This is a genomic window from Actinobacillus capsulatus DSM 19761, from assembly GCF_000374285.1.
Classification (GTDB): domain Bacteria; phylum Pseudomonadota; class Gammaproteobacteria; order Enterobacterales; family Pasteurellaceae; genus Actinobacillus; species Actinobacillus capsulatus.
Genome location: NZ_KB893940.1, coordinates 57,672 through 111,732, shown reverse-complemented (window position 1 = coordinate 111,732; position 54,061 = coordinate 57,672). Strand labels below are relative to the sequence as shown.

Below are 54,061 nucleotides of genomic sequence, written 5' to 3'. Positions count from 1 at the left end.
ACTCGTCAGCAAAAGTACAAGTACTTTCCTGCTACCGTTCGACTTGCATGTGTTAAGCCTGCCGCCAGCGTTCAATCTGAGCCATGATCAAACTCTTCAATTCAAAAAGTTTAATCGCTCAATAAACTGCTTAGCTAAGTTTACATTCTACTTCTAAAGTAAAAATGAATTTCTAGTTTAAGCACCTATTAAGACTTCAAAATCAAAAATATTTTTTAATTAAGTCAATCAACAAGTGCCCACACAGATTGTCTGATAAATTGTTAAAGAACAAAAAATAAAGTGGTCGGCGAGATAGGATTTGAACCTACGACCCACTGGTCCCAAACCAGTTGCGCTACCAAGCTGCGCTACTCGCCGTCAGTTACTCATAAGAGTATATTTTAAATGGGGTGGCTAATGAGACTCGAACTCACGACAACCGGAATCACAATCCGGGGCTCTACCAACTGAGCTATAGCCACCATTGCCGATTGAATATTGCTTTTGACCACTGGCGCGCTCGACAAGATTCGAACTTGCGACCTTTGGCTCCGGAGGCCAACGCTCTATCCAACTGAGCTACGAACGCTTACGATTTTCGTCGTTTTGTTTAGTGCGTCGCAACGAAGGCGTATATTATAGATTTCACCTTGCCTTGTCTAGCACTTTTTTAAAAAAAGTTACAAAAATACGTTCGCCTGCTTTTAATTTATTCAAAATGAATAATAATTGTCAATCTTGCTGTTTTTTATAGCTGTTTTGTGTAGTAGTAATACGCAAAGCAAATTAAATTTAATTGACGTCGCCAGCGTGTCGGTTGACTCAATAAACGATATAACCACTCTAACCCGAGATCTTGCCAAATTTTAGGCGCACGTTTAACTTTTCCGGTAAATACGTCATAAGTGCCACCTACGCCCATATATAAGCAATGCGGATAGGCTTGTTGGGCTTTTTGCATAAAAAGTTCTTGTTTCGGTGATCCCATTGCGGCACTCACAAACTTGGCACCGCTGCGGCGAATACATTCAATCAGCACATCTTCATCTTCCGCTTTAAAGTAACCGTCTTGCGTCCCGACAATATTGACATTCCAAGCGGTTAATTTTTGCTGTACTTTTGCCAATGTATCCGCTGTACTTCCCACCAAGAATACCGGAACCGCTAACTCGCCGGCTTTCTGCATCAGCGCTTCCCATAAATCGGCACCAGCAATGCGTTCTATTTCTTGTATATTCGGATATTTCTTTTTAATAGCGCGGACAATGCTAATGCCGTCCGCATATTTATATTCTGCATTCTCCAGTAATTTGTTAACTTCTGCTTGTTGCTCGCTGATAATGAGTTTTTCCGCATTAATTGCAATTAGTTTGCCGGTTTTGACCGCTTGTTGGTTCATTAAAAAATCCACGAAGGTCATTTTGTCTTTTGCGGCAAGTAATTCAATGCCTCTGATGGTGACGCTTTGTATCATATTAGCCTTCTTTTATTCGTGTAATGTTGTTAGCAAGTGTGCTAACCAGATAGGCGATTAGCCAACATAATGCAAAAATCACACTGAAAAAACTCAAGCGAGAAAAAAATGCATCGCTCCCTTCTCGCACCAAAACAATGATATTGAATAAATTCGCAAAGCAATAAGCCTGAATCAGTGCAGCACGACTGGCTTGAGAATGCGTTCTGCCGTAATCAAGCAATCTATCGAAAGCTTTAATAAGTAAGCCAATAAATGCCATACCTAAAGCGATCATCGGAAAGCCGCCCATAATATAGAAAGAACCTAAGAGAGTCGGCGAAATGGCTAATCCGGAAAAATTACCTAATATTTCCCACGTAAAATAATTTGCCGTATTTAAAACATAGTCCGGTCTGTCCAACCATAGCCATTTGGGAATATACACATAAAAATCACGCACTATCGGCATCAATCCTTGATGTTCCATCGCTTGATCTAAAATTAAAGCAACATTTTCCCACGGAGAGAAGGTATCACGGGTTAAATATAAGAAAGTAAATAATGCTTCTTTACCGCTTACATTCAGATCGTAACGTACCAGTGCTAAGATAAACATTGCACCTATCATCGCTACTCCCGCTATCACTAACCATTTAAAGCTAAGGTAGCGTTTATAAAGGCCAATAAAAAAGAACAACACAAATGCCAATACCATATTAGCTCTGGTTCCACCCACAGCTAAATAAGTGAGTAGCCCAAATACCACACCGCAGACCAGAAAAATACCCCACGCTTTTTTATTATTAGCTAAGAAAAACATAATCAGTAGCGCAGGAATAAAGAAATAGAAGAAACGTTTTAAAGCCACGCCGCTTACCGCTGCGGAAAAGATTTGGTTATATTGCGTAAGTTTAAATAGCAACAGCCCATTTATCGCAATAAACGCCACTAAACTCGCAATTGCCACTCCCGCTAACAGATAAGCGGTCACTTTTGCTTCAAATTTTGCAAATTTCTGTGGAAATTCGACCGCTTGTTGTCTTGTATCCACTCTTGATAATAATGAAGAGTGATAAATAGCGTAATAGATGAGGTAACCGGATAAAGCACTAAATAAAGTTAACAACAAGCTGTCCGCACTTTGTAGCTCAACATCAAAACCAAGAGATAATATCAGTGATAACGGGAAACCTAAATAAAAAGTCACAAAATAAATAATACTAAATAATAAGTGGAACGAAAAAGGTTTTCGCTGATAAGCCATATAGCAAAGCGCTAAGAGCAGCCATGCCGATAAGAGATAAAATCCACCGAGTAAAGCATATTCCATTATCATAATTATTTTTCACTTACCTGCGTTAAAAGCGCTAACCACTGCGTACGATAATTCGGTGCAAAAAAACCAATCTTACTTTTATCTAAATTTGCCAATTGTTGTTGAGTTTGTGCAATCTTGGCTGGCGTTACCTCCTCACTATAGAGAAAAGGGACATTCTCCGCCTGCATATCCAGTGTGAAAGGATTCTTACGGCATAAAATCGTCGGGATATTTAGCTGCGTCAGTAAACCGATGGTTCCGATGCCCTGTTGACGTTCAAAGTTAAAATAGCCCGTATCGCATTTTGCTAAGAGCGCCAGATAGTCTTCAAAATTCAATTGCTCCGTCAGAATTTCAATTGCACTTTCCTTAAATAATTTGACCGCTTGTTGCCTTACTTGCTCAATATAGTGTTGGTTATTCGCCGGATAACCCATTGGAATAATAATGCGAACCTGATCGCCCAAATGTTGCTTAATTTGTACTAGCGCATCTATATGACGATTCGACTGATCGCCCGAATTCCCTAATAAAATGGTTAATTGTGAATGATTCTGCACCATTTCTCGAGACTGAAAATTTGCCATCTTGGTCGGAAAATATAATACACAGTCTTGTGCTGAATCTCGTTGCAATTTTTGATGAGCAAAAGCCAGATCCCCTTTCGTTCCCCATAACACCGGCACTTTATTTTGTGCCATACGGCGAATGGGATACATCAGTTTAAATTTCCATGTTTTTGAATCTTCATATAAATCCGCCCCCCAAATATGCCAATAACAACGAGAAGCGGGTAAATTTCCAGATAAAATGGCAAACCAAAGCGGAAAATTATACTGACCATGTAAAATAAATTGTGCCTGCTTATCTAAGCGAGCTTTACGCACCACCGCCTGAGCAATACTTTTTTTCGTGTCGAAACAAGAAAGAGCAAGATCCGAGTAGGCTATCTGTAACGACTGATCCGCCACAACATAAAAGAAATGTTGCTGACCATTTAATCGAGGCAACAGTTCATTTTGGAAAAAGCCCAACACCGTATGATTATGGTGTGGAATATCTGAACCTAAAATGTGATAAATCGGTTTCATAAAATGCTTTCTAACAATATAGAAGATAAAAAGCGACCAATTCTGATCGCCACAATACGTTTAAATTACATGATCATTTCCGATGCAAAATACATCATCAATTAAAAGTTTATCATATGCCACTTAGAATCAAAACAAGCGGTCAAAAACCAGCAAAATCTTACCAATCATATTAGGAATAATTTGCAATAAAAATAACCTATACCCTATTTTAAGTAGAGAACTACGACTAGATCAAATTCCGTGCACTTTTCCAAATTTTCCTCTTTTTATCCGTTTTTGTTATCGCTATGATTTAGTCCATTAATTCCTACTATTTTAGTAGGTTATTCATTTTCTTAATTAGTTTGGAGTGATTTTATGTACTGCGTTCAATGTGAACAAACCATGGTAACACCAGTAGGAAACGGTTGTAGTTTCGGTCAAGGTATGTGTGGGAAAACAGCGGAAACCTCAGATTTACAAGACTTATTAATTGCTTGTTTACACAGCCTTTCTGCGTGGGCATTAAAAGCCCGTGAACACAGCATTATCCACCACGATGCGGATAACTTTGCCCCCCGTGCATTCTTTGCCACTTTAACCAATGTAAATTTCGATTCAAACCGTATCGTTGGCTATGCGCAACAAGCGATTATTTACCGCAACGAATTAATTAAAGCGGTTAGCGAAGCTGAGCCGAATCCAACACTTAACCACCCGTTAGCGCATATTGAGCTCAAAGGTATTTCGATTGATCAACTTGCCGAACAAGCAAAAGAATTTGCGTTAGATACCGACCGTGCGGAAATCGGTGAAGAAGTTCACGGCGTGCGTTTATTAGCGCTTTACGGCTTAAAAGGGGCGGCAGCGTATTTAGAACACGCTTATGTGTTAGGCAAATTCGATAACAATTTATATGTGGAATACCACGGCTTTATGGCTTGGTTAGGCACAAAACCAAGCGATTTAAACGAATTACTCGAAAAATCACTCGCTATCGGTTCGATGAACTTTAAAGTGATGGCGATGTTAGATGCTGGCGAAACTGAAACCTTCGGCAATCCGGTGCCGGCAACGGTTAATATCCGTCCGGTGAAAGGTAAATGTATCCTGATTTCAGGTCACGATTTAAAAGACTTAAAAGCGTTATTAGAACAAACCGAAGGCAAAGGTATTAATGTTTATACTCACGGTGAAATGCTACCGGCACACGGCTATCCGGAACTGAAAAAATACAAACATTTAGTCGGTAACTACGGTTCAGGCTGGCAAAATCAGCAAAAAGAATTTGCTCGCTTCCCGGGTGCGATCGTGATGACGTCAAACTGTTTAATCGATCCGAATGTGGGCGATTATGCGGATCGTATTTTCACTCGTAATATTGTGGGCTGGCCAGGTGTTACGCACTTAGATGATCACGACTTCACACCTGTCATCGACAAAGCGTTGGAATGTGGCGGCTTCCCATATACCGAATTAGAACACTACATCACAGTAGGCTTTGGTCGTAAAACCTTAATGGACGCTTCCGATGCAGTGATTGATTTAGTAAAAGCAGGCAAATTAAGCCACGTATTTGTTATCGGTGGTTGTGACGGTGATAAAGAAGAACGCCACTATTACACCGATTTAGCCTATACGTTACCGAAAGATACTGCAGTGCTTACACTCGGTTGCGGTAAATACCGTTTTAACAAACTAGACTTTGGCACGATTGACGGCGGCTTACCTCGCTTATTAGACGCTGGTCAATGTAACGACACCTATTCGGCGATTATGTTAGCGGTTACCCTTTCACAAAAATTAGGTATCGGTTTAAATGAATTGCCACTTTCGATTGTGCTTTCTTGGTTCGAACAGAAAGCGATTATCGTGTTACTAACGCTGTTAGCACTTGGCGTGAAAAATGTTTATTCAGGCCCAAGCAAACCGGCATTCTTAAATGACAATGTGATGAATTTATTACATGAAAAATTCGGTTTAAGCGGTTTAACTACCCCTGAACAAGATTTCGGTCATATCATCAATAAATAATCGGCTAACGAAAAAAGAGCGGTCAAATTTCGCAAAATTTTTGCAAATTTAAACCGCTTGTAGGGGCGGGTCCAGTGCCCGTCCGAAAAGAACAAGAAGGAATAATTAAAATGGCAAATACCAATAAAAACCCTTTATGTATTAATGAATTACAAGTTTATTCAATCGTACAAGAAGCCCCAAATGTAAAAACGATTAACTTTATCGCACAGGATTTCTACCCGTACCAAGCGGGGCAATATGCGTTAGTCAGCATTAAAAACACGCCACATATTACTCGTGCTTATTCACTTTCTTCTACCCCGGGCGAGAGCCGTTTCGTGTCGATTACCGTGCGTGAAATTGAAGGAGGTGTCGGTTCGACTTGGCTCAATAATGAGGTGAAAGTCGGTGACCAAGTGTGGTTCTCTAACCCAATGGGCGAGTTCTCTTGCCAACAGGTGTTAGCGAATAATTACTTATTAGTCGGTGCGGGCAGCGGCGTGACGCCAATTATGTCAATGGCTCGTTGGTTATTAGCAAACCGCCCAGAAGTAAACTTAACCGTTATCCATTCCGTACATTCGCCGGAAGATGTGATTTTCAAAGCAGAATGGGAAGAGTTAAAAGCTAAATATCCAAAATTCAACTTAGTGATTAACGCTTCAGTCAAAGCAACCGAAGGCTTTGCAAGCGGTCGAATTTCAGCAGAAATTATCAAGAACGCGGTGCCGAATGTGAGCGATTACACTGTGATGACATGCGGTCCTGAAGCCTATATGGCAGCGTTAAAAGACATCGTAACCGAATTAGGCGTAAGCGAAGACCGTTTCTTTACTGAAGCCTTCTTTAATACCGCCTTAGCCGGTGAAATCAGTTCGGATAAGAAAACCACCTTAACTATCAACGGTGCAAAACAGATCACAGCAGATGTGCCGGTCGGTATGACCCTATTAGCCGCATTAGAAGCACAAGAACAACCGGTGGTTTCCGGCTGTCGCACCGGTTTATGCGGTTTATGTAAAACCAAAGTGACTGGAGGGGAATATGAAGTGGTACACACCGGCGATTTAACCGAAGAAGAAATTGCACAAGGTTATGTGCTAGCGTGTAGCTGCCGAGTGAAAGAAAATGTGAGTGTCTCAGTCTAAATTCAACCCCAACAAATAATTAGCAAGTATTGTTAATAGCAAAGCCCTCAGACAGGATGTCCCGAGGGCTTTTTTAATGTTTCATATAATATTTGAATCCTGCCACGCACAGCAAGAAATAACAAAAGTAAGTGGCAAAATAGGCTTGCGTTGCACCTTCCGCACCATGTAATGGAATAAACAAATAGCCCATGCCGACCAATAACGCTAATTGTAAGAACTCGGCTGCCGCATATAGTTTTAACGATGCCTTAGCCACAACCAAATAGCCGAATACATAAGCCATTACTTTAAAAACATCACCAAGTAACTGCCAGATAAACAGTGGCTCCATCGCCAAGAAATCTTCGGTATAAAGCAGCAATATAATCCAATGCTTAAAGGTGAAAATGGTCATGCTCGTCCAAATAACAGAAATACCGACAAATTTAAGCGCTTTAATCAACTCTTCCTGCAGTGCAGATTTTTCATGTAATTTGGCAAAGGTCGGTAACAGGTAAACCGAAAATGCCGCAGTAATAAACTGCAAATAAGCGTCAGAAATCTTACTCACACCTTGCCATAAACCAAGTGCTTCTAACGAATAGTGCTCAACTAATAAATCTCGCATTAACACATAAGCAACCGGCAAAGTTACGGCTGTCAAAAAAACCATCACGCTAAATTTCAGCAACTTCTTCGCGTATTCAAGAGAAAATGCAAAATTTCCCCAAAATTTGACCGCTTGTAACTGCCTGTTTAAGAAATAACGAGCAGGCAAAAACACCAATGCTGGTAGCACAACAAAACCGACTAACGCCCCTTGATAGCCATAGCTATCTAAACCGATGAGAAAAAAGATTAAACCTAACAGACAACCGATAATGACACTAAGCGCATTTGCTTTGGCGTAACGATAACCTTTTAAAATCGCCAAAAAGTAATTGCTATTGGCGATACCGAACTGCGCCAAACCGGTTGCCATAACCACGCTTTGATAATCTTTCGAATAAAAGATCCATTGGCTAATCTGCTCGGTAAATAAGAACAAAATCAACGCCAACACACCGGAAAACGACACAATAATGCAATTGGCGGTTGAGAGCAAAGCGGTTAGCTTCTCAGGCTGATGTTCAAATTCCGCCACATACTTGGTGACGCCGTTAAAAATGCCTGCCCCGGCAAAAACACCTAACACGGTAATTAGGGTCATAAAATTGGCAACTTGACCTAAGCCCGCCGTGCCGAATTGCAAGGCAAATAACTTGATCAGTAATAACCCGACGACAATTTTAAATGCGGTAGAAAATGCAGTCCAAAAGGTTGTGCTACTTAACGATTTCATGGATGAAGAAATTCCAATACCGCCTCAATCACAAGGCGTAATTCTGCTTCCGACATATTATAAAATAAAGGTAAACGTACTAAACGATCGCTTTCCGCACTGGTGTATTGATCTTCACCATAAAAAGTGCCGAATTGTTGCCCCGCGGGGCTTGAATGCAACGGAATATAGTGGAATACCGCTAAAATATCCTTTTGCTTCATCCATTCAATGAAGGCGCTACGTTCAGTTAAGTCTTTAAATTTTAGATAAAACATATGCGCATTATGCTGACATTCCGCCGGTACTTGCGGTAACTGAATGCGTTGCTCTGCCGCAAAAGGTGAAAAAGCTCCGAAATACTGTTGCCAAATATGCAAACGGCGCTGATTGATTTGTTCCGCCGCTTCAAGTTGCGCCGCTAAATAAGCCGCTTGTAAATCGGACATCAAAAAGCTCGATCCGATATCACGCCAAGTATATTTATCTACTTGTCCTCGGAAAAATTGGCTGCGATTAGTGCCTTTTTCTCGCACAATCTCAGCACGCTCTACCAATTGAGCGTCATTAATTAAAATCGCCCCGCCTTCACCGCCTGAGCTGTAATTTTTAGTTTCGTGAAAACTATAACAACCTAAGTGCCCGATTGTACCTAGCGGTTTACCTTTATAAAAAGCCATCACGGCTTGCGCTGCGTCTTCCACTACATATAAATTGTGTTTAGCTGCAATCGCCATAATGCTATCCATTTCACAAGCAACGCCAGCATAATGTACCGGCACGATGACTTTGGTACGAGAGGTAATTGCCGCCTCAATTTTCGTTTCGTCAATATTCATCGTATCCGGACGAACATCGACAAACACAATTTTAGCCCCTCGCAACGCAAACGCATTTGCCGTAGAAACAAAGGTGTAACTTGGCATAATCACTTCATCACCCGCTTGAATATTCAGCAAAATTGCCGCCATTTCAAGTGAGGCAGTACATGACGGCGTTAACAGCGCTTTAGGTGTGCCGAAGTGCTGTTCAAACCAGCGTTCGCATTGCTTGGTATAATAGCTATCACCGGATAATTTTCCGCTATTAATCGCATTTTGTAGATAAGCCAATTCACTACCAATGACTAGTGGTTTATTAAATGGAATCATATTTCATCACGTTATTTAAAGATAAAACCAATAGCTTGCCTGCCGAAGCGAAGCGCCTAATTTCTGATACAAACGAATAGCGTTTAAGTTGCTCGTTTGAGTGGCAACCGCTAATGTTTCCGCACCTTGCTGTTGCGCCCAGCTGATTGCCGCCTGTAACAATTGACTGGCGATGCCTTGTCGGCGAAATGATGGCGCAACCGCCAGTAAACCAACCTGAGCCTGCTTATCTTGTACACGAACGCTAATTCCGCCCTGAATTTGACCGCTTGCCGTTTTTAATACTAAGCAAACGTCATCAAATTCCGCTCGTACTGCGTTGCTAATCCACGTTTGGTAAAAACGTTGATTTTCTTCTGCGGAAAACCACGGTGCTCGAAAACGACTCATGGGAAATGCTGTACCAAATAGTGCTTGTAGCGAGACAATATCCGCTTCGGTTGCCAGCTGATAAGCGGTCGTTTTTGGCAAAAAATTTACCAATGACAAACAGAAGTCCAGTTCACCTTCAACAAACTGAAACCCTTGTTGCTGCACTAAACAAATCTGTTCTATATCTTCTGCCACTACTTTGATTTCGTAAATGTCCCGCCCGAAAAACTCGGATAGCCACGGGTTCGGAGCAATGTCACGCTGCATTATTTTATCCATACGCCTCTTGTATCGACTAACCAGCGTTGCGGAATTGCCTCGGCCGACACCACTTTAAACGGTTGATGATCCACCAACAAGACTAAAATATCCACCTGCTGTAACGCTTGTTCAAAGCTTAGCAGCTCGACTTTACCTTGCAATTTTGCCGGTAAACGAGTGACATTCGGTTCCACCGCAAACACTTTACCGCTGTGCCAATTTGCAAGATTTTCGGTAATTTCAACCGCTGGGCTTTCACGTAAATCATCAATATCCGGTTTAAATGCCAAGCCTAAACACGCGATTTTTACCTCACTCGGTTTAACATTTTTCTCCGTCACACAATCCGCTAATGCCGCTTTCACCTTATCAATTACCCAATGCGGTTTGCTGTCATTCACCTCTCGTGCCGTGCGAATTAAACGCGCCTGTTCCGGCGCTTGCGAAACAATAAACCAAGGATCAACCGCAATACAATGCCCGCCAACCCCTGCGCCCGGCTGCAAGATATTCACTCGTGGGTGACGATTTGCCAGCTCAATCAATTCCCAAACACTGATTTGCAACTTATCGCAAATCATCGACAACTCATTGGCAAAAGCGATATTGACATCACGGAAACTATTCTCGGTTAATTTACACATTTCCGCTGTGCGGGCATTAGTCTGAATACATTCGCCTTTTACAAAAAGTTTGTATAAATCGACCGCTTGTTGTGCGCATTTAGCACTTAGTCCGCCAATCACTCGGTCATTTTGGAACAGTTCCACCATCACTTTGCCTGGTAACACACGTTCCGGACAATATGCGATACGAATATCCGCAGCCTCCCCGGTTTCATTCGGGAAGCTCAAATCCGGGCGAATGTCTTTCAGCCACTGGGCTAATTGTTCCGTCGTGCCAACCGGTGAAGTCGATTCTAAAATAACTAAATTACCTGCGGTTAAATGCGGTGCGATCGCACGTGCGGCAGCTTCAATATAACTCAGATCCGGCTGGTAATGATTTTGGAAAGGGGTAGGAACGGCAATAAGGAAAGCATCGGCAGGTTGAACCGAAGCACTTGCAGAAAGTAGACCTTTTTTGACCGCTTGTCGTACCGCTTGGTCTAAATCCGGCTCGATAATATGAATCTTACCTTGGTTAATGGTATTGACCGTATCGGCATTAATATCGACCCCTAAAACTCGACAACCTGCTGTCGCAAACGCTGCCGCAGTGGGTAACCCGATGTAACCTAAGCCAATTACTGAAATGGTATTAAAAGTTGTCATTTGCTGATTTCCGAAAACCACCGTATAGCTTACAGGTGGTAAAAAAGCTTTATGACCGACACAAAGCTTATGAATAGAAAGTTTGTTTAATTGCAGTCACGATACGTTGGCAAGCCTGACCGTCACCATAAGGATTATGCGCTTGCGCCATCGCTTGGTAGGCGTTCTCGTCTTGTAACAAGCGCTCTACTTCCGCAATAATTTTTCGGGTATCCGTCCCCACCAAACATACCGTGCCAGCTTTAATCGCTTCTGGACGTTCGGTGGTTTCACGCATCACCAATACCGGTTTGCCTAACGCTGGCGCTTCCTCTTGAATACCGCCGGAATCGGTCAAAATCAAATAAGATCGATCCATTAAATAGACAAACGGCAAATAATCCTGAGGCTCAATTAAAAAGATATTCTGAATGCCGGTTAACAAACGGCTCACCGGCTCATGCACATTCGGATTTAAATGTACCGGATACACAATTTGTACTTCGGGATGCTGATGCGCAATCTCTACCAACGCTTGGCAAATACGTTCAAAACCTTGTCCGAAACTTTCTCGGCGATGCCCGGTCACTAAAATCATTTTTTTAGTATGATCCAAAAACGGGTAATATTCAGCTAATTGCGTTGCAAGCGGTTGATTATGCCCAATTTTTTGCAAAATACTTAATAGCGCATCAATCACCGTATTACCTGTGACCCAAATCGATTGCTCTGCCTTACGCTCTTGCAATAAATTGGCTTTCGCCTCTTGGGTCGGTGCAAAATGATAGTTAGCAATCACACTCGTTAATAAGCGATTACCCTCTTCCGGAAACGGCGAATATAAATTACCGGTTCTAAGCCCCGCTTCAACGTGTCCGACCGGAATTTGCTGATAATAACAAGCTAATGTTGTCGCGAATGTGGTGGTGGTATCACCATGTACCAACACAATATCCGGACGATACTCTACAAATACCGCTTGTAGCGCTTGCAAGATTCGCACGGTAATATCAGTGAGGTCTTGTCCGGACTTCATCACATTCAGATCAAAATCAGGTCGAATCTCAAACAGTTCCAATACCTGATCCAGCATTTCTCGATGTTGTCCAGTTACGCACACTTTGGCGTTAAATGCCGGATCATCCGCTAACATTTTTGCCAACGGTGCCATCTTGATCGCTTCAGGACGTGTACCAAAAACGGTTAACACATTAATTTGTTTCGCCATTACCTTGCTTTCTGCTCAATAAACCCGAAAAAGAAACCAGCACGATACCGAATAATAATCCGCTTAATCCGCCAATCATTAACCAAAGCGATTGATTAGGAGAATAAGGTGAAAGCGGAACATTCGGTGCTTTGACGAAACGAAATGCTACCAATTTATCATCCAGCGGTTGCACTGAACGCATTAAAGCTAATTTTCCATTCCAATCTTGTGCCGCAATTTGATTTCCTTGTTGCGTTGCACCTAATTTGATTTCCGCTGCCGTTTTCACTTGTTGAAATAAGATTTTCCATTTAGCAATCAGTTCCGCATTTAAGGTTTGTTTCGTCTGTTGATTAGCAAACGCAATAAATTGGCTCAGTAACTGTTGCGCTTCTTCCGGATTGACTGACGATACGCTTAAACGATCCGCCAGTTGACGTTTTGAAGCATTATCAAACACAAACTGAGTTGCCATTTGCTGTGCCATCACGGCAATCGGCTTATTTTCAAGCTGAGCCTTTAATTTCACCGTTTCCGTTTGCGCTAAAAAATTTACTAACACATCGACTGACGTAAGATTTCGTTTAAATTCCTCATACGCCTCCTGTGCCGCAAGTTCTTCCGCTTTTTGTGACACCGCCGGTGCTAAGGAAAGCGCACTTTTATCGTCTTTTAAGACATGGTAAGTAACATTATCACCACCGTTTAAAAAACTATAAGTCGAATACAGGGCATAGTAATTGCCAAGTTCTAATACTCTCGGCTGATCAAACTGTGCGACCGATTTCCATACTGGTGTTTGTAACTGCGCTAAGCCAAAAGCAGCGCCCGCACCGATGGCGGTAGTGAAAATAAGCGTTGTCGTACCTTTACATAATCTTTTGAAAAAGGCACTTAGGCTGATTGATTGCTGTTGTTGCATAACAAAACCTTATGATTATTGCTCAAGTTTCAGCTTTCTTTTTGCTCTACGTTTCATTCGGCGAATCAAACGAGTAACACGCCAAGCATGCGTAATTGAGTAAGCATAGATAAAGAACAGCGCAATAAACCCAATAGTCATCACCCACTGATTCCAATAGTAATATTCGCCTAACACGCCGATGGTGGAACAAATTGCCGCCCCGAAGGTAATCACCGCTAACGCTTGGCGCGAAGTTAATCCCGCACGCATCATTAAATGGTGTAAGTGTAAGCGGTCCGGCCGAAACGGGCTTTTGCCCTTTTTCAAGCGGCGAATAATTACCGCCACCATATCAATCAGCGGCACGGCAATCAGCCATAAACCGGTAATCGGGCTAATCGTATGCCCTTGACCTTGCGTGCTGAGTAACAGAATCCAAATAATAGTAAAGCCAATCAGGGTACTGCCCGAATCGCCCATAAACACTTTCCATTTTGCGCCGAAAACACTGAGGTTAAACAGCGCATACGGAATCAATACGACAATAATCGCAAAGCACCAATAAGCTAAAGTGTATTGTTCATCCAGCCACATCAACACACCGATACCGGCAAAACTGGCACTGGAAAGCCCCGCCAATAAGCCATCAATTCCATCAACCATGTTAAAGGCGTTAATCACCCCGATGGTCACTAACACAGTAAAAATAATACCCAACACACCGAGTTCAATACTAAACGGTGCAATTACCTGACCTAAGCTATCCAACGAAAGCCCGTTATAAATCATCAAACCGGCTAGCGTTGCTTGAATAATGGCACGAATAAACGGACTGACGTCAAAGCGGTCGTCTAACACACCGATAATCAGCAAAGACGTTACCGCCGTTAAATACAGCCGCGGTAAGCGCATATCTTGCCATTCCATAAAATAGAAGGTGAGATTGCCTAAAAATAAAGCAATACCGCCAATTAGTGGAATAAGCCCTTGGTGGCGCTTACGATAGTTAGGTTTATCCACCAAGCCGATTTTTTCCGCGACAGGGCGCATAAAAATGAGACTGGCGAACGAAACAATAAAAACAGCTATAAAAGTAAGCCACATAAAGGGTTTACTCCCTCAAAACGAATATACAAAAATGTGTGCAGAATATCATAAAGGGGCGGACTCTCAAATTTTTTTAGGTTATTTGGGCTTTTTTTTATAAAATGGATGAATATAAAGTTTGCTTTATTTGGTTTAATCACAACCTTAGAAAATCAGTTACATATTCTCTCCATTACTTTTCTTTGCTTCGCCAAAGAAAAGTAACCAAAAGAAAGGCGACCCTACTTCACTGCTTATCTTCACTTAGTTGTAATTTGTTTAACGGAACGTTTTAGATTCGCTTCGCTCAAGAAAAATGTTCCTACAAATTTCAACACGCTCAGGCAGTTCAGAAGGGAACTCATAGCGGTTATTTTTAAACTATTTTTTGTAAAGCAGAACCTTGTCGATCAACGCTATTCAGAATTTCAATTTAAGGAATCATTTATGTCTAAATCAGAACAACTGTTTGAAAAAGCTCAGAAAGTTATCCCCGGTGGTGTAAATTCACCGGTGCGCGCATTTAAAGGCGTAGGCGGAACACCGGTATTTATCCAAAAAGCGGAAGGTGCGTATATTACTGATTCGGACGGTAAGCAATATATTGATTATGTCGGTTCTTGGGGGCCAATGGTATTAGGTCATAATCACCCGGCAATTATTGATGCGGTATTGAAAGCGGTACCGAACGGTTTAAGTTTCGGTGCACCGACCGAAAGCGAAATTACTCTCGCTGAATTGGTCACCAAACTAGTCCCTTCTATCGAATTAGTCCGTATGGTCAGCTCAGGTACCGAAGCAACCATGTCGGCGATTCGTTTAGCACGCGGTTATACCGGTCGTGACAAAATTATCAAATTTGAAGGCTGTTACCACGGACATTCCGATTCGCTATTAGTAAAAGCCGGTTCCGGTGCGTTAACCCTCGGTCAACCAAGCGGCCCGGGTGTACCGGCTGATTTTGCGAAGCACACGCTCACTTGTACTTACAACGATTTAGATTCGGTAAAAACCGCTTTTGAACAATATCCAAATGAAATTGCGTGTTTAATCGTTGAGCCTGTTGCCGGCAATATGAACTGTATTCCGCCGAAAAATGATTTCTTAAAAGGTTTACGTGCTTTATGTGATCAATACGGTGCGGTGTTTATTATTGATGAAGTAATGACCGGTTTCCGTGTTGCATTAGGCGGTGCGCAAGCCTATTACGACGTTAAACCGGATTTAACTACACTCGGTAAAATTATCGGTGGCGGTATGCCGGTTGGTGCATTTGGCGGTAAAAAAGAGATTATGGAATACATTGCACCGACAGGGCCAGTATACCAAGCGGGCACGCTTTCAGGTAACCCGATTGCGATGGCAGCCGGTTTAGCTTGTTTAACCGAACTATCCAAAGCGGGCAACGAAGAGAAACTTGCCGCACAAACTAAAACATTGGCAGAAGGTTTTAAAGCATTAGCGGATAAACATAACGTACCGTTAACCGTACAATATGTCGGCGGTATGTTCGGTTTATTCTTTACCGAACAAGCGGAAATCAATAATTACCAAGATGTGATGAAATGCGATGCGGCGAAATTCAACCGTTTCTTCCATTTAATGTTAGAACAGGGCGTGTATCTTGCCCCAAGCGCATTTGAAGCAGGCTTTATGTCTCTTGCACATAGCGATGAAGATATTCAAGCGACATTAGCAGCGGCTGACAAAGCGTTTGCAGCACTCTAATCCATAAAACAAGCGGTTAAATTTCAATGTTTTTTGCAAAACTTTCTCGAAATTTAACCGCTTGTTCCATTCAATGCTTATTCAATTCTTAGCTAAAAGCGTTCCATTCACCGTTGACTGCACAACCAATCACTTCAAAACGGTTGGTAAAAACGGTCAGATTCGCAATTTTACCCACTTCAATCGAACCTAAACGATCATCAACACCAATCGCTTTCGCCGGATAGTAATTACACATTCTCAGCGTTTCGTCTAACGGAATCCCCACTTCTTGCACCGCATTTTTAACCGATTCGATCATCGTAATTGATGCACCGCCTAAAGTGCCGTTAGCGTCATAGCATTTACCGTCACGCACATACACCGTGGTACCGACAAAATCAAATTGTTCGATATCCGAACCTGCCGCTGCGGTGGCATCGGTGACGATACAAAGCTTGTCGCCTTTAGCTCGTTTGGCGATTTTAACATTACCAAATTCTACATGTAAGCCATCCACAATAATACCGGTATAAACCTCATCGCTGTCTAACACAGCGCCGACAACGCCCATTGCACGTCCGGAACTGATCGGCGACATCGCATTGTGTAAATGGGTAGCAAAGGTTGCACCGTTAGCAAACGCTTGTTTTGCCACTTCATAAGTAGCGTTCGAATGCCCAACCGACACAATAATGCCGCTTTTTACAAAATCGGGAATCACTTTTGCGGTCGGGTTTTCCGCTGCTAAGGTAAGTTTGGTGATTACATCAGCGTTATCACATAAAAACTGCTGCATTTCGGGGCTGATTTCACGCACATATTCAGCACGGTGTACACCTTTTTTCTCAAGGCTGAGATAAGGGCCTTCTAAATGTAAACCGAGCGCTTGATTTTGATATTTCTGCAAATAATCACGCATCGCCGCGACTACTTGTTTCATTCCCTCATCAGGCGCAGTAATAAAGGTCGGCAAATAACTCGTGGTACCGGAACGTAAATTAGTTTGTTGCATAATTTCAAAAGTGCGAACTGTTGGTTCACTATTTACCATCACACCGCCACAGCCATTTAGCTGTAAATCAATAAAACCGGCGGTAAGATTATGCCCTTGTAAATCAATACGTTGGATATCGTCCGCTAATTGTTCTTCACGTACAATCGCTTGAATTTTGTCATCTTCAATAACAACTGCGTGCCCATATAACACATCTTTAGCGGTATAAATTACACTGTTGGTGAAAGCATATTTCATTCTTGTTCTCCAAAGGAAAAGGTCTGTTAATAGTGTAACAGACCTTAAAACTTACAACACGCTTTGAATCGCATTTGCTTCTAGTTGGGTGAAATATTTCACGGTTTTGACTTTGAGTTCTTGGGTTGCCTGTTCGTCACACACCACAATCCCTCGTTCATGCAGTTGCAAGGCACTGACCGTCCACATATGATTTACCGCACCTTCCACACAAGCCTGTAATGCCAACGCTTTATTGTGGCCGGTAATCAGCAACATTACTTCTTCCGCATCTAACAAGGTTGCCACACCAATGGTTAACGCATATTTCGGCACTTTAGTAATATCATTATCAAAAAAGCGAGAATTCGCAATCAAAGTATCTTCAGTGAGTGTTTTAATCCGAGTACGTGAACGTAAAGAAGAAGCCGGTTCGTTAAAAGCGATATGACCATCCACACCGACACCGCCCATAAACAGGTGAATTTTGCCGTACGACTGGATTTTCTCTTCATAACGGCAACATTCCTCATCATGATCCTCGGTATTGCCGTTCAAAATATTGATATTTTGCGGCTGGATATCGATGTGATCAAAGAAGTTACGGTGCATAAAGGTATGGTAACTCTGCGGGTGTTCCTTAGGTAAGCCTACATATTCGTCCATATTAAACGTAACCACGTGCTGAAAGCTCACTTCGCCGGCTTGGTATAAACGAATCAATTCCTGATAGGTTTGTAGCGGCGTACCGCCGGTCGGTAAACCTAACACAAAAGGACGATCAGCAGTCGGCTGAAATTGATTGATTCGTTCAACAATATGGCTAGCAGCCCAACGGCTCACTTGCTCACTGGTTTGTAATGGGATAAGACGCATAATATTTCCTAATTATTGTTGTTATATATATGACAAGCGGTCAAATTTTATAAAAATTTTGCATAAAGCGCTTTTGCCACTTCAAGTTGTTTGTCCGTTGCTTTGGCGGTCATCGGCTCACGGCAATAACCGGCTTCTACACCTTGTAATTTAAGTAATTCTTTAATGGTGAGATATAAACCGTTCGCTAAAATGCCTTCAATCAAATCATTGGTAACGTGTTGTACTGCTAACGCTTCCGCCAATTTACCTTGTTTGGTTAATTCAAAAATTTGACGAGCGCGCGGTGCGTTCACGTTAAAGGTTGAACCTATTGCACCGTCCACACCTAATGCCACCGCCGGTAACATCATTTCATCAAAACCCGCCCAAATTAAATGGTTCGGATAGGCTTTTTTCAAACGTTCTAATAAATAGAAATCGCCTGCGGTAAATTTCACCCCTAAGATTTTCGGATTTTTATACAATTCGCCAAACTGCTCTACACCGATATTCACACCGGTTAAGAACGGAATCGAATAGACGATCATATTGTTGCCGGTTTCCGCAATAATGGTGTCGTAATAATGTTTAATTTCGGCAAAACTGAATTTGTAATAGAACGGCGTCACTGCTGATAAACAGTCATAGCCTAATTCGGTTGCATATTTACCTAATTCGACCGATTCTTGTAAATTCACACTACCCACTTGAGCAATCAACGCAATTTGATCTTTCGCTTCGTCTTTTGCGATACGGAAAATTTCTTTTTTCTCTGCGGTAGAAAGCATAAAGTTTTCGCCGGTTGAACCGCCAACATATAAACCGTCCACTTTCATTTTGTCGATATTATGACGAATAATTTGGCGTAGGCCTTGCTCATTAATTGAGCCGTCTTCATTGAATGCCACGAGTAACGCACTAAAAATACCGGTTAAATCTTTCATATTATGTTCCTTAAATTTAATTAAAAATATTGTTCCGCCCATGCTGCCGCACCGATTAAACCGGCATCGCCGCCATATTTCGCCGCTTCCAATTCACAATGATAGAAATGCGGCATTTCGGCTAAATATTGTCGTACGAGCGATAAATAACCTTCCGCCAAGCCGACACTGCCTCCAATCACCACTTTTTGCGTATCCAAACCAATGGTTAAATCCGCCACTAAATTGGCGATCGCTTTTGCAGATTTTTCGACTAATTCGACCGCTTGTACTTTGCCGACTTGGAATTGCTCAAACACTTGTTTCGGTGTACAAGGTTCCGTCCATCGGCTTGAAACCGCTTCAATCGCTCGCCCGGAAGCGATCGCTTCCACACAACCTCGGCGACCACAGCCGCAAACAGGTCCATTCGGATCGGCTAAAGTATGCCCGATATGCCCTGCTACGCCATTCGGTTGAATCAGCAATTTGCCGTTTTGGATAATGCCGCCACCAACCCCGGTTGAAACGGTAATAAAGACGAAATTTTCGACCGCTTGTTTATCTTGATGTTGATATTCGGCACAAGCCGCCGCTTGCACGTCATTGAGTAAGAAAATCGGTTTGTCAGTATGGCGTGCGATACTTTCCTGCAACGGAAAAAAAGCTAATCCGCCTAAATTTTTCGGATTTAATGCGGTTAAAACACCATTATTGATAATACCGGTCGAAGCCACCGAAACTGCATCAAACTGCCCTTGGTACTGTTGCAAAATGTCCGCTAAAGTGTAGTGCATCGCCTCTGCCTCATCTTGTTGTGGCGTGCTGATTTGTCGGCGTTGGGAAATGAGTCCATTTTCGACTAACGCCGAGGCAATCTTAGTGCCGCCAATATCTAATGCTAAACAACGCATAAACGCCTCCTAAGCTTTCACCGTTTTGATTGCATCGGCAAACCAACCGACAATATGTTCTAGGCGAGTTAATGCCGAACCGACCGTGACGCAATCCGCGCCGATTTCAATCGCGGTTTTTGCCAGTTGTGGTGAGTTATAACGCCCCTCCGCCATCACAAAACAACCTGCTGCTTTTAAGTCTTTAACTAACTGATAATCCGGTTCATTCGGTACTTCCCCGCCGGTATAACCCGACATTGTGCTACCGACAATATCAAAACCGAGTTGTTGGCAATATAGCCCTTCTGCCAAGGTCGAACAGTCCGCCATTGCCAAACAACCTAGCTCGTGAATCCGTTTCAACGCCGCTTCAATCGTGACCGGTCGCACCCGATCCGTACCGTCCACCGCAATAATATCTGCACCGGCTGCCGCTAAATCTTCAATATCTTGTAAAAACGGCGTAATGCGTATCGGGCTATCCAGTAAATCACGTTTTACAATCGCAATGATCGGCGCTTTTACAGTTGGACGTGTTGCCTTTAAATTATCTACCCCTTCAATACGTAACCCTGCCGCTCCCCCAATAATCGAAGCTTGTGCCATTGCTGCGACAATGTCCGGCCTATCCATCGGGCCGTCATCAACCGGCTGACACGAGGCGATTAAACCGTTTCGAATCGTATTTAATATTTCCGTACGAGATAACTTTGACATATAAACTCCTTGAGTCTGTTATGCTGTTCAATACACATTACACATAAGCTTCTAATAAGCGGCGTAAGATCGCATAACCCTGTAAATTGAAGTGCAAACCGTCCGTTGTGAATGCTGCATTGAGGTTTCCCTCTGAATCCGCAAATGCGTCAAAGGTTTTAATAAAAGTAAGATTTGCCGGACAATGTTCGCTGAGATAGGCATTAAGCTGCTGAATTTGGCTGTTTGTGACCGTATGAATATGACGAACAGGCGTGGCTTCCAGCAAGAAATAACGGGTATTTGGCATTGCAAGCGGTTGAATTTGCTGAATAATTTGCAATAACCAATACATGACTTGGGTAGGAGAATAGTCAGGATCTTTCACAATATCATTCACGCCTAAGAAGAGAAAAACCTTTTGCCCTAATGAAGTAATGCGTTGCGGTTTCGCAATCACATCTAAGTATTGGCGGGTACTCACACCGGAAATACCTAAATTTGCCACCGACAAACCATTAAGCGTCAGTTCATGTTGCCAATCACTCCACATATCAAATAAAGAATGACCAAGCAAACTGATGTCCGCAATACGTTTAAACTCCTTATTTTTTGCGAGATAACGCCGAACGATATCCTCATCTGATAACATTTCTCCAAACCTCATAAACCTTATGAATAAACACACCATTTATTATATCCATAATGGAGTAATTTTCATTTAGTAAAATAGAAATATGTGAACTACTTCTCATTAATTCTTGGAAAAACATCAAAAAACAATGAAATTAAAAGAACAAAAATGGAATAAAATGCATATATAAGCGGTAATTTTCCACCTATTTTTTACAGATTTTGTTACAATCTTGCTATTTAGTGAAAATTCAACCAGCTATTAAGAACAGAGAAGAGATATGACAGTCAGCACCTTTAACCGCTCTTGGGCAAAAGTAATTGTGAATGCCTTATTACGTTATGGCGTGAAACATTTCTGTATCGCACCGGGTTCACGTTCAACACCTTTAACACTCGAAGCGCTTCAGTTGCAACAAGACCAACAAGCGCAATGCCACAACCATTTTGATGAGCGTGGCTTAGGCTTTTTTGCCTTAGGTATTACTAAAGCGACCAATGATCCAGTAGCGATTATTGTGACCTCAGGCACAGCGGTGGCAAACCTTTACCCTGCCGTTATCGAAGCCAGTCTCACTCATCATAAATTGATCGTACTTTCTGCTGATCGCCCACCGGAATTAATCGGCTGTGGTGCAAATCAAGCTATTCCACAACAAGGTATTTTTGCTAATTATCCGGTTGCGAGCGTTAATTTACCCAAACCGGCAGAACACTATAACGCAAACTGGTTAGTCGCAACTATCGAGCAAGCTTGTGTCACGCAAAGCCAACAAGGCGGCGTAGTACATATCAATGCGCCGTTTGCCGAACCGCTTTATGAAGCGAATGAAAGTGCAATTAGCACGCTCCCATGGTTAAAACCGATTCAAAGCTGGTTAATCAATTCACAAACAAAATGGATTAACAGTCAAACGATTCAAAGCGAAGTGTCAATGCACGAAAATTGGGATTACTGGCGTACCAAACGCGGCGTAATCGTGGTCGGTAAATTACCGGTCGAACAAGGCATCGGCATCAAAGCATGGGCGGAAACGCTCGGTTGGTGCTTACTTACCGATGTACAATCTTGCGTAGATGCAAGCTTACCGTATGCTGATATTTGGTTGTCTAATAACACGGTTCATCAACGCTTGCTACAAGCGGATATCGTGATTCAATTCGGTAGCCAAATCGTGAGTAAAAGAGTGAATAAATTCCTTGAAAAATTTAAAGGCGAGTTTTGGCAAGTGGATGAATACAGCAATTACCTCAATCCATTTGCTCATCATCAAACCCGCTTTGTGGCAAAAGCGCACCATTTCCTACGTGTGCATCCGCCGCTTCGCCAAAAACCGTGGTTATTAGAGCCGCTGGCACTTTCACAATTCTGTGCCGGTTTTATTGAGCAACAAGTCGGCGGTAGCCTAAACGAAGCTTCATTAGCACACCATATTGAAGAAGTATTGGCAACTAACGGTAATTTATTTATCGGTAACAGCCTCTTCGTGCGCTTAGTCGATGCGCTATGCAAATTACCTGAAGGTTATCCAGTTTATACCAACCGTGGTGCAAGCGGCATTGACGGTTTAATCGCAACCATGGCAGGTGTAGCAAAAGGTAGCGGTCAACCGACTGTCGGTGTGCTTGGAGATATTTCTGCATTACACGATTTGAACTCTATCGCCTTACTCAACAAAATCAATCACCCTTGCATTTTGTTTGTGATTAATAATAGCGGCGGTGCGATTTTCGATATGTTACCGGTGGAGGCTAGAGCCAAAGAACAATTCTACCGCTTATCGCATAACTACGAATTTGCATCAATTGCAACCATGTTTGGCATTGAATATATCCGCCCGTTTACTTGGGCAGATCTTAAAGCCAAACTGAAACTCGCTTATGGACGTAAAGGCGTGACTATCGTTGAAATTAAAGTGAATGATCAAGACGGTAGCAACCTTTATAAATCGTTAATCAAACAAATCTCACAAGCGGAAATTGCCTAATGCTCCACGCAACATGGCACAGTGAAACGGGTACGCCGGTGGTGTTTCTGCACGGTTTACTCGGTTCACAACAAGATTGGCAAGCGGTGTTAGACCGCTTGCAAAATTTTCCACAAATTAGACCGCTTACCGTTGATCTCCCTCTACATGGCGCAAGCGAACATATTGTCTGCCACGGCTTTACTCACGCTAGAGAACTCATCCATCAAACCATCTTGCAATATATCGGCAATCAGCCTTTTTATTTGGTCGGCTATTCGTTAGGCGGGCGTTTAGCGTTGGACTATGCGCTCAATGCCAATAATCCTCATCTCAAACATACTATTCTTGAAGGGGCAAATATCGGATTAGCGACGGATGCGGAACGCCAAGCGCGTTGGCAAAATGAGCATCAATGGGCGGAACGTTTTCGCCACGAGCCGATAGTGAAAGTATTAAATGATTGGTACCAACAAGATGTTTTTGCCAATTTAGACCAAAATAAGCGGTTCAATTTAATCGAAAAACGACAAAACAATAACGGATTAGCCATTGCGGCTATGCTAGAAGTTACCAGTCTTGCTAAACAGCCCTATTTTTTACCATCACTTTCTAAATGCGATTTAAATATCACCTTTTTGGTTGGTGAGCATGATCCCAAATTTAGAAAAATCGCATCGGAAAATCGACTCAATTATAGAATTATTCCTTGTGCCGGACATAATACACACTTAGAGACCCCACAATTTTTTACCAATTATCTGATTGAGTTAATGAAAAAGTAAAAAAGCTATCCTAGAGGATAGCTTTTAAATTAATAAGAAAATATTTATTGAGCCAAGTTATTTACTGCTTTTTTTCTGTCGCCGTAGCACCGATTACACCGCGCCATTTTTCGCTAACAGCACTTCCTGCCAGCACCTCTCCATTTTTACCGAAAATACTGCCGGAAAAATTCGCATCTGGAGTTAATTTTGTCGAATCACTATCTATTTTAGTATATAAATTGGCATTTAAAATCGTTCCATCACTATCTACTGTCGCTCCTTGAACACGGTTTATCGGTAATTTGGTACGTCCCGTTTCTCCTAATTTCCAATAATGATCACTATTACCAAAAACTTCCATTGACAACATCTTAGTCGAATCATTATAAGCCGCTTGTACGTTTGCTACTAGTTTTTCATTCGAATCTTTATAGCCATAGAACATATTTCCCGTATATTCTATAGATTTAGCCGGACGAATTTTCTCAGCATCATTCATAGATAGCAGATAATGTTCATTCAGGTTAATTTCATTCTTACTAGTATTCGCATCTTCTCTAACTTGACTCAATTGCATATACCCATAGTAACCTAACAATTTACCGGAAGAGTCTTTTAAGGTCATAATATCCTGATTTGGAATTGAATTCGTTACTTTCAGATCTTTACGATTAATTTCATTATTCAAAATAACAATACTCACTTTCTCGTGATCATCCAACCGTATATCCAATAAAGTATCTGCAACACTAAGTTCTCCCTCCGAAATATCCTTAATACCTAATTCCTTAAGAATTTCCGCATTACTTTTATTCTTAGGTTCTTCTAACTTCTGAGCATCTTTTTGTGGAGAACCTAATTTTGGATCCATTACTTGCGGTTCGTCTACTTTTGGGCTTTTCTCTTGTAGGTTATTTTCTTTCTGTTTCTCTACTTTTGGGCTTCCCATCAGTGGAGCAATACTTTTTGGTTCTTCCACTTTCGGACTATCCGCTTGCGGAGCTTCCTCTTTTTTTGGTTGCTCCGCTTTTGGGGCTGGTATATTCGTTTTAGGCGTAGGCTCCGTATTTGGTTGAGCCGATGAACCTGAAGAGCCGCCGCTACACGCGGTAATCACTAAACTCGCCACTAACGTGGTCATTAATTTTGTTGCAATATTCATTAAAAAAATTCCTTATACTTAAAACACAACAATAAACACTATAATTTACAATAAACAACTAAGAATCATAAATATAAGTAAATATAATATCAATAAATAAAATTTAAATCTCGAAAGTTTACAATTCAATCATGTTGCAATCGCTGTAAAAGCCTATCCATCGCCCGATAGCCTAGTGCTTCGGCAAGATGGATTTGTTGAATATGCGGTTCGTTAGCCAAATCGGCAATTGTGCGGGAAACTTTTAAGATCCGATGATAGGCACGCACCGAAAGTCCTAATTTTGTCAGCACATTTTCTAGAAATAGCGCATCTTTTTCAGCAAGGTGACAATCACGTTCGATTTCTTTGGTGGTTAACTTGGCATTAATTTTTCCAGCTCTCGCCATTTGTAATTCTCTTGCCAAAAATACCCGCTTGCGTACTTGCTCGGTGGTTTCGCCCCGGTTATCGCTACTTTGTAATGCGCCTTTTGGTAATAAAGGAACTTCAATCGAGAGATCGAAACGATCTAAAAACGGGCCAGATAAACGATTTAAATAACGCATCACTTGCTGCGGAGAAGTACGGTTGTGCGTGCCTTGATAATGTCCTGTCGGGCTAGGGTTCATTGCTGCAATTAATTGAAAACTGGCGGGGAATTGCACCTTAGCATTGGCTCTGGAAATAATAATCTCACCGGCTTCCAACGGCTGGCGTAATGCGTCCAATACTTTGCGTTCAAACTCCGGCAGTTCATCTAAAAAAAGCACGCCATTGTGCGCCAAACTGATTTCACCCGGTTTAGGAATAGAACCACTGTTAAATCTATAAATAAGTGGCATAATAGGCAAAAATTAGAACGGTAGAATAAGGCTTTAGCCTATTTTTTTACTCTTTAAAGATACTATTTCAAGGCGAAAACTATGCGAATAGCTTTCAAATTATTCTAAAATATATTAATAGAAGTCAAATTATTTATGAAAACAGAAAAAACCTTTAAACAGGTTCGTAAGATCAAGCCAACACGCTTTAGTATATCAGGTTATCTCCCCTTTAAAGAGGGAGTCAGCATACCTTATGAATCCACCCTTGAGCGAGATTTCCTACTTTATTTCACTTACCTGCCAACGGTTGAGGAAATCATTGCTCAACCTGCACGCATACTGTTTGTAAAAAACGGTATAACTTATCCTTACACACCTGATTACTTGATTCGTTTTAATGACGGACGACGCTCACTTTTAGTCGAAGTTAAACCGAAATCAAAATGGCAGGCACATTGGAAAGAATGGAAAGAAAAATGGAAAGCGGCAATGGCGTTCTCCAAACAGAACGATTGCATCTTCCACATCTACGATGAGGATAAAATCTACCACACGGCTTTCCTCAATATTAACTCATTACAACACTACAAAAGATTGCAATGCGATCCCGAAGATATTCAAGCGGTGCTTTCTCAAGTGGAGTTAATGGGTATGACGAACATTGATTACCTGATGGCACGCTTCTTTGGCGGTTCACTTTATCGCGGACAAGGGCTACGCATCATCTATCATTTATTGGCAAGCAAACAATTAACCTGTAACTGGTTTGAGCCAATTACCGAATTTACCGAAGTATGGAGGGAATATGACTAATTCAGCTAATTTCATTCATCCACGCCATCACCCAAAATTAACGCGTGGACGCATAATCTTAAAGAAAGGCAATATCTATATAAATCGCGAGGACGGCGAACAATATGAGCTGGTGGAATATCTTGATGAAAATGCACAAGTCCTAATCAGAAACCTTCATACACGCCAATGCAAAATTACCAGCATTTATCAGCTTGAAAACGTGAAAATTAACGAGCGTGAAGATTTATCGGTAGATTTAAGCGAAATCAGTGATGAATACTGGGGAAAAGCATTAGAACGTTATGAAATGATTAAGCCGTTATTGGAAGCAGATCAACCTATCAAGGAACGTGCAGCGGAACTGGGCGTAAGTGTGCGTAGCTTATATCGCTGGCTAAACGCGTATAACTCACTCGGCTCTATTGCAGGATTAGTCGAACGTAAGCGCGGCTGGGCGAAAGGTAATTCACGTTTAACCAAAGAGCAAGATGATTTGGTAACAATGGTGATTAATGAGTTCTACTTGCACAAACAACGCCCAACAATGGAGCAGACCATTCGTGAAGTGCAACGTGTGGCAAGTCAAAAAGGTATTCCAAGTCCTTGTCGTCGTACAATTAGTTTGCGTATTTTGAGTATTTCAGAAGAAGAAAAATTGCGTAAACGTGGGCAAAAGGAAAAAGCGAAAAATAAATTTACACCGAAGCCAAACAGTTTTCCGAATGCTGTTCGTCCTTTAAGTGTTGTTCAAATCGACCATACACCTGTCGATCTAATTATTGTAGATAACCAATATCGCAAACCGATTGGCAGACCTTATTTAACATTAGCAATGGACGTGTATAGCCGAATGATTACAGGGTACTACCTGTCACTTGATGCACCATCAGTAACATCAGTTGCAATGTGTATCGCTCGTAGTATTTTGCCTAAAGAACGTTTACTACTCGACCATAATGTAAAAGGTGAATGGTCGGTATTTGGTTATCCCGATAAGATCCACGTTGATAATGGTGCGGATTTCCGTTCATTAGATTTATCGAAGTCTTGTGAAGCTCATAGTATTGCCCTTGAGTTCCGTCCTGTTGGACGACCTGAATTTGGTGGGCATATTGAACGAGTAATCGGCACATTTATGAAAGAAGTTCACGGTTTAAGTGGAACAACTTTCTCTAACATAAAAGAGAAAGATACTTATCAATCAGAAGCCGAAGCGGTGATGACCTTAGATGAATTTGAAACGTGGTTAATCAATTACATAGTAAATGTGTATCACAAGCGCACTCATTCCGCGTTAGGTATGTCGCCAGTTCACAAATGGCGATTAGGAATTTTTGGTGATAGCAACAATGCTGGTAGTGGTTATCATCAAATGCCAGCTGATGAACAAATGTTACTACTTGATTTCTTGCCAAGTGAAAAACGAACTATTCAGCATAATGGAGTAACGATTGATGGCTTACGTTACTATGATGCTGCGTTGAATATGTATATCAACGATTCAGATGAAAATGGTAAGAGTAAGGAATTTTTATTCCGTCGTGACCCTCGTAATATCGGGAAAATTTGGTTCTACGATCCGAAATTGAAGCGTTATTTCCCTATTCCGTTTGCAGACCAATCTTTACCTGATATGAGCATTTGGGAATACAAACAGGTTCGCCAGTTCTTAAAAGATAAAGATGAAAAGCTCATTCACTCACAGCAAATTTACGATGCTTTAACTGAAATGCGTGATTTGGTTGAACAATCGGCACAACGTACGAAAAAAGCACGCCGACAGGCTCAACGGCAGAAAGTCCATGCAAAAAGTAAGGTGGTTATTCCAACCGCATTACCTGAAAGTAAGCCAACAGAACAAGTTAAACAACCTGCTTCTAACTTGCTTTTAGATGATAATTTCATGTTTGAGGAGATTGAGTAATGGAAAAGCAATATGAGTATATTCACGAAAAATTCCGTCATCTAGTGACAGCAAGCAATCAAGAACGGATTGAGTTTTTAGATGAACCACGTTGGGTTGGTTATGCCGTTGCGAATAAGATTATTGATAATCTCGTTTCTTTGATGCATAAACCCAAACGCCCTCGTATGTTCAATTTGCTTGTCATCGGGGATTCAAATAATGGAAAAACCACGTTAATACGCCATTTTTATAATTTACATGGAACGCCTTTTGTTGATTCGAAAGCTGATGGTAATTGCCCTATTATTTTAGCGGAAGCACCGCCGAGCGCGAATGAAAAGGAGCTTTATATTTCATTATTGGAGCGTTTTTATATTCCCTATCGGACAACAGATAGTGTTGCTAAATTACGTTATCAAACGATTCACTTATTCCGCGAGTTCAAAGTAAAAATGTTGATTATTGACGAGTTCCATTCCTTATTGGTTGGCACTCCACGCCAGCAACGGCAGGTAATGAATGCAATTAAGATGTTGTGTAACGAGCTGCAAATCCCGATTGTGGGTGTTGGTACGCGTGATGCCATTCGAGTGCTACATACTGACCCTCAACACGCCAGTCGTTTTGATGTCGCTGAATTGCCAACATGGAAATTAGATAAGGACTTTCAAAAGTTACTTTTCCAGTTTCAAGGTATCTTACCTTTGAAGAAATGCTCTAATCTTCAATCACCTGAACTCGCAACTCGAATCCATACGATTTCAGGCGGTAACTTAGGGAATGTGCATCGCTTATTAATCGCTTGTGCCGTTGAAGCTATAAACACTGGTAGTGAGCAAATTACGTTAGACATTATCGAGAAAAACTCATGGGTACAACCAACACAGGGCTTCCGAAAAATTATCGGATAAAATCAGGTGTTATTAGAACATCAATACAGCTAAATGAAAGCATTAGTTCGTGGTTGATTCGTGCAGCATTAGATTGTGGCACTGAGCCATTAACGTTCACGGGATTTTATTGGGATAAATTACGGTTGTGGACGTATGATTTAGACAGAGGGTTTGAACCTATTCAGCAACAAATCTATTCTGATATTTGTGCCTTATCTCTAAATGGGATGGTAAACCTAGAAACTCACTCTCTTTATTCCATATTGAAACAGATTAATGGTGAACAAACCTTAAGGAAAGGTCAGGCTAAATGGGTAATTCCGAGAAGCTCACGTAATCGCTCATATCGTAGTGGTCAGCCTTATTGTTCATGCTGTTTAGATGAAACACCATACTTACGAAATGAATGGCGTTTAGCGTGGTATTTTGGTTGTCTGAAACATCAAACATTACTTGAGACAAAATGTTATTGTTGTGGGGAACTATATCAACCGCATTTACTGTCTGCGGATAAAAGGCAACTCAATTATTGTCATCATTGTGGTGAAAAGTTAAATCATCACTCTGATTTATCAAGTAAAACGGAAATTGAAACGCTAAAAATACTAGATTTTGTTTTTACAAAAGGTATTGGTAAATGTTTTCAGAAACAAGTTAATTCTCAAGAGTATTTTGCTATTTTACGTTATTTTATTAATCTCCTTCGTCGCGGAGCAATAGTAAAATCTTCTCATGCTATTGCAAGGTTTCTTGAACAGTTAAGTATATCACAAAGTAATCTATGCCAACCTAAAACAGCATTAGCATTTGAATTGTTACCGATAGATGAACGTAAAAATCTTTTGGTGAATGCTGTAAAAATTCTTCAGTTATCTTCTGAAGCAATTATTTATGCGATTCAGCGAAGTGAGATTACACAAAAAGCCTTTGCTTTTGAAAATTACCCTTCTGAGCTTGATTTACTATTCAAGCATGCAAGAGAAGGTAGAGAAGTTAATCGAAAAACAGTAGCAAATAAGCCTACAATTAATTCTAATTTAAGTCTTAACCGTCAATGGGAACGCTTAAAACGACAATTACAAATTGCAGTATGAAAATTACCAAAATTCGTTCTCAAAACAAGAATAGTTGCTCCATTTGTGACAAAGCTCAGGTAACGCGCAAGTTCCAAGAAGAATGTTATTGTGCGAATTGCTACGCTCAATGGTTTAAGAAAAAGACTTGTAAGCGATGCGGACAACTCAAACGTATTCACAAAGAAAGTGAACATTGTCTTGAATGCGAAAAACTCACAGATTGCGTGCGTTGTGGTAAAACGGCAGGAACATTTGAAATCGGAATGGTAAGTCGCTACGGTGCGGTGTGCAGTTCCTGCACTCGTTATTTCCGAGAGGAAATTGAATGCTCAGAATGTAGCAATATGACTCGTGATAGATATCGTTCACCAGTAACGAACAAATCTGTTTGTTTACAGTGCTATCGCAGATATACTTTTGTAACTTGTAAGAATTGTCGCCGTTACCGTAAAGTCCATAACCAAGAGAAGCAATTGTGCAAGAAATGTGACGAACAGCTACTTTCAACTTGCCCGAAATGCAAAGGTGAAATGCCGTCTGGTTACGGTAATGTATGCCCTAATTGTGCAAGACGAAGTTTATTGTTCAATATGATTCGCCTGAATGGACATATCCTGCGTAATAAAGCAGTTAAAACTGCCTACAAGAAATTTATTTTTTGGTATATGCGAAAATGTGGTATTAGTGTTGCACTGTATAAAGGTGCGGATTTTATGCGATTCTTCATTGATTGTGATGAAATTTGGCAACAAATTCCTGATTATGCAGAGTTAGTTACTCACTTTAAACCAAATGGATTGCGTGCCAATCTCACCGTATTACGTTGGTTACTTGATACTAATCAGGTCACGGTTGATGAATCATTAAAAGGCGAGTTGGCTGAGATAGAACGCATACAGGCTCTATTTAATAAGTTAAAAGAATCAGTACCTTGTATTGCAAGTTACTACAAAGATTTACAGCAACGTTATGATAGCGGTAAAACATCACTTAAATCGGTACGATTAGCTTTGCAACCAGCTATCGACTTAATGAGTTCTCAAAAAGTTACAGACTATCCTACACAGGAACAGTTAAATAACTACTTGAGTGAGAAAACAGGTCAAATTGCGGCAATTACAGGCTTTATTAATCACCTGAAATCGGCATATCGTAGTGAGTTAAAGATTGACCGTAAACTCATCCAACAGATGAAAGCGAAACAGCTTAAAAAGCATTATTCGAAACGTTTAGTAGAACTCTACAAGCAAGCGGAATTAACCGCAACCGAGCAAATGGAGCTGGTTTCTGCTGTGTTATACAGTTTGCACGGTATCGAAATCAAAAAGCCAAAACCTGATGCCATTTTACTGTTAGATGGTGTGGCTTATTACCGTGACAACACGAAGGATTATTTCCTTCCACAAGACATCTATCTGCGCATAAAACCGCAGTTTTGACGAGAAAAAATGTTATTTTTGCGATCTTGCTCGAAAAATTGAAACTCATTTCTCGACAGAAATCGCTTAATTGTTAAAGTGCTGTCCAGTTATTAACAATCAAACTAATTGGATCTTATATGAATAATACAAACAATGAATCAGCTTTATCACTCAAACAACAATTTAAGCTATGGCTTGAACAACAGCAAAAAGATGATGAAATGATTGTCTTTGCAACGATCCCTCATATTTTAAGACGGTTTGATCGCCGACTTGCAATCATCAAAGGTAATCAATTTGAGAAATGTTATCTGCGTGAGTGGCGAAAACTATTTCGTCAAGATAGACTAACATAACATTAAATTTGCTCTAATATAACTTGATATTTATCTATTAACCCCAATATATGCGTCAGTTAGCTTTAATGAAACTAAAACATTTTTTTAGGTGCTAGTTTTGATGGGATAACATAATTATGAGTAAGCCAATAGGAAAATACATAAGCAAGTCTGAAGACTGGGAATTAAATCATTTTTTAAGTAAGCATGGGTATCGAGAAACAGAAGATAACCGAACACAATTGATATCAATCATTGATAAGGTTAAAGGTGAATTGGGTTTAAAAAGCTCAGAAAATCTTTCTCATGATCAAATTGATGAATATCATGAACAATCCCCAAATACCTTTTCTAAATTAGAAGAAAATAGCTCTAAGTAGGCGGACAACGTAGTTGTAATAGTCCGATACTTGGTTCAGCATCCAATTTAAGCAATGCCTTCTGAAAGCCTAAAATTTTTCAGACGGCATTTTTTTATTATGTAGCAATTGTATCAATATATTTCATTAAGCTAAGTATTTACTAAAAGCACTAAAAAATCTTCCGATAGATGATCTTTTATGCTTTTTAAATTTTTCATGCTCGTATTTTATCTGTTTATATAGTATTAGATGTTTTTTATTCAGTTTAGATAGATTTTTTATCAACTCATTGAGTTCAGCATGCTTTTCATTAAGAGCATGGAAGGATGTTTCATGATTTGAAAGCAACGTATTCCATTCAGTAATTCTATCTTGATATATTGCAAGTAAATCTCCCTCTTTTTTGTTGTTATATTCCTTTATAACCTTATATTTCAATTGCATATATTTAGTATCTATTTGACAAAGATAACTAATAAAACTAATTAACCTAATAAAGTGATTCTTGGTTTCTAAAGGTTTGTCTAAGCGGAGTAATGCATCCCATTCACTTAACATTTTATGTAATTTATCTAGCTTTTCTTTATTTGGTAAAAGCTTCCCCTTATAAATAAGGAGACCTGATGTTTCTCTATAAGTTTTCTTACTTTTGTAGAATCTTAATTTATCTTCATTGATAGAATAACCATGTTTATTAATTACACCAATAATGTCGTATTTAACTTTAGATGTAATGACTCTTCCTGAAAATGCTATATCATCCACATAGACAGTCATTGATAGATTATTTTTAACAGCAATTTCATTTAAGCAATAGAACATTGGCTCATTAATAAAATAAGCTAGATTCATACTCATTGGACTACCTAGAGGTAATTGGTCTTTATAGGTACAAAAATAAGCTAGATAATTAGCAATTTTATGAGAGCAACCTAAATTATTTCTAAAAAATTTAAAGACATCAAGCCTATTAATATTTGAATAATATGAACGTATATCTAGTGAGAAATATTGATTTTTATTAATGTGAGATGACACATGGGTTAAATAGCTTTCACCTTTTTTACCAGATTTAATAAATTCAGGCTTTTCTATTTTAGATAAAAATTTGTTCAGTTCAGAATGAAAATTATATAGTGTATCATCTGGATAGAACACCTCTCTGTGAGCTGTTTCACTTAATTTATATTGCTTATCCAGATCGATATTGGTATTCCGAAAATATCTTGAATGATATAAAAGGTGTTGAAGTTGATGAAGGTGTTTTAAACCATATAGAGGACTAGTCTGTAGAGTATGTCGTTTATGAATTGCCATAATAATCTATATTTGTTTTTATTCAGAGGGGATTTACCATATAAGTATATTGTGAATTACTGTTACTATGTTCAGCTTAAAGCCCTATCGCAAATAATAACATTGCTTACTTATGCCCCTCTGCATAAAAATGTGTGTAACTAAACCACACAAATGGGAGAGAAAATAAATCTTCATTTTACTCTCGAATATTCAGATATTTACAGGCATTTCTTTACTAAGCTCTAGTCAATAAATTAACATATCACACTGTAAACAATGCAATCACTGATACTCCGTACGCTAGTTCAGTTTTGCTGATAAACGAATATTCCTAATAATAGCGAAAATCTATTTCACAACATGTATATCATATACAAAACTAGTATGTTTTACAATACAATATAGAAGAAGGTTGTTTAAGCTCCCTTCTTTTCATGCTATTTTACATAAAATATTTTCGGGTGTTTGAACATGGATCATCTTTAATGCCATATCCAGAACAACCCCAGAATTTACCAAATTTACCCTCTCTTAATCGCATAGGGCGACCACATTTATCGCAAATCGGGAACGAGTTTTGACAATTTGGATTTTGGCAAATGCTCATGTTTGCCGTATCAACTGAAGGTGAACCACATTTTTCACAAATTCTAGGTGATGAACGGCAAACAGATCCTGATGTACAAGAATAAAAGTTACCGAATTTTCCTACTTTTAACACAAAGTACCCTGTGCTACATATAGGACACTTAAAGATTTTTCTATATTTACTTTTGAAACCATCAGAAACTATATCAAGTTTATATTGTGGTGATAATAATTCGTTAATAAATTCCGATGGGGCATTCACATCTGCAATTAAGTAACTTTCTTTTTTAGCTCGTGTTAAAGCTACATAAAAGAGACGGCGCTCTTCTGAATGGGGGTAATCATCAAGCGTTGGTAATAACGCTTCGATAACAGCTTCTTCTTTATTTTCATTCGGAAAACCTGTTTTACCTTGAAAGAATCCTAGTAAGATACAATAATCAGCTTCCAACCCTTTAGAACCATGAAAAGTCCAAAACTTCACACTTTGATCTTTAATGACATCTTTAGCTTCTTTGATTAGGTATCTGTATCTTGCAAGGACTGCAATCGATGCCTCTGGATGCTGCTCACGGATTTTTTTGTAAATCTCGAATGCTTTTAAACTGATATTGCTTTGTTTCTCCCCATTTTTCACAATGTAAGAGTCATGTAAATGAACACAGGATTCACTTACTTGAGTATGAGTTACAACATTCTTTTTGTATTGTTCAGGATTTTGCATAATAAAATGCCCTGCGGTATCAGCAATACTATTATTGTAACGATAAGTTTTCTCTAATTTACTCAGTGTATGAGAGCCAATTATCTTATTGAATTGAGTAGTTACTTCTAATTTACCACCAGAAAAACGATAAATAGACTGCCAGTCATCGCCAACAACAGTCCAGATTGGTCTAGGCCCTTTTTGGTAAATTTCTTTTAATAACTCTAAACGAGCCATTGAAATATCTTGAAATTCATCTACTAAAATATGTTTCCATTTAGGTTTAAAACTACCGTCTTTAATTAGGGATGTTGCCTGTAAAATCATATCGTCAAAATCAATTTCTTGAGCATCACTTAATTGTTTTACATAAGCATCGTGAATACGCATCAAAAATGTAGCGTATTCTTTAGCATACACAATCTTGGCGTCCGTCAGACGTTTTAAAACTTGTGCATAATTTAATCTTTCTGTACGAATAGCCTGCAAGCATTTTAAATATCTATTTTTTCCTTCTTGAAAGATACCTGATTCTTCTAACGCATCTCTTAATTCTTTATCTGTTCTAGGACGGATAGCGATGAATTGTTGTTGCATTAACTGTTCTAAACGTTTGTAGAGATTATTCTCAGTCCAATTGTAATGGTATGTTTCAAGTAAAATTGTATTATGCTCTTCATGTAGTAAACGTTTTTTCTCAATATCAGCATTGTATTTTACAGAATCAATATCAGGGCGAGTTCTACCTTCTCGATCAATACCAAAATGCTCCAAGTAAACACCATCCCCTAACCCAAAATCAGGTTTATAATCGAATCCAACCTCAATACGTCTTTTTGATACATATCTAGGTTCGTATTCATACTTAATACCATTCATAAATAGCCAGTTCGCAATAAGTAATTCTTGATAACCCCTCACGCGTTCACCTTGCAAAGTTCTATATTCATTATCTCGAATGTATCTATCGTATTCCCCTTTAGTTTTAAATTGGAATGGATCGACTGGCTGATAAGATAGTAATAGGAATAATGGCAAATTATCAGGATCTTCCTTAATGTAATTTTCTAGCCATTTAGTAAACCACAAATCTAATTTGGCTGTATCTTCTACAAATTTAGATAGGCGAACTGATTTTCCGCAACTTTTTATAATATTACGCCCTAGAGCATGAAAAGTTGATATACTTGGAGGTACAGCTAACTCTAAGTTAGCTTGTTTTGCTCGTTCTTCTAATCGTTCTGTTAATTCTGTCGCAGCATCTTTATTGTAAGCAAGGATAAGTATTTCATCACTTGTAGCTTTTCCTGAATCAATTAAATCAAGTGCTTTAGCAACCATCACTGATGTTTTTCCCGTTCCTGCGGCAGCTAAAACCATATTAATATCATTATTTCGAATAACAGAAAGTCTTTGCTGTTGTGTTAATGGGTTTGATTCAACTACATCAAAAAAATTCTTTCGAGATTTTAAAGTATTGTCTTCATAATCTCTTCTGATTTGCTCTTTATTTAGTTCATTAGATTCAAAAATAGAACAAATATAATCTAATTTCTTAAGCAAATTACTACTGAAGTGTTTATTAAAAATCTCTTTATCCTTGGAGTATCTTGCAATAATAGGTTTTAACTTATCATTTAATTGCGGTATATCAGAGTCTCTAAGAAACTGTTTTTGAGTAAGATCATCGAAATTATCAGTAATAAGCTTGAATTTATTTTCAAGATTATTGGCAATAAGACCTTCTAATTTTTCATGAAAAAGCTCAATGTTATTTTTTGACAAGAGATTAAATGAAATAGCTGTTTCATTTAATTTAAAGCTAATCACATTCCCTAGTAGGCTCTTACTAAGAGTAGGAAAATACTTTATATCTTTGATTGGATATTGATTTACATCTCCATTTTTAGATGTATATAAAATCCCATCACGCTTTAGCTCTACTTGTTTTAATTTTCCAAAAAGTTTCCCTATAAAATTAGGGGATATAATTAAATTATTCTGTTTGTTATTCATAATAGTTGTATTATTTTATTGAGCTTCCATTTCATACTCATTGCCATATTCATCAATGACAATCATCACACCATAATCGATCCATTCAGCTTCAGCCTGAACCACGTCGCCATATTCATTCACAATAATGCAATAACCATATTTCCCAGTCATATCGCAATCACCATAAGCACCTGAACCGTCTATATCCTCTACATCGTAGTTATATGTATAATTGCCAGCTATACCAGTACGATAGTTATACATATAGTGCGGGTCGTAATGTTTTTCTATATTTCCATATTGATTATTAAAGTATGGATTATTGTTATATTGGTAGCTATTAGCATAGCTAAAGCCTGATATAGCCGATAGAAGCAGGGAAATTGTTTTATTCATTATGATTCCTTTAAAACGGGCATTTACATAGTTTCTATTTTAATAATACTCGTGTAGTCAATTTGTTTATTGCGTTATACACCCAGTTACTACTTTGGGCAGTAGGGTGTCTAAACGTTGATATTTTGGTTTGATATTGATTTTGTTCTAAAATGTATTCTGTTGGTAACTGTTCTTTAAGAATAACTTCACTTAGTATTTCCGCTAATTTACTGCTTTGAATATCATTAAGACTGATGAAATCTTCGTTACTGCTTTCTTTGTAGGCGATGCCACTCATTGAAATATCGTGTGATTTTTGAGAAAAATCTATGATAAAAAATGTTTCGTTACCAAGCACCATACGAATCACAAGTGCAATTTCAGGATAAGCAAAAGCAGTATCATTTTCTAACGATAAAAATACCAAATCATCATTGTCACAAAATCCTTTATTTGGTGTAAACCAATGTACTGTTCCACGATTTAACAAAGCGAAGTCTTTTGCCATATCCCAGAGGCGATATAATTTTATATCTTTACTTTCTGCCGAATCATCTAAATAGCAAGCCGCTAATCCAACATTCCCCTCTGCACCATATCGGTCACCAAAGCCTAATTCATTAGCTTCTTTAGGTTGTATTCCTTTCGTTTGATATGGATTGTTGTTTTGATGTTGAACATCAACAGTATTGATAATTCTTTTTCGTCCTAGTTCTTCAAATCTCTTTCTGATACTTTGTGATGTTCTGTTATCAGGTTCACCATCTGTAATCTTAGTGCCGAGATATTCGGTATTAACTTCTCGTTTATATATTTTGGTAATTGGTTTTTTATTTCCATTTGAGGAAATGTTCTTTTCATTCTCTTTTTTATTGCGATATAGCACAAGTGAAATATCATCACCTTCAGGCTGGTTTATACCAATAACTTCCGCACACAATACAGCGTCACCCAATTCAATCCCACGAATTTTAAGTTGTACGGGTTGAGTGTGCCAAAACGGAATGTTGATAGAACTATGAGTTTGATGTGAGAGAAGTATCTCCTGACTAAGTTTCTTTACTTTATATGATGTGGTTGGGTCATATTTTAAGTGGTATAGAAAGATAGAATCTTTTTTTACGAAATGTTTTGGTAAAAGAACGTGTTTTTGAGAATGTAAGGACGCTTCGTTTTCGTCTAAATAAAAACGCTCTCTAACTTTATCCCAGTTGTATGTGGCTAAGATTCTCTTTATATCTGCCGACATTCCATAATGACTACAAAAAAGCTGTAATGGATGAATAATAAAATTCGTGCCTTCTTGCTGAATTTTGATTAGCTGATTTTGGTCATGTCTGTAATTATTGCAATCTGAATCGATGGTGTATAAGTTGGGTTCAAATGGGGTGTTATATCTTTGATGTTTTGTGTCATTAAAAGAGCAATAGCTGACGTTATCTCTTTCTTCGCTAATTTCTTGATTCGCTGTAATGAGATATTCGTTTAATTGTACTTGTTCTATCGCTTTGCCATTTTTCCAAACACTACCGATAGAGAAATAATGAAGAATATTGATAGGAACGATAATGTATAGCACGCTAAGTTTAGGAACATCTCCATAAGTAGGGTGAGTTAAATTTACCAGCTTAACCTTAACGTTTGCTTGAGTGTGTTTTCGATGAAAAATCAGCTTGTCATCATACCAAACAACAATATATTTATAAGAAGGAGAATACCAACTGCTACCTTGAATTGGTGGTGTAGGTCTTGGATTTAATTCTTTGTAGTTATCAGGATATTTGAGTTTGTCAAAATATTCTGAAAAATCAGGACAGAAACCGTCATAAGGTTCATCGGTGACTTCATTTTTGATAAGTTTATTTACGAATGACATAATCTATATTCTTTTCATACACTTAAAACGGATTCTTAGATTATAAATGATCTTATATATCAAGTGCCAATTATTTATATTGTTTGACTGGATTTTATATATTTAACAACCACCACCCACCAACGCTACCATAGATGCACTGTGATGTGGTGCTCGAAACGGGCGCTCTTTCCAGTTATGAAAATTCAATTCGTTTTGTACCAAACTAGTGACCGAAGCAGTTTCAATCGCTTCGTCATCACTCATTGCCGGTAATAAATCCGCCAAACGGCTGGCGAGCATCGTTTTGCCGGTACCGGGAGGCCCAAGGAAAAGTAAATTATGTTGTCCAGCAGCCGCAATCATTAGTGCTCGTTTAGCGTGCTGTTGCCCGATAATGTCGGTTAAATCACGTTTTACAAGCGGTTGAATTTCTTGCGTTTTTTGCAGAATCTGCTGAGCAATAGGTAGGCTATCTCGCTTATTCATAAAATTGACCACCTGCAATAAGGAACTGGCAAAATAGGTTTCGGCATTCGAAACTAACGAGGCTTCATTCACATTCGGGCGGGCGATAATCATCTGTCGTTTGGCTTTTTCGGCGGAAATTACTGCCGGAATCACACCGTGAACTCCTCGTAACGCACCGGTTAAAGCCAGTTCCCCCAAAAACTCAAACTGTTTTAAACGATCCGAATCCATCTGCCCAGAAGCAGCTAAGATCCCGATAGCAATCGGCAGATCAAAACGCCCACCCTCTTTAGGTAGATCCGCCGGTGCGAGGTTAATTGTGATCCGTTGCGGAGGGTACATAAAATTAGCATTCATTAACGCACTACGCACCCGATCACCCGCTTCTTTTACTGTAGTTTCCGGCAAGCCGACAATCGTTAGCCCCGGTTTTCCGTTACTCAAATGTACTTCAATCGTTACCAACGGTGCTTCCACACCAATTGATGCACGACTATAAACAATGGCTAAAGACATCTTCCCTCCTAAAAATTGTTAGGAGGGTAAAAGATAAATGTTCTACGTCACAGCAACAAAATCGCTTTTCTCGATCAGGATCGCAAAAATAAGTTTCCTCTCTATTAAATCCAAGCTAAAAATCCTAAAAGCACTAAATATAGAGTTAGTTCCGGTGATTAAAACGTTATAATATGGCATCAATATTCAGCAAATGAGGGGCAAAATGAAAACACAGGATATTATCATTATCGGTGGCGGTATGGTCGGGGCAGCGGCGGCGCTCGGCTTGGCGAAGCAAGGGTTAAATATCGCGTTAATCGAAAAAAATCCGCTTCCCTCATTTGATGCGAATGCCGCTTATGATTTACGCATTTCCGCTATCAGTATTACCTCGGTCAAACTGCTTAAAGAACTGGGCGCTTGGCAGGCGATCAGCCAAATGCGAGTTTGCCCGTATGACGGTTTGGAAACTTGGGAAATCGAAGGGTTTAATACCGCTTTTCATGCAATGGAAATCGGCTTGGATAAGCTCGGCTTTATGGTGGAAAATAATGCGATTCAGCTCGGTTTATGGCAAGCCTTAAACCAGTATCCAAACTGCCAACAAGCGGTCGGATTTTCGCAAATTTCTGCAAATTATCACGAACAATTATGGACGGTAACCGTTGATGAGCAAACATTTACCGCCCCATTGCTGATTGCTGCGGACGGCGCAAACTCACAAGTGCGTAACTGGGCGGGTATTGGGCTAACCAGCTGGCAATATCGCCAACATTGTTTGCTTGCCACAGTGAAAACCGAATTACCACAACAATCGGTTACCTGGCAACAATTCTTCCCGAGCGGCCCTCGTGCATTTTTACCTCTATCAGATCACAACGGTTGTGTCGTATGGTATGACGCACCGCAACGCATTACTCAGCTAAAACAATTGTCTTCAGAAAAACTCACCGCTGAAATTCAGCAGCATTTCCCTGCCCGTTTAGGCAAAGTGGAAGTAGTAAATGCCGCTAGTTTTCCGCTCACTCGCCAACATGCCCAACATTACGTCAAGAACGGTGTGGTGCTAATTGGCGATGCGGCGCACACGATCAATCCGCTTGCTGGGCAAGGTGTCAATCTCGGTTTTAAAGATGTGCAAGTGTTATTGGAAGTGATTGAACAAGCGGTCAAAAAAGGCGAAAACTTTGCAAATGAAGCAGTGCTTAAACGTTATGAACATAAACGTAAACCCGACAATTTATTGATGCAAACCGGTATGGATGTTTTTTATAAGGCATTCAAAACCGAGTTATTACCGGTAAAAGTTGCCCGAAATTTAGGCTTGGTACTGGCGGAAAAAATCACACCTCTCAAGAAAAAAGCGTTGCGCTATGCAATAGGTTTATAGCTTTTCATTACAAGCGGTCAAATTTTGCAAATTTTTTGCGAAATTCGACCGCTTGCTTGTTTCGTAAACACTCCAATTTATGTCGATAAGGTCACATTTTCCAGAAAAACTCGTTCAATTGATTACAAATTGTAATCGGCCTAAGCTAAAATAGCTTGGAATCTATCTATCCCTACTTATCTCTCAAGGAGAGCATCATGAAAAAAGTACTCAGTACTTTATTTGTATTGTCTGCGGCGAGCGTTGCAGTCGCTAAAGAAGTGAATATTAAATTTTTAGGCACATCGGATGTTCACGGGCGTATCGTACCTTGGAACTATGGCGCGGATATTGAGGACAAATCCGGTTCTTACGCGCAAATTTCCACCTATGTAAAAGAGGTACGCCAAAATAATAAAAATGTAGTGTTAGTCGATATCGGTGATGCGATTCAAGACAACCAAGTAGAAGTTTTTGCTAAAACGAAAAAATACTACAAAGACAACCCGGTTCCTAAAGTATTAAACGAAATGAAATACGACTATTTTATTTTAGGTAACCACGAATTTAACTTCGGTATGACCGCTTTAAATGAAATCATTAAAGACATTAATGCCAAAATATTAACTGCCAACTTCTACTACAAAAAAGACGGTAAACGTTATGTAACCGCAACCGATATTATTGAAAAAGACGGTGTAAAACTCGGTTTAATCGGTTTAACCACACCAATGTCGGCAACCTTCGAAAAAGATACCCATCACCTTGATGAGATGAAATTCAGCTCGCCAAGCGAAGAAGCGAAGACACAAATTGCCGAGTTAAAAGCGAAAGGGGTTGATGCGATTATCGTGTTAGCGCATATGGGGATTGAAAACGAAAATAATATCCCTGATACAGGCGTAGCGGATTTAGTCAATAATGTGGAAGGCATTGATGTGATTATCGCCGGTCATATGCACAAAAACGTCTCGGCGGAAACCATCAAAAATACACTGATTACCGAACCGCACCGCTACGGTACCGTAGTTTCAGAAGTGGATTTAGCCTTTGATGTCGCAGATGACGGCAAAGTGAAATTACTTTCAAAAAATGCAAAAACCGTACCGGTTAAAGCATTGGCTTCAGATCCGGCAATCGAAAAAATTTACCAACCGTATCATGACGAATTACGCCGTTTGAACAATGTGAAAATTGGCGAAACAGCACAAACTATGATTCCGCAAGGTAAAAATCACGGCGTAGCGATTGCCTTCACGCAAGATACCGGTTTATCTTCATTGATTAATGACGTGCAACAACATTACAGTAAAGCGGACGTCGTGTCTTTTGCCTTCGACCACCAAACCGTACGTTTAGACAAAGGCGATATTAAGAAAAAAGATATTATCTATAACTATCGCTATGCGGGCGGTGATGTGAGCGTTTATGAAGTAACCGGCAAACAGCTCAAGGCATATATGAACTGGTCGGCAGATTACTTCGATACAATTCAGCCGCAAGATAAAGACTACCGTATCAATGAAAAACGTGGCAAATCGAAATACGTCACGTTTGATATTTTCGGCGGCGTAAAATTCAACATTGATTTACGCAAACCAAGCGGCGAGAAAATTGTTGATCTTAGCCTTGCCAACGGCACCGCAATCACTGATGACAGCAAAATCAAACTCGGTATGAACTCATATCGCTATGAACAGCTCATCAAAAAAGGCGGCGTATGGGAAGGACAACAAATCCCGGTATTATGGGAATCTAAAGTCGCAATGGGCAGCGAAGCCGGCACCATTCAAAATATGATGATCGATTACATCTCTAACGTGAAAAAAGGCAAAGTGGAAGGCGTGTCTCACAACCGCTGGAAAATTGTCGGTTTAGAGTAATCGATACAATACAAGCGGTTAAATTCCTCAAGATTTTTGCAAAAAGTCGGAGGGATTTGACCGCTTGTTTTTTTATGCTCTACCCTCTATTCGTTCGTTTCTGGCAACGGATGTTTTAAACATCATAACTTACTAATATTTAAAGAATGATATTCCCCTCTTTAGCAAAGAGGGGCTAGGGGAGATTTGTTCTTTCATTATGATTAAGACACAACCTCCCGCCAGAAGACTGGCGCTAGCGGATATCCTAGAATTTTTGCGATCCATATCGATAAAACAAAAATAATCTCTTGAATAATCCCTCAACCTGAATAATAAACAATCATTATTAAACTTGAGAGATGTAGTGCCTAACACTACAATAAGAGACGTATAATGATTCTATCATTTAAGCATAAAGGATTATAACTCTTCTATCTTACTGGAAATACCGCTGGGATTATCGTGGCACACTAAGCAAAATTAAAAAGAATTTTAGCAAGATTAGATAGTGCCAAAACCGTGCAGGATATGAATATCCTAGGTTGGAACTTACATCCGCTGTCAGGTTCATTGAAAAATCATTAGTCGGTAAAAGTAAATGCAAATTGGCGAATTACTTTTAAATTAGAAAATGGGCATGCGGAAATCGTTGACTATCAAGATTATCACTAGGAGAACTTATGCGAATGCACGCCCCACCACACCCAGCCGAAATTTTACGTGAAGATATTTTACCTTCACTTGGATTAAGCGTAACGGAAGCCGCTAAACAACTTGGTGTAAACCGAGTAACTCTCTCACGTTTACTTCATGAAAAGTCAGGAATCAGCGCAGAAATGGCAATCCGTCTGCACGCTTGGTTAGGTGAAAATAGCCCAAGCCCGGAAAGTTGGCTCCATCAACAAGCCAATTACGATTTATGGCAAGCCCAACAAAAACCCATGCCCTTTATTCAGCAAGTATCTGTAAGTTTATAAAACATAAGCGGTTAAATTTCCCGAATTTTTTGCAAAATTATAGGAGAATTTAACCGCTTGGTTTTTTCACTTAGATTAGAAATATTTGTTAGGATATAAAAAACGTCCCTTGAGAAACTGGCATTATCGAACGCAACAAAAGCTATACCCAATTAGCTAATCGTAATCCTTCCACACGTTCAAATTCACGCAAGTTATTGGTTACTAATACGAGTCCTTCACTTCTTGCATGTGCGGCAATATGAATATCGTTCTCGCCGATGATCTTACCTTGCTTAGATAAATGTGCTTTGATATTACCAAAGTGAGTAGCCGCCTTATGCGTATAATCAAGAATCGTTAAACGAGAAAGAAAATCCTCAATTGCTGCCATATTTCGTTCCGGAAACTGGCTTTTCTCTGCACCATAATATAACTCAGCCGCTGTAATACTACTCACGCAAAGACGAGTGGAATTTAAATTAAACTTATCCAGCACTTCAATAGGTCTGCGTTTAATCACATAAATCGCAATATTAGTATCAAGCATATAAGCCAGCATTACAGTTCCTCACGTTCTGCTTGAGTGCTGATTTCACGCTCTGTCATAAAATCATCGCTTACCATTGACGAACCCAGAAAGAAGCTATCCCAACTTTGGTTAATTGGAGCCAAAATACGTTCATTGCCTACCACTCTTACAGAAAGTTTTTTTACATCACTTGCAAAACGCACTTCTGCAGGCAATCGTACCGCCTGACTACGGTTTGTCATAAATACTGATGCTTCCATTTTGTTCTCCTTTAAAACTAATATTGGTATATACCAAAAGTATATACCATAAATAAAAGCAAAAGAAGTGTTGTTTACTTAATGAAAAGTCAGAAATCAGCACAGAAATGCCAATCAACTTGTACGCTTAGTTAGGCAAAAACAGCCGAAGTCCAGAAAGCTGGCTCCACCAACAAGCCAATTATGATTTATGGCAAGCCCAACAAAAACCCATGCCCTTTATTCAGCAAGTATCTGTAAATTTATAAAACATAAGCGGTTAAATTTCCCGAATTTTTTGCAAAATCATAGGGGAATTTAACCGCTTGGTTTTTATTTTCCGGTTACTCGACCTAAAAATGATAGCGCTAGTCTCTGACTAGTGCTTGTACAAACTTTCAGTAGGATTCAAACATGGCACCCGTCAGGGGATGGGTACTATCGGATAGTCTATTCGAGTTTAAATTGACAATAAATCAATGAATAATCATCCTTAGGATTTTTTTCAATTCTCTTCCGTAGTGCAGCTGCAAATCTAGACGTATTATTCATAGTGTTATCAGAAAACCTAGGTCTAATAGACCAATCATGATGCGAACCATCAGACATAATACAAATGAAAATTTCATTATTATGATCTTTTAGTTCATTTATTGGTATAAATATTTCATCATAATTCATATCTATCTGAGTTGATATTGCAGTCGTAATAACATTTTTACCATCCATACAAGCCAACTCTTTCTTAGTATAAATTTTCTCATCTAATAGTTTCTGATGAGATGTATGATCTTTAGTTTTCTGGCGTAATTTATTACCATCCTTGATATAAAGACGACAATCACCAATATGTCCTATTTGTAATCCCTTATCATCTAAATAGGCAAATGTTAATGTTGTCGAAGCCCTTTTATACTCCGAGTCTAACTTCGAAATTCTATTTAAACTTTCTTTAAACACATTAAAAAGAAATTTAGGATCCATTATTTCTCTTAAGTAAGATATAGCTATATTAGAAGCTAATTCACCACCTAAATATCCCCCTACGCCATCTGCAATAGCAAATAAATAACCATCTCCTACTTTTACAGGAGACAGAACAGCATCTTGATTTACTTTTTTAGAATTCCTTGGAAAAGAAAAAGTACTTGTAGATAACGGTATAATCATACTATTCGCTTTCTCCTATACTGTTCACATCATTAATAATTTCTTGAACTGATGCATATCGCTTGGTAGGTCTTCTATCAGTACATTTAGTTATTATATGTTCATATCTTTCACTTAGTGTTAATTCTTCAAGAATTACTCCTATAGCATAAATATCTGAAGAAATTGTATAATTGCCACCACTTTGTATCTCTGGTGCCATATATTTAGTTGTACCAATTTGTTGTCCAATTTGAGTAAGTGGTGTTGAATCGCTATTTAAATTTTTTACTAAACCAAAATCTGAAATTTTAAATATCCCATCAGCAAATTTTAGTATATTTAACGGTTTTAGATCTCTATGTAGTAATCCTTTATTGTGCATATAATTTACACCTGATAGTATCATTTTGAAAATATTAACTTTTTCTAACTCTGATAATTTCCTGCTACCTTCTACACAATCATCACTCTGAAGAACCTCTTCCAAACTAGATTCTGCTAACTCCATGATAAACCATGGTTTTTCTGCACTTAAATCATACATACATATATGAACTATATTCGGATGGAAACAACTTGCCTGAAACTTGACTTCTCTATTAAAACGCTCTCGTAACTCTAATAACTCTTCCTTCTCAGGATTATAGCTTGGAGAAAAACACTTTCTTGCAAAAGAAGTCATACAAGTTTTTGATTTATTATAAACTTTAACTTCATGTACAACTCCAAAGGTTCCTGAACCAATCATTTTACTAGATTCAATATTATAATTACCAAACTCTTCCATTATCTGCCTTAATTATAAAGTTATAAGTTAGATAATTATAATACTTTACTAAAACAACAAAAAGCCCCCAGGACTTTCGTTCTGGAGGCTTTACTTTTTTCTATCTATCGATACGAATTACTCTTCATCACCTGCGTTTAATAACGCTGCTAGGCTTTGAGTTGCATCGTCTGCAACGAATTCGAATTCGGCTTCGATATCAGTATCGGTTGCGAATACGTTAGCCGGTGCAACTGGTGCTTCGAAAGCGACCGCTTGTTCTTGTTGGCTACGTTTTTTCGCACGTGCTTGGTGGTATGCGAAACCTGTACCAGCTGGGATTAAACGACCTACGATTACGTTCTCTTTCAAGCCACGTAATTCGTCACGTTTACCTGCCACTGCTGCTTCAGTAAGAACACGTGTTGTTTCTTGGAACGACGCTGCTGAGATAAATGACTCAGTTGCAAGCGATGCTTTGGTAATACCAAGTAATTCACGTTCGAACTCAACAAGTGGTTTGCCTTCTTCTGCACGTTTACGGTTAGCAATTTTCACGCGAGCCACTTCAACTTGTTCCCCTTCGAGGAATTCGCTGTCGTATGCGTTGGTGATAACCGCTTTACGTAACATTTGGCGAACGATAACTTCGATGTGTTTATCGTTAATTTTTACCCCTTGTAAGCGGTAAACTTCTTGTACTTCGTTTACGATGTAATCTGTTACAGCGTGAACGCCACGTAAACGTAAGATGTCGTGCGGAGTTTCTGCACCATCAGAGATTACGTCACCACGTTGTACCATTTCGCCTTCGAATACGTTGAGCTGACGCCATTTTGGAATCATTTCTTCGAATGCTTCGCCTTCCGCCGGAGTGATCACTAAACGACGTTTACCTTTAGTTTCTTTACCGAATGACACGATACCTGAAATTTCAGCAAGGATTGCTGGCTCTTTCGGTTTACGTGCTTCGAATAAGTCTGCTACGCGTGGAAGACCACCGGTAATATCTTTCGTACCCACAGATTCTTGTGGAATACGTGCTAATGCTTCACCGACTTCGATTTCTGCACCGTCATCTAAGGTTACGATTGCTTTACCCGGTAAGAAGTATTGTGCTGCAACGTCTGTGCCTGGAATTAAGATATCGTTACCTTGTGCATCTACTAAACGTAATGCTGGACGTAAATCTTTACCTGCTGTTGCACGCTCACCCACATCTTGCACCACGATAGAGGATAAACCGGTTAATTCGTCGGTTTGACGAGTAACGGTTAAGCCATCTACGATGTCGCTGAATTGGATACGACCGCTTACCTCTGAGATTACCGGCATTGTATGCGGATCCCAGTTCGCAACTACTTCACCTACTGCAACTTCTGCACCGTCGTTTTTAGAAAGCACTGCACCGTAAGGTACTTTATAGTTTTCTTTGGTACGACCGAATGTGTCGATAACGGTTAATTCTGTGTTACGTGAAGTTAATACGATTTTGCCTTCTTTGTTAGTTACAAATTTAGCGTTAGTTAACTTAATCGTACCTGCGTTTTTCACTTGGATGCTAGATTCTTTTGCTGCCGCAGAAGCCGCACCACCGATGTGGAACGTACGCATGGTTAACTGTGTACCCGGTTCACCGATTGATTGCGCTGCGATAACACCCACTGCTTCACCTTGGTTGATAAGGTGACCACGAGCAAGGTCACGACCGTAACATTTCGCACACACACCGAAGTCTGTGTTACAAGTTACCACCGAACGTACTTTGATTACGTCTACAGATTCCGCATCAATCACATCACACCATTTCTCATCGATTAAGGTGTTACGTGGAATTAATACTTCTTCCGTACCCGGTTTTAATACGTCTTCTGCCACCACACGACCTAATACACGATCACGTAATGCTTCTTTAACGTCACCACCTTCGATTAACGGCGTCATCACGATACCTTCGTGTGTACCACAGTCATCTTCAGTGATTACTAAGTCTTGTGCTACGTCTACTAAACGACGTGTTAAGTAACCTGAGTTCGCTGTTTTTAATGCGGTATCCGCAAGACCTTTACGCGCACCGTGGGTTGAAATAAAGTACTGAAGAACGTTCAGACCTTCACGGAAGTTTGCGGTAATCGGTGTTTCGATAATCGAGCCGTCCGGACGAGCCATAAGACCACGCATACCCGCTAACTGACGAATCTGAGCTGCAGAACCACGTGCACCCGAGTCAGCCATCATAAAGATACTGTTGAATGACGCTTGTTTTTCCGGGTTACCTTCACGGTTGATGACTTCTTCCGTTGAAAGGTTTTCCATCATTGCTTTTGCAACACGTTCGTTTGCAGCCGCCCAAATATCGATTACTTTGTTATAACGTTCGCCTGCAGTTACAAGACCTGAGTTAAACTGTTCTTGAATCTCTGCAACTTCTGCTTCCGCCGCGCGGATAATTTCATTTTTCTGCGCTGGAATTACCATATCATCGATACCAACTGACGCACCTGAACGAGCAGCGTATGCGAAACCGGTATACATGATTTGGTCAGCAAGAATTACAGATTCTTTTAAACCTAAACGACGGTAGCTTTCATTGATTAATTTTGAAATCGCTTTTTTACCTAACGTTTGGTTGAATACTTTAAACGGCATACCTTTCGGTGCGATCATCCATAAGATTGCGCGACCGATAGTGGTATCCACTAAGTTAGTTTCCGCAACTAACTCACCCGCTTCGTTTTTCACGTGTTCGGTAATACGAACTTTTACACGAGCGTGTAATTCAGCTTGATCGGTACGGTATGCTTTTTCCGCTTCACGTGGGTCAAGGAAGTACATCCCTTCACCTTTCGCATTTACTTTCTCACGCGTCATGTAGTAAAGACCTAATACAACGTCCTGAGAAGGTACGATAATCGGGTCACCACTTGCTGGTGAAAGTACGTTGTTAGTTGACATCATTAACGCACGAGCTTCTAACTGAGCTTCAAGTGTTAATGGTACGTGTACCGCCATTTGGTCACCATCGAAGTCCGCGTTGAACGCCGCACAAACAAGTGGGTGTAACTGGATTGCTTTACCTTCAATTAATAACGGTTCAAACGCTTGGATACCCAAACGGTGAAGTGTTGGCGCACGGTTTAATAAAATTGGGTGTTCACGAATAACTTCCGCAAGGATATCCCATACGATCGGTTCTTCGCGCTCGACCATTTTCTTCGCAGCTTTGATTGTTGAAGCAATGCCACGAGATTCTAATTTAGAGTAAATAAACGGACGGAATAATTCCAATGCCATTTTTTTCGGTAAACCACATTGGTGTAGGTGTAAGTAAGGACCTACGGTGATTACCGAACGACCTGAATAATCTACACGTTTACCTAATAAGTTCTGACGGAAACGACCTTGTTTACCCTTGATCATATCTGCAAGAGATTTTAATGGACGTTTGTTAGAACCTGTAATCGCACGACCACGACGACCGTTATCTAATAACGCATCAACAGACTCTTGTAACATACGTTTTTCGTTACGTACGATAATGTCCGGCGCTACTAAGTCTAATAAGCGTTTTAAACGGTTGTTACGGTTGATCACACGACGATATAAATCGTTCAGATCTGAAGTCGCAAAACGACCACCATCAAGTGGTACTAATGGGCGAAGATCCGGTGGAAGCACTGGTAACACAGTCAGTACCATCCACTCCGGTTTGTTACCAGATTGTTGGAATGCTTCTAATAATTTTAAGCGTTTTGTGATTTTCTTACGTTTAGTTTCAGAGTTAGTTTCTTGTAACTCTTCACGCATCATTTCACATTGGTGCTCTAAGTCCATATCGCGTAAAAGTGCTTGAATACCTTCCGCACCCATTTTCGCTTCAAACTCGTCACCCCAACGCTCTTCCGCTTCCCAATATTGTTCTTCAGTTAATAACTGATTTTTTTCTAAATCAGTCATACCCGGTTCAGTAACCACATAAGATTCGAAATAAAGTACGCGTTCAATATCACGTAACGGCATATCTAAGATTAAACCGATACGGGACGGAAGTGATTTTAAGAACCAAATGTGCGCAACCGGACACGCAAGTTCGATATGCCCCATACGGTCACGACGTACTTTAGTTTGGGTTACTTCAACGCCACATTTTTCACAAATTACACCACGGTGTTTTAAGCGTTTGTATTTACCACAAAGACATTCGTAATCTTTTACCGGTCCGAAGATACGCGCACAGAAAAGACCATCACGCTCAGGTTTAAAGGTACGATAGTTAATTGTTTCCGGTTTTTTTACTTCACCAAAAGACCAAGAACGGATTTTATCCGGTGACGCTAAACCAATTTTAATTACATCAAAATCGTCATTCGATTTCGATTGTGCTTTTAAAAACTTTACTAAGTCTTTCACTTTTTGCCCCTAGTGAGGAATTAAAGTTTTGCTTAGAACGCAGGGCTCTAAACGAGGAAATCTGGTTTTACAAGCGGTCAAATTTTGCAAAATTTTTACCAAATTCGACCGCTTGACGGTTGACGACTAGTCTTCGTCTAACTCCATATCAATACCTAAGGCACGAATCTCTTTCAACAATACGTTGAATGATTCCGGCATCCCCGGTTCCATTTGGTGTGTGCCGTCTACGATGTTTTTATACATCTTCGTACGACCGTTCACGTCATCCGATTTAACCGTTAACATTTCTTGTAAGGTGTAAGCAGCACCGTATGCTTCTAATGCCCAAACCTCCATCTCACCGAAACGCTGACCACCGAACTGCGCTTTACCACCAAGTGGTTGCTGAGTAACAAGACTATAAGAACCTGTTGAACGAGCGTGCATTTTGTCGTCAACTAAGTGGTTCAATTTGAGCATATACATATAACCTACGGTTACAGGACGCTCGAATTTCTCACCGGTACGACCGTCAAATAATGTAATCTGACCTGAAGTCGGTAAGCCACCTAATTCTAATAAGCCTTTGATTTCAGCTTCGTGCGCACCATCAAATACTGGTGTTGCAAGCGGTAAACCTTTACGTAAGTTTTCTGCTAAACGCATTACTTCTTCATCAGTAAAGGTACTTAAATCAACAACTTGTGAACCGCGACCTAAATCGTACGCTTTTTGGATATATTCACGTAATTTAGCCACTTCTTGTTGCTGTTTGATCATCTTATTAATCTGATCACCGATACCTTTCGCCGCTAAACCTAAGTGTGTTTCTAAGATCTGACCGATGTTCATACGTGAAGGTACGCCCAGCGGGTTCAATACGATCTCAACCGGTTGGCCGTTTTCATCGTACGGCATATCTTCAACTGGGTTGATTTTCGAGATAACCCCTTTATTACCGTGACGACCCGCCATTTTATCACCTGGTTGGATTTGACGACGAACCGCTAAATAAACTTTAACGACTTTTAACACGCCCGGTGCTAAATCGTCACCCTGGATGATCTTGTTGCGTTTAATTTCAAGTTTACGTTCGAACTCTTTACGTAATTCTTCGTGTTGTTCCGCAAGCTGTTCTAATTGATTTTGTTTCGCTTCGTCATCTAAGGTTTGTTCTAACCATTTCTCACGAGAAACTTTATCTAATTCAGCTTCAGATACGCCACCTTCAACTAATAAATTGCGAACGCGTGTAAATAAGCCAGCTTCTAAAATTTCTAACTCTTCAGTTAAATCTTTCTTCGCTTCTTTAAGCTGCATTTCCTCGATTTCTAATGCACGTTTATCTTTTTCAACGCCATCACGAGTAAATACTTGAACATCAATAACTGTACCTGAAGTACCGTTTGGCACACGTAATGAAGAATCTTTAACGTCAGAAGCTTTCTCACCGAAGATTGCACGTAAAAGTTTTTCTTCCGGTGTTAATTGGGTTTCGCCTTTAGGCGTTACTTTACCTACTAAGATGTCGCCGCCTTTAACTTCCGCACCAACGTAAACGATACCTGATTCATCAAGTTTGCTTAATGCAGATTCACCTACGTTTGGAATATCCGCAGTGATTTCTTCCGCACCAAGTTTAGTATCACGCGCCACACAAGATAATTCTTGGATATGGATTGTTGTGAAACGGTCTTCTTGTACCACACGCTCAGAAACTAACATTGAGTCTTCGAAGTTATAACCATTCCATGGCATGAATGCCACACGGATATTTTGACCTAATGCTAATTCACCTAAGTCTGTTGAAGGACCATCTGCTAAGATCTCACCACGTGCTACTGGTTCGCCTAAATTCACACAAGGAATTTGGTTGATACAAGTATTTTGGTTTGAACGGGTGTATTTAATTAAGTTATAGATGTCGATACCTGCTTCGCCTGGAATCGTTTCATCTTCATTTACTTTAACTACGATACGAGATGCGTCCACATATTGAACTGTACCACCACGTTTCGCCACAA

42 protein-coding genes, 3 tRNA genes, 1 rRNA gene and 3 pseudogenes (1 of these 49 running past the window's edge) are annotated in these 54,061 nt (G+C 39.9%); 16 read left to right on the top strand and 33 right to left on the bottom strand.

From position 1 onward, the window contains the following. From C228_RS0108530 to C228_RS0108500, 7 genes are all read right to left on the bottom strand, one after another. Nucleotides 1–103 (bottom strand): 16S ribosomal RNA (locus C228_RS0108530); the annotation flags it as partial. A gap of 180 nt (nt 104–283) precedes the next feature. Next, nucleotides 284–360, bottom strand: a tRNA-Pro gene (locus C228_RS0108525). A gap of 28 nt (nt 361–388) precedes the next feature. Further along, nucleotides 389–464 (bottom strand) — tRNA-His (locus C228_RS0108520). A 30-nt stretch (nt 465–494) separates the two neighbouring features. Beyond that, nucleotides 495–571 (bottom strand) — tRNA-Arg (locus C228_RS0108515). A gap of 159 nt (nt 572–730) precedes the next feature. Further along, nucleotides 731–1,456, bottom strand: a complete 726-nt coding sequence (wecG, locus tag C228_RS0108510; protein WP_018652212.1) for a lipopolysaccharide N-acetylmannosaminouronosyltransferase — start codon at nt 1,454–1,456, stop codon at nt 731–733. A 1-nt stretch (nt 1,457) separates the two neighbouring features. Beyond that, nucleotides 1,458–2,774, bottom strand: a complete 1,317-nt coding sequence (wzyE, locus tag C228_RS0108505) for an ECA oligosaccharide polymerase (protein ID WP_026313250.1) — start codon at nt 2,772–2,774, stop codon at nt 1,458–1,460. 2 nt (nt 2,775–2,776) lie between these two features. Continuing rightward, the gene (locus tag C228_RS0108500; RefSeq protein ID WP_018652210.1) at nt 2,777–3,847 is read right to left on the bottom strand and encodes a TDP-N-acetylfucosamine:lipid II N-acetylfucosaminyltransferase; all 1,071 of its coding nucleotides are present in this window, start codon (nt 3,845–3,847) and stop codon (nt 2,777–2,779) included. Between the two features lie 360 nt (nt 3,848–4,207). Here C228_RS0108500 and hcp point away from each other — a divergent pair, with 360 nt between their 5' ends. Continuing rightward, on the top strand, nt 4,208–5,863 hold the full coding sequence (gene hcp, locus C228_RS0108495) for a hydroxylamine reductase (protein WP_018652209.1): 1,656 nt from the start codon (nt 4,208–4,210) through the stop codon (nt 5,861–5,863). A gap of 110 nt (nt 5,864–5,973) precedes the next feature. Continuing rightward, on the top strand, nt 5,974–6,993 hold the full coding sequence (gene hcr, locus C228_RS0108490; protein WP_018652208.1) for an NADH oxidoreductase: 1,020 nt from the start codon (nt 5,974–5,976) through the stop codon (nt 6,991–6,993). A 73-nt stretch (nt 6,994–7,066) separates the two neighbouring features. Here hcr and wzxE read toward each other — a convergent pair whose 3' ends face one another. The 7 genes from wzxE to wecA all read right to left on the bottom strand — a co-directional run bounded on the left by wzxE (nt 7,067) and on the right by wecA (nt 14,551). Then, entirely contained in the window at nt 7,067–8,317 is a 1,251-nt protein-coding gene (wzxE, locus tag C228_RS0108485) for a lipid III flippase WzxE (RefSeq protein ID WP_018652207.1), read from the bottom strand. Continuing rightward, a complete protein-coding gene (gene rffA / locus C228_RS0108480) occupies nt 8,314–9,447 on the bottom strand; it encodes a dTDP-4-amino-4,6-dideoxygalactose transaminase (protein WP_018652206.1) in 1,134 nt (377 codons plus the stop codon). Before rffA ends, wzxE begins: the two co-directional genes overlap by 4 nt. 15 nt (nt 9,448–9,462) lie before the next feature. Further along, nucleotides 9,463–10,086 carry a dTDP-4-amino-4,6-dideoxy-D-galactose acyltransferase gene (gene rffC / locus C228_RS0108475; protein WP_018652205.1) on the bottom strand — a complete coding sequence of 208 codons (624 nt, stop codon included), beginning with the start codon at nt 10,084–10,086 and terminating at the stop codon, nt 9,463–9,465. Further along, nucleotides 10,086–11,354 carry a UDP-N-acetyl-D-mannosamine dehydrogenase gene (wecC, locus tag C228_RS0108470; RefSeq protein ID WP_018652204.1) on the bottom strand — a complete coding sequence of 423 codons (1,269 nt, stop codon included), beginning with the start codon at nt 11,352–11,354 and terminating at the stop codon, nt 10,086–10,088. The genes rffC and wecC overlap by 1 nt, the downstream gene beginning before the upstream one ends. Nucleotides 11,355–11,421: 67 nt before the next feature. Beyond that, nucleotides 11,422–12,561 carry a non-hydrolyzing UDP-N-acetylglucosamine 2-epimerase gene (gene wecB / locus C228_RS0108465; RefSeq protein WP_018652203.1) on the bottom strand — a complete coding sequence of 380 codons (1,140 nt, stop codon included), beginning with the start codon at nt 12,559–12,561 and terminating at the stop codon, nt 11,422–11,424. Next, a complete protein-coding gene (locus tag C228_RS0108460) occupies nt 12,545–13,465 on the bottom strand; it encodes a Wzz/FepE/Etk N-terminal domain-containing protein (protein WP_018652202.1) in 921 nt (306 codons plus the stop codon). Before C228_RS0108460 ends, wecB begins: the two co-directional genes overlap by 17 nt. A gap of 15 nt (nt 13,466–13,480) precedes the next feature. Beyond that, on the bottom strand, nt 13,481–14,551 hold the full coding sequence (wecA, locus tag C228_RS0108455; protein WP_018652201.1) for a UDP-N-acetylglucosamine--undecaprenyl-phosphate N-acetylglucosaminephosphotransferase: 1,071 nt from the start codon (nt 14,549–14,551) through the stop codon (nt 13,481–13,483). A gap of 429 nt (nt 14,552–14,980) precedes the next feature. Between wecA and hemL the strand changes: the two genes are divergently transcribed. Further along, on the top strand, nt 14,981–16,261 hold the full coding sequence (hemL, locus tag C228_RS0108450; protein ID WP_018652200.1) for a glutamate-1-semialdehyde 2,1-aminomutase: 1,281 nt from the start codon (nt 14,981–14,983) through the stop codon (nt 16,259–16,261). An 88-nt stretch (nt 16,262–16,349) separates the two neighbouring features. On the opposite strand, the gene nagA is transcribed toward hemL, so the two are convergent. From nagA to C228_RS0108420, 6 genes are read right to left on the bottom strand one after another with little or no spacing between them, the layout of a single operon-like run. Further along, complete coding sequence (gene nagA, locus C228_RS0108445; protein WP_018652199.1) at nt 16,350–17,495, bottom strand: N-acetylglucosamine-6-phosphate deacetylase; 1,146 nt, start codon at nt 17,493–17,495, stop codon at nt 16,350–16,352. Nucleotides 17,496–17,546: 51 nt separating this feature from the next. After that, nucleotides 17,547–18,350, bottom strand: a complete 804-nt coding sequence (gene nagB / locus C228_RS0108440) for a glucosamine-6-phosphate deaminase (protein WP_018652198.1) — start codon at nt 18,348–18,350, stop codon at nt 17,547–17,549. 47 nt (nt 18,351–18,397) lie between these two features. Next, nucleotides 18,398–19,276 carry an N-acetylneuraminate lyase gene (gene nanA, locus C228_RS0108435; RefSeq protein ID WP_018652197.1) on the bottom strand — a complete coding sequence of 293 codons (879 nt, stop codon included), beginning with the start codon at nt 19,274–19,276 and terminating at the stop codon, nt 18,398–18,400. Between the two features lie 20 nt (nt 19,277–19,296). Continuing rightward, on the bottom strand, nt 19,297–20,169 hold the full coding sequence (locus tag C228_RS0108430; protein ID WP_018652196.1) for an N-acetylmannosamine kinase: 873 nt from the start codon (nt 20,167–20,169) through the stop codon (nt 19,297–19,299). A 9-nt stretch (nt 20,170–20,178) separates the two neighbouring features. Next, nucleotides 20,179–20,868, bottom strand: a complete 690-nt coding sequence (locus C228_RS0108425; RefSeq protein ID WP_018652195.1) for an N-acetylmannosamine-6-phosphate 2-epimerase — start codon at nt 20,866–20,868, stop codon at nt 20,179–20,181. A gap of 37 nt (nt 20,869–20,905) precedes the next feature. Further along, nucleotides 20,906–21,499, bottom strand: coding sequence for an SGNH/GDSL hydrolase family protein (locus C228_RS0108420; protein WP_018652194.1), 594 nt, complete (start codon nt 21,497–21,499; stop codon nt 20,906–20,908). A 262-nt stretch (nt 21,500–21,761) separates the two neighbouring features. Here C228_RS0108420 and menD point away from each other — a divergent pair, with 262 nt between their 5' ends. Next, entirely contained in the window at nt 21,762–23,468 is a 1,707-nt protein-coding gene (gene menD, locus C228_RS0108415) for a 2-succinyl-5-enolpyruvyl-6-hydroxy-3-cyclohexene-1-carboxylic-acid synthase (protein ID WP_018652193.1), read from the top strand. Further along, entirely contained in the window at nt 23,468–24,232 is a 765-nt protein-coding gene (gene menH / locus C228_RS0108410; RefSeq protein WP_018652192.1) for a 2-succinyl-6-hydroxy-2,4-cyclohexadiene-1-carboxylate synthase, read from the top strand. The genes menD and menH overlap by 1 nt, the downstream gene beginning before the upstream one ends. A gap of 61 nt (nt 24,233–24,293) precedes the next feature. On the opposite strand, the gene C228_RS0108405 is transcribed toward menH, so the two are convergent. Further along, the gene (locus tag C228_RS0108405; protein ID WP_018652191.1) at nt 24,294–25,376 is read right to left on the bottom strand and encodes a HupA family protein; all 1,083 of its coding nucleotides are present in this window, start codon (nt 25,374–25,376) and stop codon (nt 24,294–24,296) included. A gap of 125 nt (nt 25,377–25,501) precedes the next feature. Further along, a pseudogene (locus C228_RS13510) lies at nt 25,502–26,173 on the bottom strand (ATP-binding protein); the annotation flags it as partial. 162 nt (nt 26,174–26,335) lie between these two features. Here C228_RS13510 and C228_RS0108395 point away from each other — a divergent pair. From C228_RS0108395 to C228_RS13505, 7 genes are all read left to right on the top strand, one after another. Continuing rightward, nucleotides 26,336–26,995, top strand: a complete 660-nt coding sequence (locus C228_RS0108395; RefSeq protein ID WP_018652189.1) for a heteromeric transposase endonuclease subunit TnsA — start codon at nt 26,336–26,338, stop codon at nt 26,993–26,995. Beyond that, a complete protein-coding gene (locus C228_RS0108390; protein WP_018652188.1) occupies nt 26,988–28,901 on the top strand; it encodes a Mu transposase C-terminal domain-containing protein in 1,914 nt (637 codons plus the stop codon). Before C228_RS0108395 ends, C228_RS0108390 begins: the two co-directional genes overlap by 8 nt. Continuing rightward, on the top strand, nt 28,901–29,794 hold the full coding sequence (locus tag C228_RS0108385; protein WP_018652187.1) for a TniB family NTP-binding protein: 894 nt from the start codon (nt 28,901–28,903) through the stop codon (nt 29,792–29,794). The genes C228_RS0108390 and C228_RS0108385 overlap by 1 nt, the downstream gene beginning before the upstream one ends. Beyond that, entirely contained in the window at nt 29,752–30,870 is a 1,119-nt protein-coding gene (locus C228_RS0108380; protein WP_018652186.1) for a TniQ family protein, read from the top strand. Before C228_RS0108385 ends, C228_RS0108380 begins: the two co-directional genes overlap by 43 nt. Beyond that, the gene (locus tag C228_RS0108375; protein ID WP_081618476.1) at nt 30,831–32,291 is read left to right on the top strand and encodes a hypothetical protein; all 1,461 of its coding nucleotides are present in this window, start codon (nt 30,831–30,833) and stop codon (nt 32,289–32,291) included. Before C228_RS0108380 ends, C228_RS0108375 begins: the two co-directional genes overlap by 40 nt. Nucleotides 32,292–32,410: 119 nt before the next feature. Next, complete coding sequence (locus tag C228_RS0108370) at nt 32,411–32,629, top strand: hypothetical protein (RefSeq protein ID WP_018652184.1); 219 nt, start codon at nt 32,411–32,413, stop codon at nt 32,627–32,629. 119 nt (nt 32,630–32,748) lie between these two features. Next, nucleotides 32,749–32,991: a hypothetical protein gene (locus C228_RS13505; protein WP_018652183.1), complete on the top strand. Its 243-nt coding sequence runs from the start codon at nt 32,749–32,751 to the stop codon at nt 32,989–32,991. A 126-nt stretch (nt 32,992–33,117) separates the two neighbouring features. On the opposite strand, the gene C228_RS0108360 is transcribed toward C228_RS13505, so the two are convergent. The 5 genes and pseudogenes from C228_RS0108360 to C228_RS0108340 form a co-directional block, all read right to left on the bottom strand. After that, entirely contained in the window at nt 33,118–34,290 is a 1,173-nt protein-coding gene (locus tag C228_RS0108360) for a reverse transcriptase family protein (protein ID WP_018652182.1), read from the bottom strand. A 424-nt stretch (nt 34,291–34,714) separates the two neighbouring features. Next, nucleotides 34,715–37,582, bottom strand: a complete 2,868-nt coding sequence (locus C228_RS0108355) for a UvrD-helicase domain-containing protein (RefSeq protein WP_018652181.1) — start codon at nt 37,580–37,582, stop codon at nt 34,715–34,717. 15 nt (nt 37,583–37,597) lie between these two features. Continuing rightward, nucleotides 37,598–37,960, bottom strand: a complete 363-nt coding sequence (locus C228_RS0108350; protein WP_018652180.1) for a hypothetical protein — start codon at nt 37,958–37,960, stop codon at nt 37,598–37,600. Between the two features lie 34 nt (nt 37,961–37,994). After that, nucleotides 37,995–39,818 (bottom strand): hypothetical protein, encoded by a 1,824-nt coding sequence (locus tag C228_RS0108345; protein WP_018652179.1) that lies wholly within the window; start codon nt 39,816–39,818, stop codon nt 37,995–37,997. Between the two features lie 108 nt (nt 39,819–39,926). Beyond that, nucleotides 39,927–40,784 (bottom strand): annotated as a pseudogene (locus C228_RS0108340) (YifB family Mg chelatase-like AAA ATPase); the annotation flags it as partial. A 205-nt stretch (nt 40,785–40,989) separates the two neighbouring features. On the opposite strand from C228_RS0108340, the gene C228_RS0108335 reads away from it, so the two are divergent. The 4 genes and pseudogenes from C228_RS0108335 (at nt 40,990) to C228_RS0108325 (ending at nt 44,977) form a co-directional block, all read left to right on the top strand. Further along, complete coding sequence (locus C228_RS0108335) at nt 40,990–42,156, top strand: FAD-dependent oxidoreductase (RefSeq protein ID WP_018652177.1); 1,167 nt, start codon at nt 40,990–40,992, stop codon at nt 42,154–42,156. 197 nt (nt 42,157–42,353) lie between these two features. After that, nucleotides 42,354–44,018 carry a bifunctional metallophosphatase/5'-nucleotidase gene (locus C228_RS0108330; RefSeq protein WP_018652176.1) on the top strand — a complete coding sequence of 555 codons (1,665 nt, stop codon included), beginning with the start codon at nt 42,354–42,356 and terminating at the stop codon, nt 44,016–44,018. Nucleotides 44,019–44,393: 375 nt separating this feature from the next. Next, a pseudogene (locus C228_RS14155) lies at nt 44,394–44,672 on the top strand (type II toxin-antitoxin system RelE/ParE family toxin). Nucleotides 44,673–44,680: 8 nt separating this feature from the next. Then, nucleotides 44,681–44,977, top strand: a complete 297-nt coding sequence (locus tag C228_RS0108325) for a HigA family addiction module antitoxin (RefSeq protein WP_018652175.1) — start codon at nt 44,681–44,683, stop codon at nt 44,975–44,977. 142 nt (nt 44,978–45,119) lie between these two features. Here the strand turns inward: C228_RS0108325 and vapC are convergent, their stop codons facing one another. From vapC to rpoB, 6 genes are all read right to left on the bottom strand, one after another. Next, the gene (gene vapC / locus C228_RS0108320; RefSeq protein WP_018652174.1) at nt 45,120–45,518 is read right to left on the bottom strand and encodes a type II toxin-antitoxin system tRNA(fMet)-specific endonuclease VapC; all 399 of its coding nucleotides are present in this window, start codon (nt 45,516–45,518) and stop codon (nt 45,120–45,122) included. Next, a complete protein-coding gene (vapB, locus tag C228_RS0108315; RefSeq protein WP_018652173.1) occupies nt 45,518–45,748 on the bottom strand; it encodes a type II toxin-antitoxin system VapB family antitoxin in 231 nt (76 codons plus the stop codon). The genes vapC and vapB overlap by 1 nt, the downstream gene beginning before the upstream one ends. Before the next feature lie 429 nt (nt 45,749–46,177). Next, nucleotides 46,178–46,897 (bottom strand): PP2C family protein-serine/threonine phosphatase, encoded by a 720-nt coding sequence (locus tag C228_RS0108310; RefSeq protein WP_018652172.1) that lies wholly within the window; start codon nt 46,895–46,897, stop codon nt 46,178–46,180. Between the two features lies 1 nt (nt 46,898). After that, nucleotides 46,899–47,666 carry a protein kinase family protein gene (locus C228_RS0108305; RefSeq protein WP_018652171.1) on the bottom strand — a complete coding sequence of 256 codons (768 nt, stop codon included), beginning with the start codon at nt 47,664–47,666 and terminating at the stop codon, nt 46,899–46,901. A gap of 117 nt (nt 47,667–47,783) precedes the next feature. Beyond that, nucleotides 47,784–52,055 carry a DNA-directed RNA polymerase subunit beta' gene (gene rpoC / locus C228_RS0108300; protein ID WP_018652170.1) on the bottom strand — a complete coding sequence of 1,424 codons (4,272 nt, stop codon included), beginning with the start codon at nt 52,053–52,055 and terminating at the stop codon, nt 47,784–47,786. A gap of 126 nt (nt 52,056–52,181) precedes the next feature. Beyond that, nucleotides 52,182–54,061, bottom strand: partial view of a DNA-directed RNA polymerase subunit beta gene (gene rpoB / locus C228_RS0108295; protein WP_018652169.1) — the end only. Its footprint extends 2,149 nt past the window's final position; the window shows 1,880 of its 4,029 coding nt (coding positions 2,150–4,029); the start codon falls outside the window, past its right edge — the gene reads right to left on this strand; it ends in the stop codon at nt 52,182–52,184.

Excerpts from the sequence above, each read along its gene's own strand:
- wecG (WP_018652212.1), bottom strand. The coding sequence starts at position 1,456 with ATGATACAAAGCGTCACCATCAGAGGCATTGAATTACTTGCCGCAAAA.
- wzyE (WP_026313250.1), bottom strand. The coding sequence starts at position 2,774 with ATGATAATGGAATATGCTTTACTCGGTGGATTTTATCTCTTATCGGCA.
- C228_RS0108500 (WP_018652210.1), bottom strand. The coding sequence starts at position 3,847 with ATGAAACCGATTTATCACATTTTAGGTTCAGATATTCCACACCATAAT.
- hcp (WP_018652209.1), top strand. The coding sequence starts at position 4,208 with ATGTACTGCGTTCAATGTGAACAAACCATGGTAACACCAGTAGGAAAC.
- hcr (WP_018652208.1), top strand. The coding sequence starts at position 5,974 with ATGGCAAATACCAATAAAAACCCTTTATGTATTAATGAATTACAAGTT.
- wzxE (WP_018652207.1), bottom strand. The coding sequence starts at position 8,317 with ATGAAATCGTTAAGTAGCACAACCTTTTGGACTGCATTTTCTACCGCA.
- rffA (WP_018652206.1), bottom strand. The coding sequence starts at position 9,447 with ATGATTCCATTTAATAAACCACTAGTCATTGGTAGTGAATTGGCTTAT.
- rffC (WP_018652205.1), bottom strand. The coding sequence starts at position 10,086 with ATGCAGCGTGACATTGCTCCGAACCCGTGGCTATCCGAGTTTTTCGGG.
- wecC (WP_018652204.1), bottom strand. The coding sequence starts at position 11,354 with ATGACAACTTTTAATACCATTTCAGTAATTGGCTTAGGTTACATCGGG.
- wecB (WP_018652203.1), bottom strand. The coding sequence starts at position 12,561 with ATGGCGAAACAAATTAATGTGTTAACCGTTTTTGGTACACGTCCTGAA.
- C228_RS0108460 (WP_018652202.1), bottom strand. The coding sequence starts at position 13,465 with ATGCAACAACAGCAATCAATCAGCCTAAGTGCCTTTTTCAAAAGATTA.
- wecA (WP_018652201.1), bottom strand. The coding sequence starts at position 14,551 with ATGTGGCTTACTTTTATAGCTGTTTTTATTGTTTCGTTCGCCAGTCTC.
- hemL (WP_018652200.1), top strand. The coding sequence starts at position 14,981 with ATGTCTAAATCAGAACAACTGTTTGAAAAAGCTCAGAAAGTTATCCCC.
- nagA (WP_018652199.1), bottom strand. The coding sequence starts at position 17,495 with ATGAAATATGCTTTCACCAACAGTGTAATTTATACCGCTAAAGATGTG.
- nagB (WP_018652198.1), bottom strand. The coding sequence starts at position 18,350 with ATGCGTCTTATCCCATTACAAACCAGTGAGCAAGTGAGCCGTTGGGCT.
- nanA (WP_018652197.1), bottom strand. The coding sequence starts at position 19,276 with ATGAAAGATTTAACCGGTATTTTTAGTGCGTTACTCGTGGCATTCAAT.
- C228_RS0108430 (WP_018652196.1), bottom strand. The coding sequence starts at position 20,169 with ATGCGTTGTTTAGCATTAGATATTGGCGGCACTAAGATTGCCTCGGCG.
- C228_RS0108425 (WP_018652195.1), bottom strand. The coding sequence starts at position 20,868 with ATGTCAAAGTTATCTCGTACGGAAATATTAAATACGATTCGAAACGGT.
- C228_RS0108420 (WP_018652194.1), bottom strand. The coding sequence starts at position 21,499 with ATGTTATCAGATGAGGATATCGTTCGGCGTTATCTCGCAAAAAATAAG.
- menD (WP_018652193.1), top strand. The coding sequence starts at position 21,762 with ATGACAGTCAGCACCTTTAACCGCTCTTGGGCAAAAGTAATTGTGAAT.
- menH (WP_018652192.1), top strand. The coding sequence starts at position 23,468 with ATGCTCCACGCAACATGGCACAGTGAAACGGGTACGCCGGTGGTGTTT.
- C228_RS0108405 (WP_018652191.1), bottom strand. The coding sequence starts at position 25,376 with ATGAATATTGCAACAAAATTAATGACCACGTTAGTGGCGAGTTTAGTG.
- C228_RS0108395 (WP_018652189.1), top strand. The coding sequence starts at position 26,336 with ATGAAAACAGAAAAAACCTTTAAACAGGTTCGTAAGATCAAGCCAACA.
- C228_RS0108390 (WP_018652188.1), top strand. The coding sequence starts at position 26,988 with ATGACTAATTCAGCTAATTTCATTCATCCACGCCATCACCCAAAATTA.
- C228_RS0108385 (WP_018652187.1), top strand. The coding sequence starts at position 28,901 with ATGGAAAAGCAATATGAGTATATTCACGAAAAATTCCGTCATCTAGTG.
- C228_RS0108380 (WP_018652186.1), top strand. The coding sequence starts at position 29,752 with ATGGGTACAACCAACACAGGGCTTCCGAAAAATTATCGGATAAAATCA.
- C228_RS0108375 (WP_081618476.1), top strand. The coding sequence starts at position 30,831 with ATGGGAACGCTTAAAACGACAATTACAAATTGCAGTATGAAAATTACC.
- C228_RS0108370 (WP_018652184.1), top strand. The coding sequence starts at position 32,411 with ATGAATAATACAAACAATGAATCAGCTTTATCACTCAAACAACAATTT.
- C228_RS13505 (WP_018652183.1), top strand. The coding sequence starts at position 32,749 with ATGAGTAAGCCAATAGGAAAATACATAAGCAAGTCTGAAGACTGGGAA.
- C228_RS0108360 (WP_018652182.1), bottom strand. The coding sequence starts at position 34,290 with ATGGCAATTCATAAACGACATACTCTACAGACTAGTCCTCTATATGGT.
- C228_RS0108355 (WP_018652181.1), bottom strand. The coding sequence starts at position 37,582 with ATGAATAACAAACAGAATAATTTAATTATATCCCCTAATTTTATAGGG.
- C228_RS0108350 (WP_018652180.1), bottom strand. The coding sequence starts at position 37,960 with ATGAATAAAACAATTTCCCTGCTTCTATCGGCTATATCAGGCTTTAGC.
- C228_RS0108345 (WP_018652179.1), bottom strand. The coding sequence starts at position 39,818 with ATGTCATTCGTAAATAAACTTATCAAAAATGAAGTCACCGATGAACCT.
- C228_RS0108335 (WP_018652177.1), top strand. The coding sequence starts at position 40,990 with ATGAAAACACAGGATATTATCATTATCGGTGGCGGTATGGTCGGGGCA.
- C228_RS0108330 (WP_018652176.1), top strand. The coding sequence starts at position 42,354 with ATGAAAAAAGTACTCAGTACTTTATTTGTATTGTCTGCGGCGAGCGTT.
- C228_RS0108325 (WP_018652175.1), top strand. The coding sequence starts at position 44,681 with ATGCGAATGCACGCCCCACCACACCCAGCCGAAATTTTACGTGAAGAT.
- vapC (WP_018652174.1), bottom strand. The coding sequence starts at position 45,518 with ATGCTGGCTTATATGCTTGATACTAATATTGCGATTTATGTGATTAAA.
- vapB (WP_018652173.1), bottom strand. The coding sequence starts at position 45,748 with ATGGAAGCATCAGTATTTATGACAAACCGTAGTCAGGCGGTACGATTG.
- C228_RS0108310 (WP_018652172.1), bottom strand. The coding sequence starts at position 46,897 with ATGATTATACCGTTATCTACAAGTACTTTTTCTTTTCCAAGGAATTCT.
- C228_RS0108305 (WP_018652171.1), bottom strand. The coding sequence starts at position 47,666 with ATGGAAGAGTTTGGTAATTATAATATTGAATCTAGTAAAATGATTGGT.